The sequence below is a fragment of the Duganella sp. Root336D2 genome, assembly GCF_001425005.1.
GTDB lineage: Bacteria > Pseudomonadota > Gammaproteobacteria > Burkholderiales > Burkholderiaceae_D > Rugamonas.
In genome coordinates, this window is the sequence record NZ_LMDB01000001.1 from 287,577 (window position 1) to 345,247 (window position 57,671).

Annotated in this window: 49 protein-coding genes and 1 riboswitch (2 of these 50 cut by a window edge); of the genes, 14 read left to right on the forward strand and 35 right to left on the reverse strand. The window is 62.2% G+C overall.

Annotated elements, in window-relative coordinates:
• The 9 genes from ASD07_RS01090 to ASD07_RS01130 all read right to left on the reverse strand — a co-directional run.
• A protein-coding gene (locus ASD07_RS01090; RefSeq protein WP_082507037.1) for a glycoside hydrolase family 97 protein crosses the window boundary here: on the reverse strand, positions 1-1,341 show its 5' portion. The gene continues 603 nt to the left of window position 1, outside the view; 1,341 of the gene's 1,944 nt are visible here — the first part of the coding sequence; the start codon lies at positions 1,339-1,341; its stop codon lies beyond the left edge, outside the window.
• Positions 1,338-2,102, reverse strand: coding sequence for an SDR family NAD(P)-dependent oxidoreductase (locus ASD07_RS01095; protein ID WP_055923909.1), 765 nt, complete (start codon positions 2,100-2,102; stop codon positions 1,338-1,340). The genes ASD07_RS01090 and ASD07_RS01095 overlap by 4 nt, the downstream gene beginning before the upstream one ends.
• Entirely contained in the window at positions 2,095-3,387 is a 1,293-nt protein-coding gene (gene fucP / locus ASD07_RS01100; RefSeq protein WP_055923912.1) for an L-fucose:H+ symporter permease, read from the reverse strand. Before fucP ends, ASD07_RS01095 begins: the two co-directional genes overlap by 8 nt.
• 77 nt (positions 3,388-3,464) lie before the next feature.
• Positions 3,465-4,331, reverse strand: a complete 867-nt coding sequence (locus ASD07_RS01105) for a fumarylacetoacetate hydrolase family protein (protein ID WP_055923915.1) — start codon at positions 4,329-4,331, stop codon at positions 3,465-3,467.
• A gap of 39 nt (positions 4,332-4,370) precedes the next feature.
• Positions 4,371-5,384, reverse strand: a complete 1,014-nt coding sequence (locus ASD07_RS01110; RefSeq protein WP_055925191.1) for an aldo/keto reductase — start codon at positions 5,382-5,384, stop codon at positions 4,371-4,373.
• Positions 5,385-5,397: 13 nt separating this feature from the next.
• Complete coding sequence (locus ASD07_RS01115; RefSeq protein ID WP_229207016.1) at positions 5,398-6,603, reverse strand: UxaA family hydrolase; 1,206 nt, start codon at positions 6,601-6,603, stop codon at positions 5,398-5,400.
• A gap of 14 nt (positions 6,604-6,617) precedes the next feature.
• Complete coding sequence (locus tag ASD07_RS01120; RefSeq protein WP_055923921.1) at positions 6,618-6,950, reverse strand: UxaA family hydrolase; 333 nt, start codon at positions 6,948-6,950, stop codon at positions 6,618-6,620.
• A 12-nt stretch (positions 6,951-6,962) separates the two neighbouring features.
• Complete coding sequence (locus ASD07_RS01125; RefSeq protein ID WP_055925194.1) at positions 6,963-7,292, reverse strand: L-rhamnose mutarotase; 330 nt, start codon at positions 7,290-7,292, stop codon at positions 6,963-6,965.
• Between the two features lie 130 nt (positions 7,293-7,422).
• Positions 7,423-8,802: an alpha-L-fucosidase gene (locus ASD07_RS01130; RefSeq protein WP_082507038.1), complete on the reverse strand. Its 1,380-nt coding sequence runs from the start codon at positions 8,800-8,802 to the stop codon at positions 7,423-7,425.
• A gap of 138 nt (positions 8,803-8,940) precedes the next feature.
• Between ASD07_RS01130 and ASD07_RS01135 the strand changes: the two genes are divergently transcribed.
• Positions 8,941-10,080: an SLC13 family permease gene (locus ASD07_RS01135; protein WP_055925198.1), complete on the forward strand. Its 1,140-nt coding sequence runs from the start codon at positions 8,941-8,943 to the stop codon at positions 10,078-10,080.
• Here the strand turns inward: ASD07_RS01135 and ASD07_RS01140 are convergent.
• The 5 genes from ASD07_RS01140 to ASD07_RS01160 are packed head-to-tail and all read right to left on the reverse strand — an operon-like array spanning position 10,077 to position 19,092.
• Positions 10,077-11,450, reverse strand: a complete 1,374-nt coding sequence (locus ASD07_RS01140) for a glycoside hydrolase family 27 protein (protein ID WP_055923928.1) — start codon at positions 11,448-11,450, stop codon at positions 10,077-10,079. The genes ASD07_RS01135 and ASD07_RS01140 overlap by 4 nt on opposite strands.
• A gap of 43 nt (positions 11,451-11,493) precedes the next feature.
• Positions 11,494-14,457: a TIM-barrel domain-containing protein gene (locus tag ASD07_RS01145; protein WP_055923931.1), complete on the reverse strand. Its 2,964-nt coding sequence runs from the start codon at positions 14,455-14,457 to the stop codon at positions 11,494-11,496.
• Between the two features lie 12 nt (positions 14,458-14,469).
• A complete protein-coding gene (locus ASD07_RS01150) occupies positions 14,470-16,383 on the reverse strand; it encodes a glycoside hydrolase family 97 protein (protein ID WP_156397803.1) in 1,914 nt (637 codons plus the stop codon).
• Positions 16,384-16,414: 31 nt separating this feature from the next.
• On the reverse strand, positions 16,415-17,149 hold the full coding sequence (locus tag ASD07_RS01155; RefSeq protein ID WP_055923934.1) for a polysaccharide deacetylase family protein: 735 nt from the start codon (positions 17,147-17,149) through the stop codon (positions 16,415-16,417).
• Positions 17,146-19,092, reverse strand: coding sequence for a sialate O-acetylesterase (locus ASD07_RS01160; protein ID WP_082507039.1), 1,947 nt, complete (start codon positions 19,090-19,092; stop codon positions 17,146-17,148). The genes ASD07_RS01155 and ASD07_RS01160 overlap by 4 nt, the downstream gene beginning before the upstream one ends.
• Positions 19,093-19,324: 232 nt before the next feature.
• Here ASD07_RS01160 and ASD07_RS01165 point away from each other — a divergent pair, with 232 nt between their 5' ends.
• The 3 genes from ASD07_RS01165 to ASD07_RS01175 all read left to right on the forward strand — a co-directional run bounded on the left by ASD07_RS01165 (position 19,325) and on the right by ASD07_RS01175 (position 23,985).
• Positions 19,325-20,863, forward strand: coding sequence for an alpha-L-fucosidase (locus ASD07_RS01165; protein ID WP_082507040.1), 1,539 nt, complete (start codon positions 19,325-19,327; stop codon positions 20,861-20,863).
• A gap of 153 nt (positions 20,864-21,016) precedes the next feature.
• Entirely contained in the window at positions 21,017-23,374 is a 2,358-nt protein-coding gene (locus ASD07_RS01170; RefSeq protein WP_055923937.1) for a sialidase family protein, read from the forward strand.
• A 29-nt stretch (positions 23,375-23,403) separates the two neighbouring features.
• Entirely contained in the window at positions 23,404-23,985 is a 582-nt protein-coding gene (locus ASD07_RS01175; protein ID WP_055923940.1) for a hypothetical protein, read from the forward strand.
• Positions 23,986-24,015: 30 nt separating this feature from the next.
• On the opposite strand, the gene ASD07_RS01180 is transcribed toward ASD07_RS01175, so the two are convergent.
• From ASD07_RS01180 to ASD07_RS01190, 3 genes are all read right to left on the reverse strand, one after another.
• Entirely contained in the window at positions 24,016-25,050 is a 1,035-nt protein-coding gene (locus ASD07_RS01180) for an NADP-dependent oxidoreductase (RefSeq protein WP_055923942.1), read from the reverse strand.
• Between the two features lie 44 nt (positions 25,051-25,094).
• Positions 25,095-25,898 carry an oxidoreductase gene (locus ASD07_RS01185; RefSeq protein ID WP_055923945.1) on the reverse strand — a complete coding sequence of 268 codons (804 nt, stop codon included), beginning with the start codon at positions 25,896-25,898 and terminating at the stop codon, positions 25,095-25,097.
• Positions 25,899-25,982: 84 nt separating this feature from the next.
• Complete coding sequence (locus ASD07_RS01190; RefSeq protein WP_055923948.1) at positions 25,983-26,591, reverse strand: TetR/AcrR family transcriptional regulator; 609 nt, start codon at positions 26,589-26,591, stop codon at positions 25,983-25,985.
• 178 nt (positions 26,592-26,769) lie between these two features.
• On the opposite strand from ASD07_RS01190, the gene ASD07_RS01195 reads away from it, so the two are divergent.
• Both ASD07_RS01195 and ASD07_RS01200 read left to right on the forward strand, forming a co-directional pair.
• Positions 26,770-27,813 carry a non-reducing end alpha-L-arabinofuranosidase family hydrolase gene (locus tag ASD07_RS01195; RefSeq protein ID WP_229207042.1) on the forward strand — a complete coding sequence of 348 codons (1,044 nt, stop codon included), beginning with the start codon at positions 26,770-26,772 and terminating at the stop codon, positions 27,811-27,813.
• A 23-nt stretch (positions 27,814-27,836) separates the two neighbouring features.
• Entirely contained in the window at positions 27,837-30,455 is a 2,619-nt protein-coding gene (locus ASD07_RS01200) for a glycoside hydrolase family 3 C-terminal domain-containing protein (RefSeq protein ID WP_055923951.1), read from the forward strand.
• Positions 30,456-30,463: 8 nt separating this feature from the next.
• On the opposite strand, the gene ASD07_RS01205 is transcribed toward ASD07_RS01200, so the two are convergent.
• From ASD07_RS01205 to ASD07_RS30585, 10 genes are all read right to left on the reverse strand, one after another.
• Entirely contained in the window at positions 30,464-30,868 is a 405-nt protein-coding gene (locus ASD07_RS01205) for a hypothetical protein (RefSeq protein WP_055923954.1), read from the reverse strand.
• Between the two features lies 1 nt (position 30,869).
• Positions 30,870-31,331, reverse strand: a complete 462-nt coding sequence (locus ASD07_RS01210) for an SRPBCC family protein (protein ID WP_055923957.1) — start codon at positions 31,329-31,331, stop codon at positions 30,870-30,872.
• A gap of 9 nt (positions 31,332-31,340) precedes the next feature.
• Positions 31,341-32,456 (reverse strand): ferritin-like protein, encoded by a 1,116-nt coding sequence (locus ASD07_RS01215; RefSeq protein ID WP_055923960.1) that lies wholly within the window; start codon positions 32,454-32,456, stop codon positions 31,341-31,343.
• On the reverse strand, positions 32,453-34,027 hold the full coding sequence (locus ASD07_RS01220; RefSeq protein ID WP_055923963.1) for a GMC oxidoreductase: 1,575 nt from the start codon (positions 34,025-34,027) through the stop codon (positions 32,453-32,455). The genes ASD07_RS01215 and ASD07_RS01220 overlap by 4 nt, the downstream gene beginning before the upstream one ends.
• Positions 34,024-34,536 carry a hypothetical protein gene (locus ASD07_RS01225; protein ID WP_055923965.1) on the reverse strand — a complete coding sequence of 171 codons (513 nt, stop codon included), beginning with the start codon at positions 34,534-34,536 and terminating at the stop codon, positions 34,024-34,026. Before ASD07_RS01225 ends, ASD07_RS01220 begins: the two co-directional genes overlap by 4 nt.
• Before the next feature lie 12 nt (positions 34,537-34,548).
• Positions 34,549-36,243 (reverse strand): phospholipase D-like domain-containing protein, encoded by a 1,695-nt coding sequence (locus ASD07_RS01230; protein WP_055923968.1) that lies wholly within the window; start codon positions 36,241-36,243, stop codon positions 34,549-34,551.
• A gap of 410 nt (positions 36,244-36,653) precedes the next feature.
• Positions 36,654-36,968 carry a hypothetical protein gene (locus tag ASD07_RS01235; protein ID WP_055923971.1) on the reverse strand — a complete coding sequence of 105 codons (315 nt, stop codon included), beginning with the start codon at positions 36,966-36,968 and terminating at the stop codon, positions 36,654-36,656.
• 12 nt (positions 36,969-36,980) lie between these two features.
• Positions 36,981-37,235, reverse strand: coding sequence for a hypothetical protein (locus tag ASD07_RS29845; RefSeq protein WP_082507042.1), 255 nt, complete (start codon positions 37,233-37,235; stop codon positions 36,981-36,983).
• Positions 37,236-37,253: 18 nt separating this feature from the next.
• Positions 37,254-39,038: a S8 family peptidase gene (locus ASD07_RS01240; protein ID WP_082507043.1), complete on the reverse strand. Its 1,785-nt coding sequence runs from the start codon at positions 39,036-39,038 to the stop codon at positions 37,254-37,256.
• 37 nt (positions 39,039-39,075) lie between these two features.
• Entirely contained in the window at positions 39,076-39,345 is a 270-nt protein-coding gene (locus ASD07_RS30585) for a hypothetical protein (RefSeq protein ID WP_156397804.1), read from the reverse strand.
• A gap of 91 nt (positions 39,346-39,436) precedes the next feature.
• On the opposite strand from ASD07_RS30585, the gene ASD07_RS30590 reads away from it, so the two are divergent.
• Entirely contained in the window at positions 39,437-39,667 is a 231-nt protein-coding gene (locus ASD07_RS30590) for a hypothetical protein (RefSeq protein ID WP_156397805.1), read from the forward strand.
• Positions 39,668-39,677: 10 nt separating this feature from the next.
• Here the strand turns inward: ASD07_RS30590 and ASD07_RS01245 are convergent, their stop codons facing one another.
• A complete protein-coding gene (locus ASD07_RS01245; protein WP_055923975.1) occupies positions 39,678-40,976 on the reverse strand; it encodes a cyanophycinase in 1,299 nt (432 codons plus the stop codon).
• A 207-nt stretch (positions 40,977-41,183) separates the two neighbouring features.
• On the opposite strand from ASD07_RS01245, the gene ASD07_RS01250 reads away from it, so the two are divergent.
• The 5 genes from ASD07_RS01250 to ASD07_RS01270 all read left to right on the forward strand — a co-directional run bounded on the left by ASD07_RS01250 (position 41,184) and on the right by ASD07_RS01270 (position 49,023).
• Positions 41,184-43,937: a TonB-dependent receptor gene (locus ASD07_RS01250; RefSeq protein WP_055923978.1), complete on the forward strand. Its 2,754-nt coding sequence runs from the start codon at positions 41,184-41,186 to the stop codon at positions 43,935-43,937.
• A 154-nt stretch (positions 43,938-44,091) separates the two neighbouring features.
• Entirely contained in the window at positions 44,092-44,409 is a 318-nt protein-coding gene (locus ASD07_RS01255; protein ID WP_055923981.1) for a cupin domain-containing protein, read from the forward strand.
• Positions 44,410-44,414: 5 nt separating this feature from the next.
• Positions 44,415-45,014: a TetR/AcrR family transcriptional regulator gene (locus ASD07_RS01260; protein WP_055923984.1), complete on the forward strand. Its 600-nt coding sequence runs from the start codon at positions 44,415-44,417 to the stop codon at positions 45,012-45,014.
• Positions 45,015-45,105: 91 nt separating this feature from the next.
• Positions 45,106-45,324: riboswitch (cobalamin riboswitch) on the forward strand.
• Positions 45,325-45,559: 235 nt separating this feature from the next.
• Positions 45,560-47,560 (forward strand): TonB-dependent siderophore receptor, encoded by a 2,001-nt coding sequence (locus tag ASD07_RS01265; RefSeq protein WP_162246522.1) that lies wholly within the window; start codon positions 45,560-45,562, stop codon positions 47,558-47,560.
• Positions 47,548-49,023 (forward strand): PepSY domain-containing protein, encoded by a 1,476-nt coding sequence (locus ASD07_RS01270; protein WP_156397806.1) that lies wholly within the window; start codon positions 47,548-47,550, stop codon positions 49,021-49,023. Before ASD07_RS01265 ends, ASD07_RS01270 begins: the two co-directional genes overlap by 13 nt.
• Positions 49,024-49,042: 19 nt before the next feature.
• Here the strand turns inward: ASD07_RS01270 and ASD07_RS30595 are convergent, their stop codons facing one another.
• Complete coding sequence (locus ASD07_RS30595; RefSeq protein WP_156397807.1) at positions 49,043-49,405, reverse strand: hypothetical protein; 363 nt, start codon at positions 49,403-49,405, stop codon at positions 49,043-49,045.
• Positions 49,406-49,629: 224 nt separating this feature from the next.
• Between ASD07_RS30595 and ASD07_RS01275 the strand changes: the two genes are divergently transcribed.
• Together ASD07_RS01275 and ASD07_RS01280 are read left to right on the forward strand one after the other, a co-directional pair.
• Entirely contained in the window at positions 49,630-49,929 is a 300-nt protein-coding gene (locus tag ASD07_RS01275; RefSeq protein ID WP_055923994.1) for a hypothetical protein, read from the forward strand.
• Between the two features lie 62 nt (positions 49,930-49,991).
• Positions 49,992-50,201, forward strand: coding sequence for a cold-shock protein (locus tag ASD07_RS01280; protein WP_055923996.1), 210 nt, complete (start codon positions 49,992-49,994; stop codon positions 50,199-50,201).
• Positions 50,202-50,272: 71 nt separating this feature from the next.
• Here ASD07_RS01280 and ASD07_RS01285 read toward each other — a convergent pair whose 3' ends face one another.
• The 6 genes from ASD07_RS01285 to ASD07_RS01310 all read right to left on the reverse strand — a co-directional run.
• Complete coding sequence (locus ASD07_RS01285; protein WP_156397808.1) at positions 50,273-50,563, reverse strand: hypothetical protein; 291 nt, start codon at positions 50,561-50,563, stop codon at positions 50,273-50,275.
• 505 nt (positions 50,564-51,068) lie between these two features.
• Complete coding sequence (locus tag ASD07_RS01290; RefSeq protein ID WP_055924002.1) at positions 51,069-51,800, reverse strand: ABC transporter substrate-binding protein; 732 nt, start codon at positions 51,798-51,800, stop codon at positions 51,069-51,071.
• Positions 51,801-51,923: 123 nt separating this feature from the next.
• Positions 51,924-52,730, reverse strand: coding sequence for an oxidoreductase (locus ASD07_RS01295; protein WP_156397836.1), 807 nt, complete (start codon positions 52,728-52,730; stop codon positions 51,924-51,926).
• Between the two features lie 13 nt (positions 52,731-52,743).
• On the reverse strand, positions 52,744-55,869 hold the full coding sequence (locus ASD07_RS01300) for an efflux RND transporter permease subunit (RefSeq protein WP_055924010.1): 3,126 nt from the start codon (positions 55,867-55,869) through the stop codon (positions 52,744-52,746).
• Complete coding sequence (locus tag ASD07_RS01305; RefSeq protein WP_055924013.1) at positions 55,866-56,978, reverse strand: efflux RND transporter periplasmic adaptor subunit; 1,113 nt, start codon at positions 56,976-56,978, stop codon at positions 55,866-55,868. Before ASD07_RS01305 ends, ASD07_RS01300 begins: the two co-directional genes overlap by 4 nt.
• A gap of 95 nt (positions 56,979-57,073) precedes the next feature.
• On the reverse strand, positions 57,074-57,671 hold the 3' portion of the coding sequence (locus ASD07_RS01310; RefSeq protein ID WP_055925217.1) for a TetR/AcrR family transcriptional regulator. Its footprint extends 20 nt past the window's final position; 598 of the gene's 618 nt are visible here — the last part of the coding sequence; its start codon lies off the right edge, out of view; the stop codon is at positions 57,074-57,076.

Genomic DNA, 57,671 nt, shown 5'->3' on the forward strand with positions numbered 1-57,671 from the left:
CACGCCTTCCTGGGTGATGAAGTTCGGATAGGTGCGCTGCAACCCGGCGGGGACATAGGCGCCGTGCAGGTCGAGCAGCAGGCGGCGCTGCGCCGTAGCCTGTGCGATCTGCTGGTAGAAGGCGACAACGTCCTGGTCGTCGCGGTTCATGAAGTCGACCTTGATGCCCTTGATGCCCCAGCGCGCGTAGGTATCGAGCACCTCGTCCATGCGCGGCGCCACGTGTTCCCAGTGCGCCCAGAGCAGCAAGCCGACACCCTTTGCCGCCGCATAGCGCACCAGCTCCGGCATGTCGATGCCATCGGCGGCGCGGGTTACGTCGGTGGCTGGATCGGCATCGCAGCAGCCGCCGGGGCCGGAGGCCCAGCCGGCGTCGATCAGGTAGTAGGGAAAACCGGCAGCGGCGGCGAAATCGATGAAGCGCTTGTAGCTGTCCATGTCCGGTTTCATGCCGGCCAGCGGGCCCGACCACCAGTCCCATGCCGCCTTGCCGGGCCTTGCCCAGCTGAAGTCGCCCACCGGCGGCGGATTCAGGTTGCCGACCAGGTGCGAGGCGATCAAGTCACCGGGACGATTGCCGATCATGACCGCGCGCCAGGCCGTCGTCAGCCCGCCCTGCGACACATACGCCGGCGCCGGCCGCTTCGGTGGCGCCGACAGCCGCACGCGCAGCGCCCCGTTCCCGGCCAGCAGCGCGGCGCCGGTATAGCCGGCCAGGCCGGCCTGCGTGATCGCATAGGTGGTCCCGGCGGAAGGAAGGGTGCACACTACCGGCACGTCGTATGCCTTGCCGGGCAGCAGCCGCGACACTTTCACGTTCTCGAAAGGAACTTCATGCGCGCCATCGGCCACCGACACCAGGCACTCGGGGTCGCCGGCCGGAACAAACGCCGTGCGTTCGCCGCGCAGGCGCACTGCTTCGGTGCCATCGACGCGGTAGCGGAAGGCGACGCCATCGTCGTAGGCCCGGACGTCGAGCAGCAGGCGCCGGCCGGCGCCCGTACGCTCCTTGAATACCAGCGTGGCGCCGCGGTAGTGGTCGCGCGCCGAAGACGCCTTGGCCGCCACCAGGGCGATACTGCGGTCCACCTTGATCTCGGCGCGCGATTCCAGCGCCAATGCGCCGAAAGCCGGGGCGCCATCAAGATCCAGGCCCAGCGGCGACGCCGCAATCAGCTCCTTGCCGGCGCGCGAAATGGAAAAATGGCCCGCGTCCTCCTCGATCCGGATGGCAATCTTCCCGTCCGGCGACAGGATAGTGGCGGGCGCCGCGCCGGCGCAAGCCGCCGGGACGAGAACTGCTGCGGCTGCAGCCGCAAGGGAGGTCAGGATTGGATTCATGAATTCAAGGTGATAAAGCCGCCATCGATCGGGTAATCGCTGCCGGTAATGAATGCCGCCGCATCGCTGCACAGGTAAAGCGCCAGCGCCGCCACTTCGTCCGGCTGCGCCATGCGGCCAATTGGCTGGGTCCTGGACAGGCGCTCGAACATCTGGGCTTCCTGGCCCGGATATTGGCGGGCCAGGAAGCCATCGACGAACGGCGTATGCACGCGGCCTGGGGAAATCGAATTGCAGCGGATATGGTCCTGCAGGTAGTCTTTTGCCACGGAGAGCGTCATGGCGGTCACCGCGCCTTTCGCAGCCGAATAGGCAAAGCGCTCTGCCACGGCGACCCACGCGGCCACCGAGGCCATGTTCACGATCGCGCCGCCGCCGCTCTCCCGCAGGCGCGGAATAGCCGCGTGCAGGCAGTTGTAGACGCCTTTTACGTTGACGTTCATCACCCGCTCAAAATCCGCCTCGCAGGTGTTGCCGGCCGTCCCGATATGCGCCACGCCGGCGTTGTTGACCAGGATGTCGATCGGCCCGATGTCCGCGAACACCTGCTGTACCGCCGCCTGCTGCGTCACGTCGCAGGGATGGGCCCGGGCTTCGCCGCCGGCAGCGTGGATCTCCGCCGCGACGCTGGCGCAAGCCCCGGCGCTGACGTCAACGATATGGACCCGCGCTCCCTGCCGCGCGAACAGCATGGCGATGGCCCGCCCGATGCCGCTGCCGCCGCCGGTGATGACGGCCTTCTTCTGCGTTAATTCAAACATGTTGCAGCGCTCCTTCGGGGGCCATGGCGGCTTGCGGGTTTTGCTGGCGCGCCGCAGTGCGCGCGAACCAGGCAATCACCAGGAAGCACAGCAAGGGCGCGGCATAGCCGTACTGGAGCTTGCCCGTCACGTCGCTGATATAGCCAAACACCAGCGGCAGTACGGCGCCGCCCACGATGCTCATGATGATCAGGCTGCTGCCCATTTCCGTGTCGCATCCCGCGCCGTGGATGCCCAGGGCAAAGATGGTCGGGAACATGATCGACATGAAGAATGCGATGCCGATCACCGCCGCCACGCCGGCCAGGCCGCCAGCAAACATGGCGACAGCCGACAGCAGCATGCAGGCCAGGGCGTAGGCGAACAACAGGCGCGCCGATGCGATGTACTTCATCAGGCAGGTGCCGGCGAAGCGCCCGCCGACAAATGCCAGCCCGCAGCCCCAGCCGAGGTAATCGGCCGCCGCGACCTGCGCCAGGCCCGCCGCCTGCGATGCATACAGGATGAAGAAGCTGAACACGCAGACTTGCGCGCCGACGTAGAAGAACTGCGCGATGGCCGCACGGCGGACGGCCGGCCTGCCAAAAGCCCGCCGCAGTGCGCCGCCGGCCTGCGTGGCCGGTTCGCTGCACAGTGCCGGCATCTCGAGGAAGTAGAAGACCACGGCGATGACGAGGATCACCAGTGCGATGGCCAGGTACGGTCCTTTCACGCTGGCCGCTTCCGCCGCCAGCGTAGCCTGGCGCACTGCCGCCGGCATTGCCTGCAACTGCGCTTCCGGCATCCCGTCCACCAGGATCAGTCGTGCGCCGGCGATCGGCGCCAGCGTGGCCGCCAGGCCATTGAACGACTGCGCCAGGTTCAGGCGCTGGACGGCACGCTCCGGCCTTCCCAGCAGCGCGATGTAAGGATTGGCCGCGGTTTCAAGTACCGCCAGGCCGCAGGCGATAATGAACAGCGCGCCGAGGAAGAACGCATAGCGGTGGGTATCGGCTGCAGGCAGGAACAGCAGCGCGCCAGCGGCAAACAGCAGCAAGCCTGCGATCATCGCCCATTTGTAGCCAACGCGGCGGATCAGCATGCCCGCCGGCAGCGCCATCACGAAATATGCGATGAAGACTGCCGAATCCACCAGCGCCGATTGCAAAACAGTCAGGTTGAAGGACCGCCGCAAGTGCGGGATCAGGATAGGGTCGAGGTTATGGACGAAGCCCCACATGAAAAACAGCGAGGTGATCATCGCAAAGGCAAAAGCGTAGCTCTGCCGGCTGCTTGGTTCGGTCATGGCTGCGTGTCTCCGAAGCGGCACGCTTGGCGGTGCCTTGTGGGTTGGCAAATGGACTGCTGCTGAAGGGGCCGGCGTCAAGCATCGATCAGCGCCGGGTCCCAGGCGTGCACGGTCTGGTTCTGCTGGCCGAGCCCTTCGATGCCCAGCACGATGCGGTCGCCCGGTCGCAGGTAGACCGGCTGCGGTTTCTGGCCCAGCCCCACGCCGGGCGGCGTTCCGGTACTGATCACGTCACCCGGGTTTAGCGTCATGAAGCGGCTGATGTAGCTCACCAGCTGCGCCACCGTGAACACCATGGTGCGGGTATTGCCGTCCTGGTAGCGCTTGCCGTTCACCTCCAGCCACAGGTCGAGGTTTTGCGGATCGGGCACCTCGTCGGCGGTGACCAGCCAGGGCCCGACCGGCCCGAAGGTATCGCAGCCTTTGCCCTTGTCCCACTGGCCGCCGCGCTCGAGCTGGTACTCGCGTTCGGAGAGGTCATTGACCACGCAATAGCCGGCCACATGGTCCAGCGCATCCTCGGGCTCGACGTAGCGGGCGCGCGTGCCGATCACCACGCCCAGCTCGACTTCCCAGTCGCTCTTGGCGGAATCGCGCGGCAGCACCACCGCATCGTTGCAGCCGACGATGGCACTGGTGGACTTGGTGAACAGGACAGGTTCGGACGGCACCGCCATGCCCGATTCGGCCGCATGGTCCGAATAGTTAAGGCCAACGCAAATCATCTTGCCGATGCCGGCCACCACCGGCGCCAGGCGCACCGCTCCTTCGATGGCCGGCAAGCGGGCCGGATCTACCGATGCCAGCTTGTCCAGCGCGGCCCGGCCCAGGTGGTCGGGGGTCAGGTCCGGCAACAGGCCGGACAGGTCGCGCAGGACGCCGTTGGCGTCGAGCAGGCCGGGTCTTTCGTGGCCCTTCGGGCCAAAGCGCAGCAGTTTCATGGTCTTCCTTGTACGTCGGACAAAATGATGATCGAAGCTTCAGGCCGCCTGCGGCGTCGGTGCCCGGCAGTCGAGCAGGCCGCGCCGCACCAGTTCCTGCCACAATTCGCCAGGCAGCGGCTGCGCAAACCAGGCGGCGTTTTCACGCAGCTGCTGCGCGCTGTGGGCTCCGGCGACGCATGACACTACCGCCGGATGGGCCATCGGGAACTGCAGGGCAGCGGCCTGGATCGGCACCTGGTAGCCGCGGCATACCGCCTCGATGGCCTCGACGCGCTTGATAATGGTGCGCGGCGCATCCGCATAATTGAACTTGCGCGATCCGGCCAGGATGCCGGAATTGAACGGCCCGCCGATGACGATATCGACACCGCGCCTGGCGCAAAGCTCCAGCAGGGGTTCGCGCGCGGCCTGTTCCAGCAGGGTGTAGCGCCCGGCAAGCAGGGCGCAATCGATATCGCAGGCATCGATCGCGTCGGCCACTACCTGCCATTCGTTGACGCCCAGGCCGATGGCACGCACGCTGCCCCCGTCGCGCAGTTCGGCGAGCGCGCGGAAACCGCCGCCAACGGTCAGCTGCTTCCAGTAGTGGTTGTGCAAAGTCCCGTGCGTGGCACGGCCGATGTCATGCACATACAGGATGTCGATACGGTCCAGGCACAGGCGCCGCAAGCTGTCCTGGTGCGAACGCATGATCCCGTCGTAGTTGTAGTCAAAGCGCGGCCGGAACGGCAAGGGCTGGGCCCAGCCGTTTTCACCGGCCTGCACGCTGGCATCGAGCAGCATCAGGCGTCCGGCCTTGGTACTGACGACGTAGCTGTCGCGCTCGCGTTCCCGCAACGCCATTCCAAGGCGGCGCTCGGACAGGGTATAGCCGTAATAAGGCGCGGTGTCGAAATAGCGGATACCCGACTCCCACGCCGCATCGACCACTGCGTGCGCTTCGGCGTCGCTCATGGCCTGGTACAGGCCCCCGAGCTGGGCGCATCCCAGGCCCATGGCGGTCAGGGCGAGCCCGCTGCGCTGCAGCGTGCGGCTGTCGCCGGCAAGCATGGCGGCGTCCATGTCAGGCCTGCTTCAAGGGAAAGCAACCCGGGCCGGACGGCTCGAACTGCTTGTAGGTGAGGATGAATTCCTGGTGGCCCAGCGCTTCCGAACAGCTTTGCTCGCCATTTGCCACGCGCGCCACCAGGTCGACGATCTCGCCACCGACCTGCTGCAGCGAAGCCTCGCCAGCGAGGATGCGGCCGGCATTCACATCCATGTCGTCCGCCAGGCGCTCGTAAGTGACAGGGTTGGCGCACACCTTGATCACCGGCGAGATGGCCGACCCCACCACGGAGCCGCGGCCGGTGGTAAACAGCGTCAGGTGAGCGCCGCAGGCAATCAGTTCGACGATCTCCGCATTGTCGGAAATGTTGGGGAAGCCAAAGCGCACCTCGCCATCGGGCACCACGTCCAGCAGGTACAGGCCGCCGGCCGCGGGCTGGTCGCCCGGCTTCAGGATGCCGCTGATCGGCGAGGCGCCGCTCTTGGCGTACGCTCCCAGCGACTTTTCTTCCAGCGTCGTCAGGCCGCCGTCGGCATTGCCGGGCGCAAAACTGCCGTGGCCGAGCACGCTGTAGTAGCGGGCCGCCTTGTCCACGCAGGCCACGATGGCAGCGCCCAGCTCCGGCGTGGCGGCGCGCCGCTGCATGTGGAATTCGCAGCCGACCAGTTCACCGGTTTCTTCAAAAATGCAGGCGGCACCGGCAGCAACCAGCTGGTCGAATGCCACCCCGACGGCGGGGTTGGCGGTAATGCCGCTGGTACTGTCCGAGCCGCCGCAGATGGTGGCCACCACCAGCTCTCCAGCGGCCATCGGTACGCGCTGCTGGGTTGCCAGCGCCTCCAGGGCCCAGCGCACCCATTCCACGCCGTCCGCTACGCTGCTGCGGGTGCCGCGGTTCTGCTGGATGGTGATGGTGTGCACCGGCCGCCCGCTGGCGGCTACCGCCTCCTGCAGGCCGCGGCGGTTGAAGCTTTCGCAGCCGAGGGAGACGATCAGCGCAGCGCCTACGTTCGGGTGGCTCGCCAGCCGCTTCATCATCGTGTCGGCGTATTCGTTCGGGTAGCAGCCAGGGAAGCCGATCAGGTGCACCTCCTGCCCGGGGAACGCATTGACCACCAGGCGCGCCACGTGATGCGCGCATTCGACCGTATAGGCAACGGCGACAATATTGCGGATGCCCTTGCGACCGTCCGCGCGCGGGTAGCCCGTCAGGGCTGGCATGGTTGTGCTCATGATCAATGGCCGCTTCCGATAAAGGCGTGGGCATCCGGCCCCAGGGTATAGGTGGGTATGTAGTCGCTCGCCAGGTTATGCGTGTGCAGCATCGCACCGCGCGCCACTTCGGTCGTGACGCTGCCGATCAAGGCGCCGTAGCGCAGCACCTTGTCGCCGCTGCGCAGCGCGCGGCGGGCCACCTTGTAGCCTAGCGGGATATCCTCCTGCAGCGCAACGGGGACGCCATCGATGTCGATGATCGCGCCGGCAGCCAGCTGCACGCGGGCGATCAGGCAATTGTCTTCGGCTGACATCAGCAGCAGGGGTGCAGCGGGCTGCGAGGCGATCGGCATGGCAGCTTCCTTTCAGTCCATGTGGAACACGGGGGCCATCATCGCCCAGTGTTCGCCATCGGCGCGGCTGGCCAGGGGCACCTGGCAAGGGCTGCAGAAAGTCCACCAGCGCCGGGTCTCGGCGTGCGCCGCAACCAGCTTCATGTCGGCTGCAAAATCATCGCCGTGGTATTCCCAATAGCCGAACAGGAGATTCTCCGGCTCACGCAGGAAGATCGTGTAATTGCGCACCTTGGCTTGCTGCAGCGTCGCCAGCACCTGTGGCCAGACGTCCGCATGCAGGACCTTGTACTCCTCTACCTTGTCTGCCGCGAGCCCGATCACCATTCCCATTCGTTGCATTGCACCGCCCCTTTTGTACGTCATATATTTCGTCCAACGCAGCTTGTTGCAAAGATTGTGCAAGCATCGGCGCTTGCCCCGCAATTGCTAAAATCACCAAGGAATGGAACGATATTTCTTATGCACGCATTCAGCGCACCGCAATGCCCGCAGCCGGTGAATCGAGCTGCAAGGCGATCACGGTATCGATCGGGTCCGGTGCGCCGGGCGGCGCCGTGATTGCCAGGCCGCTGGCGGACTGCTTGAAGTCCACTGCCGCACCTCCCAGCAGGGTCGCCCGCAGCACCTTGGCCGGTATCGCCGGCAGCACCAGCTTCGCGCCCGGCCAGCGCAAGACATGGAGATAGATCGTATTGCCGCTGCGCGTCGAGCTGCCATACTCTCCCGGCAGGAAGGGCCCGCCGCGCGTGCCATAGATGCTCTGGCCATACTTTTCCAGCCAGGCGCCGATCTCCCGCAGGCGCTGCGCCTGCTCCGGGTCGATCCTGCCATCGGGACCGGGGCCGACATTCAGCAACAGGTTGCCGTCGCGCCCCGCGACATTGGCCAGCAGCTGGATGTAATGCTTCAGCGGCTTGGGTTTCATGTTCGGCTGGTATCCCCAGGCACCGGCGATGGTGGTGCAAAGTTCCCATGGATGACGGTCGTCGTAATCGCCAAGCGCACCGTCGCCTTCGCGCGAATGGAAGTCTTCCGGCATGTCGGCACGGCCATTGACCAGGACGTTGGGCTGCAGCTGCCGAAGCCTGGCGTAGACCTGCTCGGAGCGCCAGCTGAATGCTCCGGCGTAGTGCTGCTCCGCCGCCCGTTTTTTCCAGCCCACGCCCCACTCCGCGCCGGCCCAGTCGCCGCCAAAATTGAGCCAGTCCATTTCGCCGCCGTCAAACCACAATACGTCGATCTTTCCGTAATTGCTGAGCAGGCGTTCAACCTGGCGGTGGTATTGGCTGCGCATGGCCTCCGCACTCTCGCGCTGCAGGTCCGGGAAGAAGAAGCCGGGATAGCGCCAGTCGAGCGGGGAATAGTACAAGCCCACGCCCAGCCCCGCCTTGCGTACCGCCTTGACATAGTCCGCCACGAAGTCGCGGTGCGCGGCGCTATTGACGCTCGAGAACCGGTTGTCGCCGTCGTCGAACATGGCAAATCCATCGTGGTGGCGGGCGGTCAGCACCGTGTACTTCATGCCCGCTGCCTTGGCCAGCTGCGCCCATTCGTCGGGATTGAAGCTGGCGGGGCGGAACTGGTCGGCCAGCTTGGCATATTCGCCCACCGGGATGCGCTCGTTCCATTGCACCCACTCGCCGCGCCCGGGTATCGCGTACAGTCCCCAGTGAATGAACATGCCGAAGCGGGCCTGCCGCCACCAGTCGATGCGGGACGGTTGGCCGGCCTGCCCCGCCGGCATGTCCGGCGCCGCCTGGGCCGCCGGCGCAAGTGCCGGCATGGAAATCGATGCTGCCAACAGCAGCTGCATTGCCAGAGCGGGCACACGCTGTAAAACTGGGTTCATAGCCGTCCTTCATTGGAAGATGAGCGATTGTGCAAGCGGCCTTGCATTGCTGGCAATTGCTAAAGTCACCAACTCATGGAACGAAAACTCACATCGGATCGCGGCCCTCGCCGCCTGGGGCCTGCTATGATGGCGCCCATGCCCGAGACCACCGCTCCATTCGCCGCCCCTTCCTTCCTTCGCCAGATCAGCCGGCCGTTCCTGCGCGACCGCTTGATGCACCTGCTGCTGGCGGCGGGTATCATGCTGTCGTTCCTGTCGCCGCATCCGATCGCAGAGTATGGAAGCTGGGTGGACTGGCACACCATCGCAACCCTTGCAGGGATGCTGTTGCTCACCACCGGCATCGAGGCAAGCGGATACCTGGAACACCTCGGGCGCCTCATCATCAATCGGCTGCAGCAGGAACGGGTGCTGGCGATTTTCCTGGTCTCGGCGTCGACGCTGCTGTCCACCGTGCTGACCAACGACATCGCGCTCTTTATCGTGGTTCCCCTGACCGTCAGCCTGTCGGGCATCGGCGGCCTGCCGATCGGCCGCCTGGTCATCTTTGAAGCATTGGCGGTGAATGCAGGCTCGCTGTTGACGCCGATCGGCAATCCACAGAACATCTTGCTGTGGCAGCGCTCCCACCTGTCATTCACCGACTTCACCTGGCAAATGGCGCCGCTCGCACTGGCGATTTTCGTCGTGCTGCTCCTCGCAACCTGGTTCTGCTTCCCGCACAAGACAATCCATGCCGAGTTGAAGGATGATCCCGCCTCCTACCGGGCCGGGCTGCTCAGGAGCTGCGCCCTGCTCTACCTCGCCTTCCTGGCGGCGGTCGAACTGAGGCAGCCGGGCTGGGGCCTGCTTGGCGTGGCAATCGCAGTCGTGCTGCTTTGCCGCGAGATCATTGCCAAGGTCGACTGGAGCCTGATTGTCGTCTTCATCCTGATGTTCATCGACATCCGCCTGCTGTCGCAGATGGACTTCATCCAGCGCGGTGTCGCAGCAATCCCGCATTTCTCGCAGCTTGAACTGTTCATGTCAGCCCTGCTCGGGTCGCAGCTCATCAGCAACGTGCCGGCCACCATCCTGCTGGTCCAGTATTCGACGGCCTACAAGGTCATTGCTTACGGCGTCAACGCGGGCGGCTTTGGCCTCGCGATTGGCTCGCTGGCCAATATCATCGCGCTGCGCATGGCCCCCGAGCGTCATTTATGGCTGCGTTTCCACCTGTATTCCTTCCCCTTCCTCATTGTGTCGGGCTTGATAGCCTGGGCGCTCCTGCCCTAGCGCGCATCGGCCACCAAACGCAGCAGGGCTGAGCCGTGCGGTGCCAGCGCCTGCCGGATCGCCCCATGCACCGGCGCCAGGTCCTGGCGCCGCCACAGGTCCCGCACCGACACGTTCCTGTTGCCGAGGTTGAGGCGCGACAGGTCGAAGTCGATCCGCACCGGCGCATCCTCGGTGTTGAACAGGGCCAGGTAGTGGATCCCTTTGCCGCGGGTCGCTTGCGCACTCCAGATGCGTGTGCCGGGTTCGGCGCGGTGCGGCCGGTTCTGCTGGCTCTTCTGGTTTACCGCCAGCACCTCCGGGTTCGTCAGCAGGGCGAGCGTCGCGGCGTCGAGGCGCCGCAGGTCGCCGCCCATGATCAGCGGCGAACGGGCAATGCTCCACAGCGTCATCAGGGTTTGCTGTTCATCGGGCGTGAATTTCGTGTCGCGCTCCCCCATCGCCAGCCGGCCCAGCGGCAGCATGTCGGCGTCCGGCCAGGAGTTTTCCGCCATGAAGGGATTCCAGTTTTCCAGGCGTTCGAACTGCTCCTTCAGCAGCTTCCACTCATCCCAGAAGTCATCCGAAATGCGCCACATCTGCGCATAGTGCGGCACGTGGTTGGCCCATTTGAGGTCGGTTTCCCCGGGCGAGATGCTGAGGGTGATCGCCCGCCCCGACGCCTGGATCGCTTTGTGCGCACCTTCAATCTCGGGCCAGTTCTTGTCATAAGGGCGGGCCAGGTCGTCCATCTTGACGAAATCCACGCCCCACGACGCATACAGCTTGAAGATCGAGTTGTAATACTCCTGCGCGCCGGGCTTGCTCATGTCGATACCGTACATGTCGCCGTTCCAGGCACAGGTCGAGCCGGTGTCCGCAATATCCTGTGCATGCAGGCTGGTGCCCAGGATCGGCGTATTCATCCGCACCGCCTGGCGCGGTATGCCGCGCATGACGTGGATGCCGAACTTCATGCCCAGGCGGTGGATCTGCTCCGCCAGGTCCTTGAAACCTTTGCCCTGCGCGGCCGACGGGAAGCGGTTCGGCGCCGGCAGCAAGCGGCCATACTCGTCCATCGTCAGTTCGGCATCCTTGCGATATTCGTAGCCCTTGGCATTCGGCTCATACCACTGGATGTCGACCGTGAAGATGTCATAGCCCGACGGCAGCAGCTTGTGCGCCATGATGCGGGCATTTTCCAGCGCCTGCGCCTCGCTGATGGTGGTGGCGAATGAGTTCCAGCTATTCCAGCCCATCGGCGGGGTTGGTGCCAATGCCGTGCGGCCCCCGCCTTTTGGGGCCGACGCCAGCGCGGCGCCAGGCAGGGCAAGGGTGGCGGCCGTGGCCACGGAGGAAGTGAGGAGTCGGCGGCGAGGCAGGTTTGTCATGGGATCAGGGTCCAGGAATCAATTGATGGGTTGCTAAGGGGTTTCATTGGGAGAACCGCACGGCCATGGCTTTGCCGTCGTAGCGCACGGCCCTTGCGGCTTGCGCCATGCCGACGCCCTTGCCATTGGCGGGGTCGACCAGCACCAGGTTCAGGGTGCGGGCTTTCACCATGCCGGGGAAGCTGCCTTTGCGGGCGCCAATGGTCAGCACCTTCGCCTTGTCGTTCCAGCCAAGCTGGACGCGGGCGGCTTGGCCCCTTTCATAGGCATAGGTCTGGTTGTCGTCTTCGTACAGAGTGAAGCTGCCGTCGGCGCCCGGGTAAATGCGGATTTCGTAAGGCGCATCCGGCTGTTCGGTGGCGTACTGCAGCACCGGTCCCATAGGCAGGATGGCGCCGGCACGCACATAAAGCGGCACGATATCCAGCGGCACCTCGCGCACCACGGCCTGTCCGCCTTCGTGGCGCTGGTTGCTCCAGAAGTCATACCAGGCCGTCCCTTTCGGCAGGTAGGTGCGCATGCCGGCGTCCGACACCGGCCTGCTTTCCGCCAGCGCCCGGATGGCGCTTGGCGTGCGCCAGGCCAGGCGCAAACTACGGTCCGAGGTGGCCTGGTAGTACTCGAGCGTGAGCTTGACGCGCTGCCCCTTGCGCAGCACCTGGCGCGAACTGGCCAGCCGCTTGCCGCCGTTCTCCCAGCGCTGGAGCACCAGCGCACCGTCGAGGAACAGGCGGTAGCCGTCGTCGCCTTCGATGCCGATCTCGTACTCGCCATCCTCCGGCGCTTCCAGCGTGCCGTTCCAGCGCGCCGAGAAGTCGTCCAGCCGGCTCAGTCCGGCCGGAATCGTGGCCAGCGGCGGCGCCGGCCATGAATGGTCGATAACCTTGTCGATCACCTGGCCTTTCGGCGTGTCGAAGTTGCGCCCTTCGAAGTACTGTCCCGCCAGCCCCGGCTGGCCGTCCGGCGTGCGCAGGTAATCGGCCGGGATGGTAGCCGGCGGTGGCGGCTGGATGCGGTACATCGGCCGCGTGACCGGGTGCACCAGCAGCGACGGACCGAACATGAAGGCATCATTGATGCCGTAGGTCGCCTTATCGTCCGCAAAATCCATCGGCAAAGCGCGCATCAGCGTGTAATGGTCGCTGGTCACCTTGGCGCTCAGGCCGTAGATATAGGGCAGCAGGCGGTAACGCAGGTGCACGGTATCGAGCAGGGACTTGTAGACTTCCGGATCGAGCGTCTTGAAAATGTAAGGCTCGCGCTCGATGTCCGTGCCGTGTACGCGCATGATCGGGTTGAATGCGCCATACTGGAACCAGCGTGCGAACAATTCGCGATAGGCCGGGTCTTTCTCGCCGCCCGGGAAATCGCGGGCAACGAAGAAGCCGCCGGTGTCCTGGGTCCAGTAAGGGTTGCCGGTGATGGTCACGTTGACGCCGCCGCTCACCTGCTTGCGCAAAGTGTCCCAGCTCGAGAAGATATCGCCGGACCACGATGCGGCGGCGGTGCGCTGCGCCCCGGCCCAGGCCGAACGGGTCAGCGTGAACACGCGCTTGTCGCTGGTGGCGCGCTGGCCATCGTAGGTGCCCTGGGTGGTCAGCAGCGTATAAGGATTCAGGTAGCGCGCGAAGTCGCCCAGCGCGTTTTTCCCCAGCGCCTTGATGTCGGCTTCATTCTTGCCCGCATCCCAGGCGGCGGAACCAACCTCCACTTCGGTGCCATCCATCCACAGCGCGTCCACGCCCTTGTCGAACAGGCCCGACTTCGCGTGCTTGAAGTAGATCTGGCGTGCTTTCGGGCTGTAGGCATCGTAGACACGCGCCTTTTGCGAGATCCAGTGCAGCGGTTCGAAGCGCAGGCCGTATTGGTCCAGTTCCCGGGCCAGCGCCGTGTCATTGCCCACCGACGGCCAGATCGAGACCATCAGCTTCAGGTTCAGCCCATGCAGGCTGTCCGCCATGCCGGCCGGATCGGGAAAACGCACCGGGTCCCAGGTCATGCCGCTCCAGCTGCCGTCCTTGTCGCTGCCCCAGTACTGCCAGTCCTGCACAATGTAGTCGAGCGGGAAGCGCTCCTTGCGGAAGGTTTCGGCCACTTCGACGATGCGCTGCTGGGTGGGGTAGCGCTCCTTGCTCATGAACAGGCCAAAGGCCTGCTTCGGATACATCGGCGCGGCGCCGGTCAGGCGGCGGTACTCGCCCACCACGCCGTCCATCGAGCGGCCGCCCATGAAGTAATAGTCGACACCGCCAGGTGCGCTTTCGGCCCACAGCCTTGCACCTTCCGCGCCGTCCTGGAAGCGCATCCTGGAATAGGTATCCCACAGGATGCCGTAGCGTTCGGACGACATCATGACGGGAATGATGATGCCCAGGTTGGTCTGCACCAGCAGCAGGTCCTGCTTGCGCCGGTTGACGGCGTCGCTGTCGGTATAGCCGAAGCCAAAGATCGCCTCGTCCGGCTTGAGGATGAAACGGTTCTCCACCTCGTAGGACGGTGCGCCCGAAATCTCGACCGCCCTGACCGATTGCGGCTGCTCCGCCTCATGCGTGTACTCACGGCCGGCGCCATCCATGAATCTCAGGGCGCCGGTCTTGCGGTCGATGGATATGCGCAACTGGGCGCTGCTGATGACCAGTGTATCCGCGCTTTCCTGCAGTTCGAAGGCGACCCTGGCCGGCTTGCCGACTACCACGATGCTCGGGCTGGTCCAGTGGTTTTCGCCCAGGTTGGCATTGACGCGAACCGTGCCGGGACCATAGAAGATGACGTTCTTGGTGATCCCGCCGACGCGGAACTGCACGCCGTGCTGCAGGCGCACGTAGCCGAAGCCATCGCGGGCGGCGATAGGCAGCGCCAGCAAGTGGCCGTTCTTATCCAGTCCACTGCCAGCCGCTGCCGCGGCCTTGGTACACGGGGCCTGCTTGCAGGCGGCGTGGGCCGGTGCGCCCCAGACAGCCGCCAGTGCCAGCGACGCGGCCAGCACAGTTTCAGGGAGATGTTTCATGAATCCTCACGCTCAGCGGAACACCGCGACAAAGCCGCCGCGGGGCTTGAGCGTCACACGCGTCTTGCCGGAGGCCAGTTCCTTCTGGCTGAACTCGCGCGGTCCCGCGCCATCGGTGATCATGACACCCTTGCGGCCGCCGATGAAGGACAGGTCCAGCTCGACAGTGCGCTCGCCCTGGTCGGCATTGATGCCGGCCACATACCAGCTTCCACCCGCCTTGCGCGCCACGACAACGTGCGAAGCCGGATAGCCCGCGAGGAAGCGGCTGTCATCCCAGCGCCGCGGCAGGTCGCGCAGGAAGCCGCGCACATAGTCCGGCACCGTCGCCATCCCTTCCGGGATCTCCGCGAAATGCTGGATGCCCGACAGGAACAGCACCGACTGGGCCAGCTCGAAGCCGTTGCGGGTGATGCGCTTGATCTGCCCCATATCGCCGAACACCATCGGCGTGAAGTCCATCGGGTCGAACAGGTTGCGGATCATGGCGGCGTTTACCGCATGGCCCGGTACGGCATCGTGCTCCTTCTGGTCGAAGGTAGTGAACTCGAAACCACGGATGGCTTCGGCCGTCATCAGGTTCGGGAAGGTTCGCTCCAGGCCGCGCGGCAAGGTGGCGCCATGGAAGTTGACCAGCAGGCCGGCATCGGCGGCATCGTTCAGGATATCCACGTAATACTTGATCATCGAGACGCCATCGCCACCAAAAAAGTCGACCTTGACGCCCTTGATGCCCATGCTGCGCAGGCGCGCGAATTCCTTTATCCGGGATTCATGCGTCAAAAGCTTGTCGCGCGGCGTCTGCGGCGCCGCATTCCAGGCGCCGGCGGAGTTGTACCAGGCGAGCAGGCTCACACCCTTGGCGGCGGCATAGCCGGCCAGCTCGGCCATCTTGTCATAGCCGATCTGCTTATCCCATTCGGCGTCGACCAGCGTATAGTCCCACTTCATGTCGGCCGCATAGTCGATAAACTTCTTCTGTACCTCGAATACCGTGGCGCCATCCTTGAGCAGGGGCCAGCTCCAGGATGCATGGCCGGGCTGGACCAGCCTGGAGTCGAACTTGATCGCCGGCGCAGCAAGGTCGGTGCCAAGGGTGGAGTTCATGACGGTGTCGAGCGCTCCCACTGCGATCACGCGCCACGGAGTGGTCAAGCTGCCCTTGGTTTCCGCCAACAGTTTGCCATTGGTGAAGACTTCCTTTGGCGTCGGTCCATCGATACGGTACACGCCACCTGCCGAGCTGGTCGCCAGGCGCGAGGCGTGGAAACCGCCGTCCATATTTGCTTCTGTCAAGGCCACCCAGGTGTCGCCGCTGCGGAACAGGGCCGGGAACACCCAGCCTGATTTCAGCGGGGCTGGCTGTCCAACCGGAATGTCGACCTGATAATGCTCCTCGTAGGAAGGGTTGGTCCTGCCCCAGCCGCTCTTGGCCACTGCCATCGGCTGCAGGAAGGCGCGCGACTTGGGATCGAAGGCGAAACCGGTCGCCTCGCTGACGAAACGCTTGGCAGGGAGCGCCGGATCGGCAACGATATAGCGAAATGCCACGCCGTCGTCCGAGACACGGAACACCACATCCATCTTGTTGCCGGCCGCGTTAACCAGGGAGTACACCTGCTCATTGGCGCGATACTGGATCTCGCGACGCTTGCCAACCGCCATTTCATACTGGTCGGAGACCAGCTTGACCGGCGAAGTGTTCACCAGTTTCAGGTCATGCGATAAATCGGCACCGGCCAGCTTCAAACCCAGCGGTGAAGGCAGCAGCACTGCATGCCCATTGCGCTTGACGGTATATGACAACGTCTTGTCCGGGTTGACGGCAACCGATACGTCCAGTTGCCGGTTCGGGCTCTCCAGCGCAAGCACCGCACCGCTGGCCAAGGCCAGGCCCAGTAACACACTCAGTTTCTTCATCTTCATATTCGTCTTCGTTGAGCAGTAAATCATTCAATCATTCCCATCGCAATTGCACGACCTTGTAGCCGTTATCCCGGATGGCATTCAGGAGAGCCGGAAGCGCCTCTGCCGTTGCCGCGTTCGCATCGTGCATCAGGACGATGCCGCCGCCGGCGGCGTGCAGCCGCTGCACCAGGCGCTCCACCAGCGCAGCACTGCGCATGTCGTTAGGCTTGTAGTCGTCGATGCCTACGTCGACCGAGGCCACTGTGATCTTGCGCTCCTTGAGTACCGCCAGGGTGGCAGGTGTCTCTTCCAGGAAAGGAAACCTGTACGCCGCCGGGGCATGACCAAAGACGGCGCCAAAAGACTGCATTCCCTGCTCCAGGTCAGCCAGTTGCGCGGCCGTTGTCATCGACTTCAGCGACGGATGCGCAAAGCTGTGCAAAGCCGGGGTATGGCCGGCCCGCACCACGCGCTGCCCCAGCTCCGGGTATTTGGCGAGATTGGCTCCGGTCATGAAGAAGGTCGCCTTCGCGCATTGCGCTTCGAGAGCTTGCAACACGCGGTCAAGAGTCTCCGGGAGCGGGCCGTCGTCAAACGTAAGGACTACCTCGCCGATCTGCAAAGGCAGGGGTCCGTACTGCACCGTCCCGTAAGCCGCGTACTCATGCTTCAGCGTCAGCACGCGCGACGTGCCCAATGCGTCCGGGCCGCACGCGCCGGCAGCGCTGCCGCTGCCGGCGGCAAACAGCAGGAACAGTGTCCAGGGCAACGCTAACGACTTCATTTCACCTCCAGTTCGAATCCATTGGCAGGCAGGTCGTCCGCGCTGAACAGGTTGATGAATGGCGCGTCGGCCCAGGCGTAGCGTACTTTGCTTATGCCCGGTGTCGCGGCGCCGTGCAAGGTGACCGTGTCGCCGCTGGCAGTCGCGTGGGCGTATTTGCACGCGTCTTTCCCGCAGACCTCGAATCCGATCGCCGTGTCCGACGAATAGGTGCGCAGCCCGCCGTTGGTATCGGCAAATCGGATCACGATGTCCTTTCCGCTGCGGCGTGCGGATACTGCTTGCGGTCCGCCTGGCGTGATCGCTTCACCGTATGCGACCACCCGGGCGGCCCTGGCCAGGCGTGCGCCGACGATCGATTTCTGCGCCGGATGGATATCGGAACGGTCGCCGAAATCGAACGTCACGGCCAGGCCTGCGTGCGGATCGTTGCGCACCGCCGCCGACTGTGCCTCGCGTAGTTCGGCCCACGCAGAATAGCCAGGCCTGGTCGCCACCGACCCGAATGAGGTCAGCTGCGCGACCACGAACGGCAGGCCAGGCTGTGCAAATGTCTTGCGCCAGTCGTCGAACAGCAGCGGCAGCAGGCGACGGTACTCCCGCGCGGCGCCAGCGTTTGCCTCGCCTTGGTACCACGCCGCCAGTTTGAACTTGTACCCCCGCAGCGGTGCGAGCATGCCGTTGTACAGCGTGGTCAGGCTGGTCGGCGGTTCCCATGGCGTAGGGGGCTGGGTAGCCTTGAAGCGGGACCCGATCTGGTACTTCCAGCGCGCCGGCAAGACTATCCTTGAACCGTCCGCCGTCAGCAGGACCCGCTGGTCCGCCGGGCTCAGCAGCCCACCGCCGTTATCGTCGTCCAGGACGCGGACCGCGATGACGTTCCGTCCCGCCCTCAGCACACCCTTCGGCACCGCGTACTCGCGCCCAGACCACCAATTGGTGCTGGCGCCAACCCGCACCCCATTGACCCAGGTGGTGTCGGCGCTCGCAATCTGCCCAAGCAGTAGCTGCGTCACGCCAGCGGCCTGCTGCGCGGTCAGATCGAGCGTGCTACGGAACCATGCGACACCGCGATGTTTTCTGACCGCTTCGATGCCGGATTCGCTCCAGCGCCCGCCCGGTTCCATCCCTGGCCAGGCGCTGTCGTCAAAATCCGGCCCGGCCCAGGCCTGCTGCGCGCGGGCGGCTGGATCGACGCTGGCCCACCAGGCTTCCTGCCGCTCTTCCTCGGCACGCATGCCCGCTGCCACATCAGCTCCATACGCATCCACCACGTCCAGCGCCTGGCCATAGCTGCCAGACTTGCGCATGGACTCACCGCTGATCCAGCTCTGGATCGAACTGCCGCCCCAGCTGGCATTGACGAAACCGACCGGAACCCCGTACTGGCGGTGCAAGGTGCGGGCCATGTAATAGCAAACGGCGGACGCCTGGCCGGTGGACTGCGCTCCAGCCACCTGCCATTGCGGCGCCGTCTTGAATTCATCACGCAGCACTGGCGAGCTGTCGCGCACGATATTGGCGAAGCGGATGTGCGGATTGGCAGAGAAGGCGACATCCATCGGCGCATTGGTTGCATTGGCCATTGGCAGCTCCATGTTCGACTGCCCGCCGCACAGGAAGACGTCTCCCACCATGATGTCATTCAGGGTGGCAGCACTGCCGTTTGAGCTGACGCCCAACACATAGGGCCCTCCCGCCGCCATGGCCGGCAGTTCGGCGCGCCACTTGCCGCGGCTATCGGCCGTGACTTGCACCGTCCCGGTGCCAAGCGTCACGCTCACGATGGCGGCAGGCGCCGCCCGGCCCCAGGTCACGATGGGCTGGCCGCGCTGCAGCACAGCATGATCGCCGAAGATCGCGGCGAAGGACGGGGCCTGTGCCGCGGCAACCGGCGGGGCGCCAGCGGCAAATGCAAACGTTCCCACGGCTGCGAGCAGCATTTGCTTGATGTGATGCCTGTTTATTGACGATTTCATTCGTTGCGGTCTACCGGCTGGCTGGATCAACCTCATTGTGCGAGCGGCGCCAAAGCGGTGGCAATTGCGAAAGTTAACAAGCAGGCCAACGATATTTCGCACTTTCCCCCAAAACGCACGGCATCGCTTGCCCGGGCGGTCGAATGTAATTAACCTGTCTCCGCCATCTGAAGTTCACAATATCCGGAGACCACCCATGCCCAATCGCCGCGCCACGCTGCTCGCGTTTGCCGCCCCACTGCTTACCTTGTGCGTGCCGATCCCGGCAGTCCACGCCGAGGATTTGCCCGTCCAGTTGAGCACCGTTGCCGGTCCGTTCCGCGCGGACGCCGCATCGTTCAAAACCTACCAGGCGCCCGACTGGTTCCGCGACGCCAAGTTCGGCATCTGGTCGCACTGGGGGCCGCAATCCGTGCCGCGCGCCGGCGACTGGTATGCGCGCAATATGTATATTTACGGTACCGCGCAATACAAACACCACCTTGAGCACTACGGCCACCCATCGAAGTCCGGCTACAAGGACATCATCCCCCTGTGGAAAGCCGAGAAATTCGACCCCGAAGCGTTGATGGCCTTGTACAAGAACGCTGGCGCGCGCTACTTCGTCAGCATGGGCGTGCACCATGACAATTTCGACCTGTGGGACTCGCGCCATCACGAGTGGAACGCCGTGAAAACAGGTCCAAAGCGCGATATCGTCGGCGACTGGAAGAAAGCCGCCCTCAAAGCCGGCTTGCGCTTCGGGGTTTCGGAGCACCTCGGCGCCAGCTACGGCTGGTTCGCACCCAGCCATGGCTACGATCAGGCCTGGCCCATGCTGGGCGTGGACTATGATGGCGCCGATCCGAAGTACGCCTCGCTCTACCATCGCGCCCACAACCAGCCGTACCGCAGTTCAAGCACCTGGTACACCACCGATGCACGCTTCCACCAGGAATGGTTCAACCGCATCACCGACCTTGTGACGCGCTATCAGCCAGACCTGCTCTACTCCGACGGTGGCATTCCTTTTGGTACGGTAGGGCGTACCCTGCTGGCAAACTTCTACAACGCCAGCATCGCCAACCACGGCGGCAAGCTGGAAGCGGTCTACAACCACAAGGAGATCGGTTCCGGCGAGTTCATACGCGAAGCCGGCGTACAGGACGTGGAGCGCGGGGTCATGGATCACATCAATCCCCTGCCCTGGCAAACCGACACCTCCATTGGCGACTGGTTCTACAGCGAGGGCTACAAGTACAAGAGCACGAGCGAAGTGGTCCATATGCTGGCCGATATCGTCAGCAAGAACGGCAACCTGCTGCTGAACGTGGTGCAATACCCTGACGGCAGCTTGCCGCCGGAGCCAATGCGCTTCCTGCAGGAGATGGCGGCCTGGATGGCCATCAATGGCGAGGCCATCTACGGCACCCGTCCCTGGAAGACCTTCGGCGAGGGTCCGACAAAGGCATCGTCCGGCCACTTCAAGGAAGATACCGCCTACACGCCGCAGGATATCCGCTTCACCACAAAAGCGGGAGCGATTTACGCCATCACGCTCGGCACGCCAGCCAAGCCGGTGCGCATCGAGTCGCTGGGCCGCAAATCCGGACTCGAGCCGCGTGCGGTGAAGGCAGTCACCCTGCTTGGCAGCAGCACGACGCTGCGCTGGCAGCAAACCGATGAGGCATTGACCATCGAGCTACCGGCCAGCCTGCCGTCGCAAATGGCCTCCAGCTTCAAGGTCAGCTTCTAATACCGTGTAAATCTTTACAACTTCCTGCACATTCAAGGTTTTCTAGCCGCGAATGCGAAAAATGGTTTTGGCCTCGACGTAGTCTGGTTCTGTCGGACCATCCGGTCCGATATTCCAACAATCACGGCATCACATTTTTCTTGGAGCTTAAGGATGAAGAAGCAAACCCTTGCCCTCGCCTGCCTCGTGGCAGGCCTGGCGGCAGGCTGCGGTGGCGAAAGCAGTCCCGCCACCCAGTCGCCATCTTTCGCCGCTACCGTCACCACCAGCAGCGCCGCCGGCACGGCAACCGGCAGCCGCTGGATGAACGTCAAATTCGGCGGCAGCGGCTACGTGCCCGGCCTGGTATTCCACCCTACCAGCCCGAATGTCCTGTACGCGCGCACCGACATGGGAGGAAGCTATCGCTGGGAGGCAGCGACCTCGACGTGGATTCCGATTACCGATGGTTTCGGGATTCGCGAAGAGTTCTTCAACGGTGCCGAAAGCATTGCCCTGGACGCCAGCGACGACAAGCGCGTCTACCTGGTCACAGGCCTGTACGACTGGGCCGGCAGCAATGGCCGCCTCTACATCTCCAGCGATCGCGGCGACAACTGGACACATGTCGACCTGCCCTTCCGCGTCGGTTCCAACGATCCGGGCCGAGCCATTGGCGAACGCCTGATGGTCGATCCCAACCAGTCCTCGGTCCTGTTTTACGGCTCGCGCACAGCGGGTTTGTGGAAGAGCTCGGACCATGGCCAGAACTGGGCGCAGGTAACTTCGCTGTCGTCGTTCCAGTATCCCGCCGACCAGATCCCCAGCCTGCCCGGGCGTACCTCGGGCGGCATCGAAGGCGTATTGTTCGATACCTCCAGCACCGGCGCGGGTGCGGCCACGCAGGGTATTTACGCCACCGTGGCGCCGGACTATGCCAATGCGGCCGGCTTGAGTTTCAGCCTGTACAAGTCGACCGACGGCGGTGCCAGCTGGACGGGCATCGCGACGCCGGTAAGCGGCTACCACATCCCGCATATGGTCCGCGCCAGGGACGGCATGATCTACATGGTGTTCACCCGTGACATCGGCCCGGGCGCCGGCGGTCCCGCCAGGCTCTACAAATTTGACGGCAGCAACTGGACGCTGTTGAAGGGCTACGACACCGAACAGTGGGTCAACTTCGGTCTCGGCGGCCTGTCGGTCCATGGCTCCGGCCCGACCACCCGCATTGCACTGGGCGTCACGAATTCCTGGGGCAACTGGCAAGGCCAGCCAATCGTGCAGTTGTCGGATGACGCCGGCCAGAGCTGGCGCGAAATTGCCTCGATGACGCCGCACACCCCGTCCGGCCCGGACTTCGCCGGCTGGATCGACGACGTCGAAATCGACCCGAACAACCCCGACCGCATCCTGCATGTCTTCGGCGGCGGCGTGTGGGGAACCAGCAACGCATCGGCGGCGGCGCCGGCCTGGAACCTGGACGTGAACGGTCTCGAGGAAACTGCCACGCTCGGCCTGGCGACGCCGCCCAAGGGCGCCAGCTACACGCTGCTCAGAAGTTCGGGCGATATCGGCATGCACGTGCAGACCGAGCTCCTGAAGACGCCGACGCGCGGCCCGCGCGGCTGGTTCGGCAACGGCAATAGCGCCGACATGGCCTGGTCCACGCCTTCCTATATCGCAGCGATCGGTACTCCCGTGTGGAACACGCCCAACGTCGCCGGCGCCTATTCCAGCGACTCCGGCCTGAGCTGGACGGCGTTTGCTGCCAACCACCCTGACGGCGTGGCCAACACGGGAGGTGAATCCAACATCGCGGTCACGAAGCCGGGCCATATCGTCTGGGCGCCGTCCAATTCCCGGCCCGCCTATACCACCGATAACGGTGCAAGCTGGAGCTATACCAACCTGCCGGCCCTGGGCGCCGTAGGCATCAACCGCGGCTACCGCGTGGTTGCCGACCGCAAGAATCCCAACAAGGTGTACGCCTACAACTCGGGCGGCGCATGGTGGAACCAGTGGTCGGACAGCGCGCATTTCTGGACCTCGACCGATGGTGGGCACACTTTCACCGAAAGCACCACATTGACTGCGGCGGGCGCACTGGTGGCCGACTTCGGCCACACCTCGCTTGCAGTGAATCCGAATGCGGAAGGCGATATCTGGCTGGCCGACGGCTTCAGCATCTTCCATTCCACCGATTCAGGGGCGAACTGGACCAGGCTGGCAGCTACGGCGCCGATCTGGGGCAGACAGCCGTCCTGGATGTATCCGGAGGTGTATGGCGCAACTTCCATCGCACTGGGCAGGGCACCTGCCGGTGCCGCGTACTCGTCGTCCATTTACATCGTGGGCACGATCAACGGCGTCTGGGGCGTGCACCGCTCCGACGACGGCGGCGTGAACTGGCGCCGGATCAATGACGACAAGCACCAGTACGCCGGCCTGGGCAACCTTGCTGCGGACCAGTCGGTGCCAGGACGCGTATTCGCCAGCGCCGCCGGCCGCGGCGTCGTATTCAGCTACTGATGACGCCAGCCACAACTTTCGGAGACCCTATGAAATTCAAATCCATCCTCGCCGCCATCGCCCTTGGCGCGGCAGCCAGCAGCGCCAACGCAACCATCCTGAGCTTCGACAGCCTCACCGGCTTCATGTACGGCAACGGCTTTCCACTGGCAGCAGGCATGAACTATGACGGTTCGAACCTGAGCTATGTGGAAGCCGGTTTCCAGCTGACCTTGCACGCGCCCAACGCAGCACCCGGTTCGGCAAACCTCGGCACCGGCACGTTCGAGCCCCAGACCTTCAACTGGCACGACGGCCTCGACAACGGACTGGACACCTTCGTGACGCTGACCCGCGTTGGCGGCGGACTGTTCAACCTGAAGAGCTTCGATTACCTGGTCGATGTAAGCAAGGTGTCGGCCGACGGCAAGCTGCTCGGCGCCATCCAGGATGCAGGCAGCTGGACTGCGGCGCTGACCGGCATCGCAGAACTGCGCTTAAGCTCGGGCGCCTTCAACCAGATCGACAATATCGAGGTGGCAGAAGCGGCGAATGCCGTGCCGCTGCCAGGCACGCTGGCGCTGATGCTGGGAGGGCTGACCGCCGCCTCCCTGGTGCGCCGCCGTAGCTGATCCCTGGCTTTGCCATACCGGGGTAGCCTGCTACCCCGGTATGGCATCACTTGCCGCCTCGGAAGCCACCATTTGCACAACCACTTTGCCTTTCGCCCGGCCTTGCCCGAGATAGGCCAGCCCCTCCTTTGCCTGGGCAAAGGGAAACACTTTATCGACCACGGGACGCAGGCGCGACGCGGCAAGGTGTTCGCCGATCTTTGCCAATTGCCGGCCATCCGGACGAACAAACAGGAAGGAATAGCTGGACGCACGCTGTCGCGCGAGACGGATGATTTTCCAGCTCAGCAGGCCGAACACGAACTTCATCAGGAAGTTCATGCCGCGCTGCCGTGCGAACGCGGCATCCGGCGGCCCGATCAGCGAGACGATCTTGCTGCCTGGCGCAACGACCTGCAGGGACTTTTCCAGCTCGCCGCCGCGCAGTGTCGCAAGTATCACGTCGCAGTCGCGCAGCAGCTCTTCGAACTCCTGCTTCTTATAATCGATCACTTCGTCCGCGCCCAGCTGGCGCACCAATTCCACATTGGCGGTGCTGGTCGTCGTTGCGACCCTGGCGCCGAACAGTTTCGCCAACTGGATGGCAAAACTGCCGATACCTCCGGCGCCCGCCGGAATAAAGACCTTCTGGCCAGGCTGCAGCCTGGCACGTTCGGCGAACGCTTGCCATGAAGTCAGGCCTACCATTGGAATTGACGCGGCCTGCACAAAGTCCAGGTTCTCCGGCTTAAGCGCTGCCGCGTGCTCCGGCACCGCAGCATATTCGGCAAGCGTGCCGGCGCCCAGGTCGAAGGTGCTGGCAAAGACCGCGTCCCCGACTTTGAATCGGGTCACCCGGCTCCCCGTCTCCACCACAATACCCGCAAGGTCGCTGCCCATGGTTGCCGGCAGCCGGAGTTTGATGAGGGGTTTGAAACTCCCCGTCGGAATCATGTTATCGATGGGATTAAGGCCGGCTGCGTACACCTGCACCAGGATCTCATCCGGTTTAATCGCGGGTCGCGGAAGGTCCGCGAACTCGACATGCTTTGCGCCGCCGTAGCGCTTTAAAACGAGTGCTTTCATTGGAATTTTCCCGAATGGTTTCAACAGATACCCCGGACCTTGCGCTATGCCAGGCCCAGATCCTTGCGCAGCCCTGCGTCCACCAGGCCGGCCGGCGCGTATGAGCGTAAAAGGCGCAGGCGCCTTGCCAGGGCTCCGGCGGTGTAACGCGGTTTTGGTTTGCCCGCCAGGGCCGCTTTCAATACCGTTTCCGCTACGACCCCCGGGCCTTCGGCGCTTGCCATCGCCTGCTGCACCCTGCGCGCGACGGTGTTGCGCACTTCGCCGTATGCTTCCAGCGTGGCGTCGGGCTGCAGCAGGTTGGCGTCGAACGGTGTCCTCGTGTATGCCGGTTCGATCACGATGGAACGAATGCCCCAGTGACGCAATTCGTGGTCCAGCGATTCCGAATAGCCTTCAATGGCATGCTTGCTGGCCGCATACAATGCGCCGTAAGGCATCGGCAGGATGCCCAGCACGGAACCGATGTGTACGATGCGCCCCTTTCCCCTCGCCCGCATATGCGGCAGCACGGCGCGCGTCATGCGAACGACACCAAAGAAGTTGGTGTCGAACATCGCCTGCGCCTGTGCGATGGAGCTTTCCTCCGCCCCCGCTGGCGCCACACCAAAGCCAGCGTTGTTGACCAGCAAATCAATGCCCCCTTCCGCCGCGATCACGGCCGCGACCGCGGCCTGCACCGAATCGTCGCTCGTCACATCGAGGGAAAGCATCGTGTATGCCCCTGTCCCCGCCTGGGCGCCGCGGCGGCTGGTGCCGTACACCTTGAAGCCCGCCTCCGACAGGCGCGTTGCCGTCGCCTCGCCAATGCCGGACGAAGCGCCGGTAACCAAAGCGATCTTTTTCATGCCAGATTCCTCTCAAATCGATTACGCAATATGATGCGTATCATATTTCATGCCAAAAAAAAGGCGCCGCCGCAGCGCCCCGCTTCAACCGGAGGCCGGTAAAAATCGATTGAGCGCGGCCGCACAGAGTGCCTGCGACAGCTTGGGGTCGTCAACCGCACGCGCCACCATCGTTGTGCCAATCAAGCCGCAAACCAGGGCCATTGCCTGTTCATGCGCCTGGGGCTGGCCCCAGTCCGGCATTTGCCGCGCGAACAAGTCAATCATTTCCTTGATGTGGATGGTTGCCGCACGCCGCACCTCCGGCGCTTGCCTTGGCATTTCCGATCCCAGTGCCGAAACCGGGCATCCGGTTTCAATGGCTGCTATGTGTTCTGGCGACAGGTAGGCCTGCATCATTGCCTGCAACGCCTGCCCCGGCGCAGCTGCCGCCGCCACGCGCGCCGCCAGCGCCACCGACTCGGCGCCGGCACGATCCCCGGCTTCAGCCAGCAGCGCGTCGCGCGAATCGAAGTGCGCATAAAAACCGCCGTGTGTCAGGCCGGCCTCTTTCATGATGTCAGCGACACCGGTGCCGCTGTAGCCGGTACGGCGAATGGCGCGCGCCGCGACCTCGACGATACGCTCGTGCGTTTCCTCTTTACGAGTTGGCAACTGTTGCTTTGTGGTTTTCTTTGACATGACGATCATCATATACCATAACCGCGCAATATAAAACTACCGAGGCTGTTTATTATTTCTAGCAACCGGTCTGGAACTTATTGACGTATAGAAACCGTCTACCCTAGAGTGAGTTTTCGCAAATTATCAATAGAGAGGCAGTACGGCAATGCCGACTGCTCCCTTGCTGCCCAGAGGAAGAATCTTGAACGTGAAAAAATGCATTCTCGGCGTGACCATCATGACTGCCCTGACAGCGTGCAGCGGTCCCAACAGCATTTCGGGCGGCACTGAAAGCCATGCGACGTTTGGCTGGGAATCGAGCGCGCCACTGATATCGCCGCAACCGGATACGAAGCAGGCAATCTATGCCGTGAAAGACCCGTCGATTGTCCGTGTGAACGGCAGGTACCACGTATTCATGACGACCGCCGGATCGGCAGGCTGGGGGCTCGCCTACACCAGCTTTGAAAAGTGGTCGGAGGCGCCGAGCGCAAAGATAGTCCCGCTTGACAGGTCCCCGATGGGGCCGGGGTATCGCGCTGCACCGCAGGTATTCTATTTTGCTCCGCAAAAAACCTGGTACCTCATCTATCAGGGCCCGGATCCACTCTACTCGACGTCGAACGACATCGGCGATCCGGCGTCCTGGAGCGCACCTAAACCGTTTTTTTCCGTCGCTCCCGATATCATCAAGCAGCCGCAGGGCAATGGCTGGCTGGATTTCTGGGTGATTTGCGACGAAAAGAAGTGCTACCTGTTCAATACCGATGACCACGGCCGCATGCTGCGCTCCGAAACCGATATAGCCCGCTTCCCGAATGGCTTCCACAACACGGTCGCCGTCATGAACGAAAAAAGGGAGGACCTGTTCGAGGCGAGCAACACCTACAGGATCGCCAATACACAAACCTACATCACCCTGGTGGAAGCAATTTCTCCGCAGGGGCGCTACTTCCGGATCTGGAAAAGCGACGGCCTGGAAGGAAAATGGGAGCCATTCTCTTCCGCCCCCATGAATGCCTTCGCCAACCGCACTAACGTCGAAAAGATCTGGTCGGAAGGTATCTCTCACGGCGAAATGGTCCGGACCAACGCGGACCAGACAATGACCATCGATCCTTGCCGGCCGCTCGAATACCTCTTCCAGGGCAATGACCCGGCAGTGCCTGTGGATGACTACATCAAGATCCCGTATCGCCTGGGGGTGATCACCGCCAAGGGTGAAAATCCAGTCAGTGCGCTCTGCCGCTAACCGAACCGGCAGGAAAATCTGTCATGAACATCGATCGCAGGTCCGTATGCGCCAAGGCAGCGGCCATTGTCATCGGCATGTATGCCTTGTCGGCACAGGCATACAGCGGCGGCAGCGCGGCCGACCTGGTGGCGCAAATGACGCTGGAAGAGAAAGCCAGCCTGTTGCAGCACGACTCCCCGGCCATCGCACGCCTGGGCATTCCCGCCTATAACTGGTGGAACGAAGGCTTGCACGGCGTTGCCCGCGCCGGCAACGCCACGGTCTTCCCGCAGGCCATCGGCCTCGCGGCGACCTGGAACCGTGCCCTCATGAAGCGGGTCGGCGATACGGTCGCCACCGAATTCCGCGCCAAATATCTTGAAACGGTCGGCGCCGACGGCGCCACTGGCATTTACCGGGGCTTGACTGTATGGTCGCCCAACGTGAATATCTTCCGCGATCCGCGCTGGGGCCGCGGCCAGGAAACCTATGGCGAAGATCCCTATCTGACCTCGCTCATGGGAGTCGCGTATATCCAAGGCTTGCAAGGCGACGACCCGCTGGCGCCAAAGGTGTCGGCTACCGTCAAGCACCTGGCGGTTCACAGCGGCCCCGAATCGGATCGCCACCGCGAAGACGTGCATCCTGCGCCGCGCGACCTGGTCGAGACCTACCTGCCCGCATTCCATGCCACCGTCACGCAAGGCAAGGCCTTGTCGGTCATGTGCGCCTACAACGCCGTGGATGGCGTGCCGGCCTGCGCCAACGTGCCGCTGCTGAAGGACTTCCTGCGCGGCGCCTGGAAGTTCCGGGGCCATATCGTATCGGATTGCGGCGCCGTGGCAGACATCCATTTGGACGGCGCACACCGCTATGCCAAGACGCCGGAAGAAGCGGTTGCGGCGGCAGTAAACGCCGGCACCGACTTGGTCTGCGAATTTGGCGGCTCGCCGACCGCGGCGCCTGCGACCACGGTGCGCGCCGTCAAACAGGGCTTGTTGGCGGAAGCCGCCCTCGACCGCGCCATACAGCGCCTGCTGGAAGCGCGCATCCGGCTGGGACTGCTCGAAACGCCAGGCAACCGGCCCTACCGGCAAATCAGCGCCAAAGACTACGACACCCCGGCGCACCGCAGCCTGAACCTGGAAACGGCACGCCAATCGCTCGTGCTGTTGAAAAACGACGGCCTGCTGCCGCTAAAGAAAGCGCCACGACACATTGCTGTGATCGGGCCGAACGCCCACAGCATCGATGCGCTGGTGGGCAATTACAGCGGCACGCCGAGCAGGCCAGTCACAGTACTGGACGGCATCCGTGCCCGTTTCCCGAATGCCCAGGTGAGCTATGTCGAAGGTACGGGCTGGGTCGCCCCGCCCCTGCAAGACCTGCCGCCTGGCAACCTGTACTCCGACGCCGCATGCACCCAGGCCGGGTTGAAGCTGGAGCGCTTTGACAACACCAGGCTGCAAGGTACGCCGAGTGCATCGGAAACCATGGCGCAGGCCCAGTTCAAATGGGGCTGGCCTGACGCATATGAACGCCAGACTTCAGCGCGCTGGTCCGGCTACGTCCGCGCCGCAGAAAGCGGCATGCACAATTTCCGCCTGAAAGGCGGCCAGCCCTACCGCATTCGCGTCGATGGCCAATTGGTGGCAGATTTGTGGGACATCGCCTGGCCGACTGCAAAAACCGAGATCAGGCTGCAGGCCGGTAAAGTGTACCGGATCGAAATCGAGGCACAACAGACCGGCTGGAGCGGCGAGCAGCGCCTGCAGTGGAGCAAGCCAAGTTTCGACGATACGGCTGCGCTGGAAGCGGCAAGCAAGGCTGACCTGATCGTCTATGTCAGCGGCCTGAACTGGGAACTCGAAGGCGAGGAGATGTCCGTGCAAGCGCCCGGCTTTGCCGGCGGCGACCGCACCAGCATTGACCTTCCCGCCCCCCAGGAAGCGCTGCTGGAGCGCCTGGCAGCACTCGGCCGGCCGATGGTGCTGGTAAATATGAGCGGCAGCGCCATGGCTCTCAACTGGGCCGAAGGCAATGTGCCGGCCATCATCCAGGCCTGGTATCCGGGCGGCGAAGGTGGACAGGCTGTGGCCGAACTCATCGCCGGCGACTTCAGCCCGTCCGGCCGCCTGCCGGTGACGTTCTACAAAGCGGCCGCGGACTTGCCTCCATTTAAGGACTACAGCATGCAAGGGCGCACTTATAAGTACCTCAAGGGCGCGCCACTCTATCCGTTCGGGCACGGCCTCAGCTACACGCACTTTAGCTATTCCGCCAGTGCGGCAACGCCAAAGACCGTCTGCGCCGGATGCGGCATCAAACTCTCGGTTGACGTAAAAAACGATGGCAAATACGCGGGTGATGAGGTGGTTCAGGTGTACGTCAGCCGTCCCGGCGGCAGCGCGCCGACCAGCACGCTGACCGCCTTCACCCGCGTCCACCTGGAGCCGGGCGAGCGGCGCAGGATCGCATTTGCGCTGGATGGCAAAGCAATGAGCACGGTCGACGCGAAGGGCAACCGTATCGTGGAAGCCGGCAGTGCCATCATTTGGGTCGGAGGCGGACAGCCCGCCGGGGCAACGGTGCCACATCCGTCCAGCGGCGTGAGGCAGCAACTGACAGTTAAAGGGCGACGCCAGCTGCCACAGTTCTGAGTGACGTATCAGGGCTTGAAGTAATTGCGATCCGCCGGCGCCTCATGCAGCGTAAACGTGTGCTGGTAGTCCGGCGGATACACGTCGATGATGCGGTAGCTGCCGGATGTTAGCCAGTTCCCCTCCGTCCAGCTGCCATCGGCGTTCAGTTTCTTGTAGATGGTCTGGCTCTCGACGAAGACCCTGCCCCAGAACAGCCATTTGCCATCGATATTGTGGACGTAATAGACGCGCACAGGGTCCAGCTGGAAGATGCGGGCACTCGGCTTGTCCTTGAATTCGAACACCCTGCCCTCCACGTCCTGCAGCGTAATCGGCTTCTCCCGGTGCCGCGACAGGTTCAGCAGGTCGGCGGGGAATCCCTGCTCCGTAGTCAGTTGAAGTGTGTCGTTGATTTCCACATAGCTTCCCATGTCAGCTCCTTGATTTTGAACGGCCAAAGCGCTCGATAAGGTTATCCAACCCGCGCTGGTAAAACGAGCTCAGTGCATCTTCCGTGTAGCGGAATGTCGAGGACCAATGCACCATGCACGTCTGGCCGGGAACGATCTCCAGCACGCGGATCTGCGCCTGGTACTCCTTCACTTGTTCGCCCCAGGCCCCGGCCTGCCACTTGTAGCTGTACCAGCGATTGGGGTTATCCATCGTCACCAGCTCTTCGGTCGTCGTGGGCTGTCCTGGAAAGGTCAGCACCCGCCGCAGCATCGGGATCTCGGTTTGCTCAGGATCGACCTCCGACTCCGTGATATCGGGATGCCAGTGGTGGATGGTGTAGAAACCACCAACCACCGACCATACCGTGTCGGCCGATGCATTCAGTTCGACGGTGCTGACTACATGTCGCAGCTCGCCGGCCTGCTGGGGTGTCGATAACATGGCGGCTCCTCAAAGATTGATCAGGCGGAAGCAAGGGCCGTACGTGCCCCGGCCATCAGGAATCGGAATCTGCATCAGGGGCCGCGCCGTTTTTTCCAGCTCGAACATCAACTCGATGGCGCGCCACATCGCGCCCTGCCCGCCCTCGCCCCAGGCGCTTTCCAGCAGCTGGATCGCCTTCGAATAAGTGCGGTCAAAGCCAAGCAGCAGGTCGCCAACCTCCTGGCTCACTTCATCGGCGCGGTAGCCGCCTTCCGGCACCTCTGCCATGGGCCAGGCCTCTGGGAATTCGAGCGGCGCCCCGAATACGTACTTCTTGTTGACCGGGTCGTACTCGATCTTGCGCCGCTCGCGCACTTCCCAGAAACGGTAGTAGTGCGATAAGGACGCCAGGCCCTTCTCCGAAGGGTCGAGCTGCACCGCGCCCTCGCCCTGCGTCTTGATCCAATCGATAGCGCTGACCACTTTTTCAGGGGCATCCACCACAAACCAGGACAATGGCCCCGCGACCTGGTGGTCCGGCGTCATTTCCGGCTTCAGGCTATCGAATTCATGGGCAATGGCGTCGTACAGCGCCCCGATGGTACTGGCGTGCGTCCCTTCGTGATCATGGGCGTGCTTGTACTTGCTGTCGTAAGTGCCGATCTCCATCGGTGCTTCCGGCAGTTCAATTTCCATGAAGTCGTCCAGCGTTGCATCACTCAGGCCGGCCAGCCCGATGTGAAGTTCGGGATGGACGCCGCCTGGCAATGCGCATGGATAATGCAGCCCGCCGCTGGTGGTGTCGTAGATATGCGGCTTGCCACCCAGCGACGCGAGCATATTGCAGGCCAGCGCCATGTGCAGCATTTCCTCCTGCACCACGTGCCGGATCGACTTGGCCACCGGATCAAGATTGTCCTTGATCGACCACAAGGCGCACAGGTATGGGGGCAGCGTGGCAAACTCCAGCAGCACTGCCTGCTGCAAAGTCTTCTTCAGCAAGGCAAGCCGCTCTTCCGGGCTGACTTTCACCTCCAGTTCGGCATGCATCAGGCACGCAACATTCTCCTTGATGCTCGGATTGCGGGCACTCAGGACCTGACACACACGGTCGTGCAGGCTGCTGGCGGGGGCGGTAGTCATGGTTGGGCCTTGTTGATTGGGTGGGCAAGGAAGTGATCGGACAGGCGCATCGACAGCGCCGTCAGCGTCAGTGTCGGATTAACTGCGCTGCCACTCGGGAAGACGCCGTTCGAGCAGAGGTACAGGTTGTCGGTAGCGAAAACTTTCAGGTCGCTGTCGGTGACCCCCATCTCCGGCGTCGCACCCATGCGGCAGGTGCCGGTGGTATGGTGCGCACCCGGGTCTTCCGTCTTGGCGTACACCACTTCGTAACCCATCTTGACGATAACTTCCTGCATCAGGTCGAGATTGGCTTGCGTATTGATGTTTTCCTGCTCGGTACGACTGAAGCTGACCGTCGTCAGCGGCAGGCCGAACCTGTCATAGCCCTCGGCGATCTGCAGGCGGTTGTCGAACTTGCCCTTCTCCTCCATGAAAGCCTGCAGCTCCATCTCCATCGGGCCGCTGACGATCGTGTCCACCTCTTCCGGCGTCTTCCCGGCGATCATCAAGGCGGCGATGTCGGTATTGGGGCGTACACGGTCCTTGAACAAGAAGATCTTGCCGATCTTCTGCCGTTCCGGCGTATCGTAGCTGCGCGACATCAACGTCGGGAAGTCGTACTCCTGGAACCACCGGTTCGGATTGGCGGGGGTACGGCCCCGCACCTTGAGCATGGAGTGCGAGATGATGAAACGCCCCAGCAGGTCGTGGTCATTGCCGACGCCTTGCGGCCAGTATTGGTTCTTCGATTTCATGAGCAGCTTCGGCGTTTCATAGGAGCCGGAACAGATGACGTAACGGCTTGCCTGCACGATGTAGTGCGTACCGGTTGTGTTGTCGATGCAATCGAGGCCGTCCACTTCCTCTTTGCTGCGCATGCGCACTTCCGTCACTGGCGTGTTGGCGCGCAGTTCGAAGTTCACAAAGCGTTTGTTGTCCGTCATTTCCGTCAGCACGTTCTGCGCGGAGAAGCGGGCCCCGAAAGGACAGTATTTGCAGGTGCCGGTGGTCAGGCATTTCCGGTAGCGGGCAATCGGCATCTTGCCGGGTTTGATGCCCAAAGCCTGGAAGGCTTCGATCATCTCGCCATCGGCCGCCGTCCAGGCGAAAGGCGGTGCCGGATAGGGCTTGCTGCGCGGCGACCAGTCCTCGGCGTCGTCGCCGCAGACGGACAGGAATTCCTCCGCCTGGTTGTAATAGTCCTCCAGGTCGTTGTAGCCGATTGGCCAGTCGGCGCCTTCACCGGTATTCGTGTAGAGCTGGAAGTCTTCCGGCTTGAAGCGCAGGCTCCAGGCTCCCCAGTGCATGGTCGAACCGCCAACCGCCTTCACTCGCGTACCTGCCGATAGCCAGTTCACGTTGCCGGTGGACGGCACTTCCCAATCCTGGTCATACGTGAAGTCGTACGGCGCACGATTCAAGGTGATGTAGTCCCACCAGGAGCGCCGGTCGCGCGACGGTATGAACGGACCGGCTTCCAGCATCAGGATAGCGGTTTCGGGGTCGTCCTCCAACAGGCGCTTGGCCAGGCTCACCCCCGCCACACCGGATCCCACGATGACATAGTCATAGACTCGGCTGGCAGTCATGAGTTGTTCTCCTTTGGTTCGTACTGCCGCACCAGCGCATGCTCGTTGTAGCGCGAACCCTTCACATAGCCGTGGTAGTTCTTGCCGCCGAAGTGCTTGAAGCCGCTCATCATCACTTGCAGCTTGATGAATTCATCGACCACGTAGCGCTTGGCGTGGGCCAGGCGCGTGCCTGGCGGCCCGGGCGGGATGCCGTTCGCCAGGAACAGCCTGCGGTATGCCTCCCCCTCGCCGTACATCGCCACCAGCTCCCTGACCACATAGATGGCGTTGACGTATTCGCCGGTGTAGCTGGGCGCAAGTTCCGATTTTTGCTGCAGCATCTCCAGCCACGAGCTTTTCAGGTTCGACGACTCGTAGCGCACGTTCTTCCAGGTCACAGCAATCTGTTTGAAGATGTCCCACAGCGCTTCCTTGTTCGCATGCGTCAACGCCTGGCCGTCACCGGGCAGCAGGCTGGGGTCCACTTTGGCCTGGCATACCGGCCCGCCGATCAGATCCATCACCATGTCCCTCCTGTTTTATTGTTTCGGGATGTACATGCCCTGCAGCAGTTCACGCTCGGTTACCTTGGCCAGGTTGTCGCCGTAGTAGGTGCGTATCCAGCTATCGTCCGGGGCCAGGTACGGCGCGTTGTCGCCACTCCCGGCGCTGGCCGCTTTGCCGACAGCCTTTTTCGCGTTGACCATCGAGTAGCGCTTGGCGACATCGCGAAAACGGAAGTGGCTCCACAGGCGCATGAACTCACCGAGGTAGATGTCAGCCACGCTGCAATTGCCGCGGACGATCAGCATGTTCTCGTCATTGTTGGTGGTCGAGGCATCGCTGAAATTGGCGGAGCCGCTGATGACGGTCGGATTGGCCCCCATTGGATCGACAAACAGGTACTTGGTATGCACGTAGTTGACGAAGCTGTTCAGGCCACTGAGCTTTTCACCCAGCCAGCGATGCAACTCCGAGTCGCCGACAACTTCCGTGTCGAGCACCTCGCCAATCGCGATCAGGTTGTTTCGAACGGCCTTGAACTCGTCATATGTCGGGCCAGGCTTTTCCAGCAGCACGTAACGCATATTCGCTGAATTGCGTGCCAGGACATCGGCGAACAGCTTGTTGACGCCGAACGCCGCCGTGAACCCTGCCAGCTTCTGCGCCTGGTCGATGCTGCCCGAATACCATTGCAGGGCATTCAGCGAAGGACGAGGGCTGAACACGACGTGCACCCCGGTGGCCAGGTCGCCTTCGGGATCGGGGGTCTGTTTCAGGTTCTCAGGGCGCAGTTTTACGGCAGGCGTGTCGACAGCAAGTTGATGCCAGTACTGCAGGTACTTCGATGCCACCTCCGGCAGGCGCGTGATATGCACCACGTTCGACTGCCCATAGATGCCGCCGTCGGTGAAATTCGTCGACCCGCTCAGCACTTCGACCGGCTCGCCATCCTTTAGCAGCACGATGAACTTGTTGTGCGAGATATAGCTTGGATTTGCCTTGCGCGGAATCATCAGCGCTGCAATGCCAGCTGCCGCAATAGCCTTGTTGCTGGTTTCCTGCGGCTCTTTCTTACGGCAGTCGTACACGATTTTCACATCAGCGCCGCTGGCGGCAGCCGCACCAAAGGCTGCCAGTACTGCCTTGTGGCTGAATTCATAGGCCGAGGCCCGGATCGCGTAGCGCTCGCCCTTTGCCTGCCCGATGAAAGCGATGATCGCCTCTTCCACGCCGCGCGACAGCCACTTGTATGCCTCCGGCCCCGCCTTTGCCGGGCTGACGTTGCCGAACTTGCGGGCATATGCCTGGCTGCCGGCCACGCCGCGATTGAAGTAGATGGCGTGTGCGCCATTGTCCTCGTTCTCGGTGGTCACAGGCACTTCGACCGCAACACCGTATTGCAGGTTGCGCGGATCGCCATATACCGGCACCACCTTGTAGACGTAGTTGTTGTTGGCCTTGGCCGTGTAGTCGCCCCACAGGAAGCCTTGCACCGGATGCTCCAGGGTCGATACCAGACTGCCTGGCGCAGGATTGGGTTCAGTCGCTTCAAAGGTCTTGAACCCCTTTAACCAATACTGTTCATCGGCCGTCTTATCCGTCCGATGGATTGCAAAGCCTAGCAAGCCTTTGCGCGCGTCATCGCTCACCTCCATACCGAGCAGTACAACATAAGTGCCCGCCACCGCATTGACGGTCAATGCCTTCGGCCCGTCCTGGGATACACGCATTCTCACCATACACCTCGCTATCGCAATTGGAACGTATGCAATGCGCGGCGGCAGGCCAATCAAAGCCCGGACCTCGCACTGCCCGCTTCACAGCCTGATTACGTGAGTACAGCCAGTTCCGCATGAGCATGCAGGTCTACTCTACATGGCGAAATGACGAAGAATTGCGCACATTTCCACAGTCGCATTTTTACGTCGGCTTCCTAATCGGAAGCTCGAACAAGCGATCGCGATGCGAAATGTGGATGGCACTGCGCTGCACGACTTTGATGGTAGGAGCGTGGCGATGCGTAACACAAGTAACAGCGACGTATCAATGTAAGGTGGGATGCGCTACCGACTGATGGCACGCCATCCAGGAGATGGATGGCGTGCATTGCGACGCGCTTTATTTCGCGCTATTCAATACGTCACAGCGGCGCGCCACCGCCGTTTTCCGGGCTCTCCGAAGAGCGGCTGGAAGGCTCCGCGGCAGATTGCCTTAGATCTTGCACCAACTCGAGGGCTGGTCCGCCGCCGTCAATGGCTTCACGGCCGACGTTCCTTGCCAGGCTCGGTGCGCTGGCTTCGGAAATCGCCTGCAGCAGCTGCTGCGACGGCGGGCCCGCATCGGTAGCGTCAAGCGCCGCGGGCGCAAACGAAGCGGAGTCGCCCCCGCCGGCTCGTACCATGCTGCCGCTTGAACCGGCACCTGACTGCTCATCTGTCTCGATGACAATACGCATGAATCGCTCCTTTCAGTTCAACACCGCATAACGAGCTTCGATGTTCACGGGCTCCGCGGTGACATTGCGAATGCTGATCCAGTAAGTAATATTGTTGGCATCCGCTCGCTCAACTTCAACATCCCAGTCGATCTGTGGTGAACCAGGGCGTGGCGATGTCGGCACCACATTCCACTTAACATGCCAGGCCTGTGGCCAATTGAAAGTAAACCAGCGGCGGGTTGCACCCGCTGGCACCGACCCGGTGAACTGAACTCCAACTCTCATGATATGCCTCCGAAAGATTTACCAACCCAGCACGGCGTAGCGGGCTTCGATGTCGCATGGCGCGGCGCTGACGTTCGTGATCGTGATCCAGTAAGTGATGTATGCATCGGACGCTCGCTCCACCTGGACCTGCCATTTGATTTGCGGCCCGCCCGGCCTCGGCGTTGTCGGGACAACAGTCCACAGCATGTGCCAATGTGCCGGCCAGTTGTAAGTGAACCAGCGGCGGCTGGCGCCAGCAGGCAGGCTGCCGCGGAACTGAACCCCGACCCAGGGCGTCACATTGGCCGTGACCGCCGCCAGGATCTGCCGCAGGTTGGGGCGATTGCCGATGCGCTGGCTGGCCGGGCGGCCCGGTGCATCTTGTTGGGGTGAGCCCGTGGTACGCAAAACCTCCCTCGCCCTTGCCGGCGACATGGGAATTCGCCCGCGTGCGCGCAGCACGCCTTGCACGCATGCCAGGGCGCCCACCACAATGGGGGAAGCACTGGATGTTCCGCTGAAGCGGTCGGTGTACCAGAGGTCCTCGTTGCCGCCGCCTTGCAGGTCACCATAGCCGGTGGTCGTGACTTCGCGGCCCCACCCCTGCGCGTCGATGCACGCGCCAAAATTGGAAAATCCCAGGCGCGATCTATCCGGACCATGGTCATTGCCGTGCGTTCCAGGCGGCGGCGCGCCGGCGCCGACCACGATGGCGCCGCACTGGGGATTGCTGCGATTGAATGGATTGGTCCATGTTGCCGGGAAACCTGCCGGCCGGGTGCTATACAGCGCATCGTCTAGGTTCTCGGCGCCGTTGCCTGCTGCCTCTACCACCAGGATCCCCTTGCTGCTGGCATAACGGATGGCTGCGAAATCATCCGGCCACCACTCGACGGCGACATAGCCCAATTGGTCCAGGCGTCCCGCGAAGGCGTAACGCGGACCAGGCCGGTGGATTTCCAGCAGCATGATATCGCCGGGGCGCAAACGGTCCGCTGCGTTGCGGATTGCCGTAGCAGTGGGCATGGAGAAGGCCACCGCGCTGATGGACGCTTCCGGCGCAATGCCGGTGATGCCGATCGTGTTACGGTCGCCGCTGATCTCGCCCAGCACGGCTGTCCCGTGGTCAGTACTGGTGGCGCCGGTGCCACCTACCACGCCGCCCTGGTTTTGAAGCAGGTCTTCGTGGCTGAAGCGCCATCCCCATTCCAGGTCGATCACATTCACCCCTGTGCCGCCGCCGCCGCCCAAGGTCCACGCATAGCGCGCATCGATACCGCCGGGTGCGGCATCAAGGTACCCTTGGCGACTGCTGAAGTCCGCAGTCACCGGGGGCGCATCTTGCGCATCCGGCGTCATCGTGTTCAGCTCCTCCCATGTGACATCCAAAGCCGCATGGGCCAGTTCAGCCGGAGGTTTGATGTAGGCGGCATTGACTGATGGCTGCTTGCGCAGCTGTTCGGCAAGGTGCGCCATGCGGTCCTGTGCCACGTCGACACGGTAATACACGGACAGGTCCGGCATTTCAGGGCTGCCATCCGATGCCGCCGGCGCCATCTGCCGCTCGCGCAGTACTTTGTCTTCGCTGCCAAACAAGGGTTCCAGCACAATCTGCTCGGCCTCGAGCAAACGTGCCAGCGGCGCGACGTCCGCACTGGCCGCCGACTCAACACCATCCTGCCGGGAGCGCAGCGCAAATCCAGGTTCCGCGACAACAATCAACTCCCATTCGCTTTTGAGCCGTTCCGGTACATTTCCGTCGCCAGACGGGGCACCGCCACCCTGCTTGTTTCCTGCGATGAATCCACGATTCTTCTGCATTGCAGATCCTCCCCTTACGTTCCTGTTGCGGTCACTTTCAGGGCATCTCGTCACGCGGCTTAAGATATGCTGACTGAACACCAGGTGCTTGTTGCAGCAAGCCGAGTGCGTGCACGGCGGCGCCTTGATCCGCTACTTCCGTATAAAAAAAACCCGTCAGATCAGGATCACTGCTGCCCGGATGCATTGGGTGCAAGTCTAGAGCGAGCGCCGTCAAGGTACGTCTCAACTCCGGTGTGAACGGCGGCACATCAGCACGGGATTTGACTTGCGAAATTTCCGGAGCGAGCTTGATAACTAATTGCATGGACCTCCTCTTGAATGAAGTGTGGCGCGTACGGCGGACGCCGACAGCACCAGTTCAATATAGGCGTCCATCCAAGGGGGATTCTCTTGAATTGTCACTGCGCCATCGCATTCCCTGGGCTGCACCAAAATGCTCGGCCGAGGATGGCAACACCGTCCATGTGATGCTGAATTCCGGCAAAGTGCATAGCACTGAATTCACCACGACCTCCATCGAGATCGCCGAACCTCAGGAGATGCAGGGCGGCCAGGTGACCGTCAATGCGGATGCGCTGAAGAATGCCTTGCAGTCCAGCGGCAGAATCCAGGACGCAGTCAGGTGAAGGCAAAAATTCATGGCTCCTGCCACGCCTGGTAGAACGGCGTTTTCAAACGCACCGGCCGCACATCGAGCCTGGCGTCGAAGATCGAGTAATCCTTATCATCCAGTCCGGCACTGTCCCAGCCATGCGTATGCTCATCGCGCCGCAGCATGAACTCGAAGCCCAGCTCAGGGGCTGGATCGGCAACTGGTGCATCGGGTAGCTGCTCGAGGTCGAAGGCGATGCCGCGCACATGGTCGCGCGGACCATCCACCAGTTGCGACAGTGCACGCAGGATGGCGTTTTCGCCGAGGATGTCGGTATAGGCGGGGCGCATGAATTCCAGCTCCGGAGCAAAGCCTGGCTGGCGGAACTTGAGCTCACCCCTGGCCTGTTTTGCCGCCAACACCTGCCCCTGCAGTCTAGCGAGGTCATACCGATCGCCATTATCGAGATAGGAAATCCGTACATTGCGTACATTCACAGGCCCTTGTTCCTGCGTTGCCCGGCGCAAGTCCAGCAGGAGCGCGCCACTGCCGCCGACAATTTCGATTTCGCTACCGTGAATAATCGCTGCGGTGTTCTCGTCCACGCCAAGCCCCACCTTGTAGCCTTTGGCGAGCATCAGCGCCAGCATGCGCCCCACCCTGCCGCGCTTGAGGAAATGCTGGTCAATGAACAGCTGTTCGCCAACAAACCCCAGCCCCCGGTCGATCTCCTTACCGTCGCGCATCACGCCCTTCATCACCTGCACGGAATTCATCGCATCGCGGAACATCGTGCTGCTCATGATGGCGGCACCGGCACTGCTGCCGGCAATCACGCCACCGCGCGCCTGCAGTTCGCGCACAGCCTGCAGTACCGGAGATGGCTTCCCGTCCGGATTCAATACGTCGGCCGTGCGCCCCTGCTCGCCACCGGTAAAGAACACGCCTGTGGCGGCACCGATCCTGGCCACGATGGCAGGGTCGGCTGCCGCCCGGCGTGCGGACTCCAGCGTCTCGCCAGCCCAGCACGGAGCGATCTTCAGTAGTTCCGCCTGGGCACCGCGGCGCCTTAGCTGCTCCACCGCCTCCGCGCCCGACGTTTCAGGCTGCGACGATGCGCTGGGAATCACCACAAACCGCGCCGCAGGGCCGCCGGCCAGCTGCACCAGGCGCTGGCGTACCGCCTCGTTATCGTTGCGCACGGAGCCACCCATCGGCACCACCGTACCGGCGACAGGCTGGAACGCCTGCGACGGCAAAGCGTCCGCAGCATGGGCGCAGGAACCCGGAAATTGGCCGCTGGATAGCGCCGCGCATAACAGCAGTGTCGATACGGATTTCACGAACAGGCTCCTTCACTGGAATGGAATTGCCGACCATGTTGCCATTGATCCGGCATTGACTTTGTTGCAACAATCCAACACCCCCTTTGCACCGAGGTACTCATGCAAGTTCCTGCGCGCGCAAGGCGTGCAAAGTTGCATACACTGAAACAGTTCCACCGAAGCTAGTTAATAGCGTTTGAATACCTACTCACGAGGACTGATCGCATGAAAATACCTGGCAAGCACAAGGCATCGGCCTTCCGCCGCACCCATTGCACCCATGCTGTATTACTCGCCCTTGGCAGCATGAGCTTGAGCGCTTACGCGCAGACCATGCCGCGCGTGGAAATCACCGGCTCCAGCATCAAGCGCATCGAGGGTGAAACAGCTTTGCCAGTAGAAGTCATCAAGCGCGAAGACATTGAAAAGACCGGCGTGACAACTGCAGCTGAACTGCTGCAAAAAATTTCCTCGAATGTGGGCGGCCTGACCGACGGTGCCAGCGTCAGCGACGTCATGGGTGGCCAGCGCGGATTCAATGGCGCCAACCTGCGCGGCCTGGGTGTATCGAGCACCCTGGTGCTGCTGAACGGCCGCCGCATGGCCAACTTCGCCAGCCCTGGCGACAATTCCGGCGTCGACCTGAACAACATCCCAGCCGGCGCCATCCAGCGCGTGGAAGTGCTCAAGGATGGCGCTTCGGCGATTTACGGTACCGATGCCATGGGCGGCGTGATCAACTTCATCACCCGCAAGGATTACCAGGGTGGCGATGCCAGCGTGTATGCGCTGCGTACGCACGAAGGTGGCGGCGGCAAAAGATCGGCCTCGCTGTCCGGAGGCTTTGGTAATTTGAGCACTGACCGCTACAACGTGTTCGGCGCACTGGACGTGCAGAAAACCGACCGCCTGGCCAGCTCGCAACGCGAGTTCATGCAGGAATACAGCCTGCCGGACCGCCTCTCTCCGCAGCTCTCCAGCTACACATTCCCTGCCAACGTCGACCTGACTCCTGCCCAGCTGGCGACCCTGAACAATTCGAGCTACCTGAAAGGTTCCGGCCCTGGCGGCACCTGGGCGCCGTCGCCGGGCCGGCGCGTCAACTTCGGCAAGGACTCCTGCGTGAATGGCAGCCCGAACGTGGTGCGGCCACTCGGTCCTGGCGGCACCGAAGGCTGTTCCTTCAACTACATGGGCGACTCCGAAGTCTATCCGGAATCCAAAAAGCGAAGCTTTATCGGCCGTGCCACCTTCCAGATAGCTGACACCCATGAAGTGTTTGCCGAAGTCCTGCTGAGCAAAGCCGAGACCAGCTATGCCGCATCGCCCGCCACTTCGGGCAGCATCAACGGCACCGACAACGGCATCTTCCTGCCGGCCGACCTGCAAACGAAGACCGGCATCGTCACCCCGGTCAACTTCCGCTTCCGCCTGACGGACGCCGGCCGCCGCACCTCGGAAGTGACCAGCAAAGCGTCGCGCTTCGTACTGGGTGCGACCGGCAAGGTGGGCGACTGGGATTACGATACGGCGCTTAACCATAGCGTCAACAAGGCTACCGACCTCGATATGGATGGCTGGGTCTCACGCAGCAAAATGCTGGCGGGCATGGCCAGCGGCCAGTACAACCCCTTTGTTCCGGCGACGGACGGCTCGGGGCGCAAGTTCATGGACTCGATCAAGATCCACGACGCAGCGCGTATCTCCAAAGGCACCAGCGACAGCGTCGATGGCAAGGTGACCCGCCCGCTGATGGCGCTGGGCGGTGGCGATGCCATGCTGGCGGTGGGCGCCGAGCTGCGACGCGAGAAGACCGCGTTCAGCTCTACCGAAGCATTGCGCACCAACGACGTGCAGGGTGACCGCGCCAGCTCCGACGAACTGCTGGCCGATTCGTCCAACTCGCGCGACATAGCCGGCATCTATGCGGAGATCAATGCGCCGTTCAGCAAGGAATGGGAAGGCCAGTTCGCGATCCGCCATGACCGCTACAAAGGCGTACACGATCCGCTGACCAATATCACCACCCCGAAACTGACAAGCACCAATCCGAAAATCGCCGTCAGCTACCGTCCCAGCAAAGAAGTACTGGGCCGCGCTTCCTACGGCACCGGCTTCCGTGCACCGTCGATTGCCGAACTGTTCCTGCCGGTGCGTTCCGGCACCACGGCCAGCTTTGTTAAAGACCCGGTCTCGGGAGAAATTGCCCAGTTCGACCTGGACCGTTACGGCAACCCGCAGCTGAAGCCGGAAAAATCCAAACAGTTCTCTGCCGGCGTGGTACTGCAACCCAATAACAACTGGAGCGGTAGCCTCGATTACTGGATCATTCGTAAGACCGACATTATTTCGGAGATCGGTGAGCAAACCGTGTTCGACAACCCGGTCTACTACAACGATCCGAATATCGTGGTGCGCGACGAAGATGGTGTGGTGTCCTTCCTGCAGTTCAAGAAAGAAAACCGCGGCAAGCTCAACACGTCAGGCTTCGATCTTGCGCTCAACTGGCGTGGCGATGCCACGTCGCTGGGCCGCTTCAGCGCCAGCCTGGATGGCACGCTGATCACCAAGTACAAGTTCCAGTCCGATCCACTCTCGCCGATGACGAATGGCCTGGGCGTGTTCCGCGACGACAAGGCCGTGCAGCGCTGGCGCCACAAACTCAGTGTCGACTGGACCCAGGGTCCCCTCAGCCTGAGCCTGGGCAACACCTTCTTCTCCAGCTATCGCGACCAGAACATTCCGGGCCTGGCTGATCCGGGCTGGAACGACCGTGATGTGAAGGCCTATTCGCTGTGGGACCTGACCGGCAGCTATTCGTTCAACAAGAACCTCAAGCTGCGCGCCGGCGTGATTAATGTCGCCGATACCGCGCCGCCATTCACCAACCAGTCGCGCTACTTCGAAGTGACCTGGGACCCGACCTACGGTGACCCACGCGGCCGGTCGTTCTTTGCCAACCTGCAGTACAAGTTCTGATCCCCCTCAAGCGTCCGATACCGGCCTCGAGACCAAGCAACAGGCACCGAGCAAGCCAGGGTCATGCCCTGGCTTGCTCCAGATGAACCTGCCATTGACCACCTAACGAACGTTAGTTAGAGTTCCGTATTCCTTATGAGATGGAAATCAGCAAATGAATTTGGTTCGGCAAATTAACCGTGAATGGTGCGATTCAGGCATTCCCGGGATTCAGACATGTTCGACCTGGACAGGTAATGACGGCGACGGCGGCTACTTGGCCAGGTTCCAGGCGGGCGCACGCTTTCCAAAACATTCCCATCATGGGTGGGAGCAAATCTGTATTCTGGAAGGCGCTATCCGCTTCAATGACGTCGAGATGCGGGCAGGAGACGTACTTCATGTCCAGGGAAGCGACGAGCATGAGGCCTACGCATTGGAAGAAGCGCTTCTGTTCGTTGCCCACCGCGGTGGCATCGAGATTCTGGAGTGACACCCATGGCGCCTGTCAAAGCAAATCAAGCGTCACTCACCCGGGAGGCCATTCTGGGCGCGGCGATACGCCTGTTTCAGCAGTTCGGTTTCAGCACACTGGGAATGCGGCAAATCGCTGATAACCTACAGATTAAGGCACCGAGCCTTTACCATCATTTCGCATCGAAAGAAGATCTGGCCCGACAGGCAATGCAACTATATCGAGAAGAGCAGGCATCAAGGCTGAATGCGATTTCCGGATCAGGTAGCTTGACGCTTGCTGAGCACCTTCGGCAATACACCGAACTCTTCGCGCAAATGCTGGAGGACGGCAAGCGGCCTTGCATGTACCTGATGATGGTGCGCGAACCGTCGTTCCAGGAGCGTACATGCATTGAAGAGTTACAGCGGTTTGCAACGCAGAATATAGACTGGCTAGAGAAGATTCTGCACAGCGAACCGGCCAATTTGAGATTGCGGCAGGACGGCGCAGAGCGCGAACTCGCCGAGTTAATCTTTGCGTCGTTGGAGGGAATAATGGCCGTTTCGATGGTAGAAAAATCCCCTCACCTGGCTTTTCGAAGAAGAGCACACAACCTTCTGAACGTTGTGTTGGCTTCGTGACTGCTCAGCATTGATCCATTTCACACGGCCGTGGACGAAGTACCCCTGTCGTGGCCCAAATTTACCTCTGATCGCATTTTGCATGTAGAATGCGCGCCAATACGTGAAAGGTGCCCTTCTGCTTGTCGGCCGAAGGGTGAAACGGGAAGCCGGTGACGCGCGGGATTTTCATCTCGCACCATTCCGGCGCAGTCCCCGCTGCTGTAAGCCTGACGACTCTGATCAACCGCCACTGTCCAACGCACGGGAAGGCACGATCAGGGAAGAATGAAGGCAAGCCAGAAGACCGGCCAGTCACGATGATTAAGCAAAGCCCGGGGTGTGGCTCTTGCAAGATATGTTTCGCCGTTTTCCATTTATCGCTAAAGCTACCGCACTCGGTCGTTGTGCGCACTCGCGCTCGCAATGCGCGCGTGCCATGCCGTCCCAGCAGAAATCCATCCATGTCCTCATCCCGACCAGCCCGCTCCCCTTCCCTGCGCCCTATCGTTGCCGCGATCTCTGTGCTTTTCACTTCCGCTGCCTGGGCTCAGCAAACCGAGATCATGCCAACCGTAACCGTACAGGGAGCGACGGCGTATGAGGGCCTCGGACTGACGCGCCCTGGCGCTACGGCAAGCAGATTGGACCTGACCGCACAGGAACTGCCGGCCAGCGTCGACTCCCTCAGCGCCGACACGATGCAGGCGCGTGGCGACCTGCTGGTCAAGGATGCCATCACGCGTACTACCGGCCTGACAGATACGAGCTCGCCGGGTAACGGAGTCGCCTACTCTGCACGCGGCTTCAGCGGCAACAGCGCCATTGCGCTACTGGAGAATGGCCAGCGCCCGCAAGTCGGTTCCGGTACGGCCACCTATCCGTCCGACCCGTGGGGCTATGAATACATCGACGTGCTGCGCGGCCCGGGGTCCGTGGTCTATGGCAGCGGCACCACCGGCGCAACCATCAACGCCGTACGCAAAGCTCCACAGCGCGCCACCAGCTTCGAGGCCATGGCTGGTGTCGGCGGCGGCAAGACCTTGCGCGGCGGTGTCGGCGCAACTGGCGCACTCGGCGAGAAAGCGGCGTTCCGCATCGACGCCTATGCCGATCATAGCGAAGGTTTCATCGACCGCGGCCAATCCCGCCGCGGCAAGATCCTGTCCAGCCTGACCTGTTCATTGGCGCCCGGCCTCGACCTCGACTTCTCGCTCGACCACCTGGAACAAAAACCGCAGCGCTACTTTGGCACGCCCCTTGTCAATGGCCGTATCGCGCGCGAACTTCGCGACCAGAACTACAACGTCGGCGATGCCGACATCTCGTACAAGGATGACAAAGCCGTTGCCCGCTTCACCTGGCGTGTCAGCCCGGTATTGGCCATCAGTAACGAGCTCGCTTACATGAAGGTGCACCGGAACTGGCGCAATGCGGAATATTATTCCTATGATGCGCAAGCCAAGGTGGTGGAGCGAAGCGACTATATCGCCATCCGGCATGAGCAGGAACAGACCGGCAATCGACTGGAAGCACGCTGGAACGGCGGAGACAACCGCGTCGTAGCTGGCTGGGAAGCTGCTGTCATCAACTTCACCCACGCCAACAACTCGCCCTACGGCGGATCATCCACAGTAGCCCCGACTGGCTTCAATCCGGGCCTGTTTGCCAGCCCTGATCCGCTGCGGCCTGACTTCAGCACCGATACCACCACCAATGCCGTGTATGTGGAAGATGCCTACGCCATCAACCCAAGCCTTTTGATGCTTGCCGGTTTCCGCCACGACCAGTACAAGGTCGAGCGCGCCAGCCTGCGCGGTGCCGCCGGCTTTACCACCAGGCTGCATTCGAACGCAGTGCGCCTGGGCCTGACCTGGAAGCTGGCCGCCGACGCTTCCCTGTACGGGCAGGTCAGCAGCGGCAGCGACCCGGTTGGCAGTTTGCTGTCGCTGAACCTGGCCAGCAGCCGCTACAAGCTGACCAGCTCGCGCCAAGTCGAAACCGGCATCAAGCAATCCCTGGCGAACGGCAAGGCTGAATGGACTGCGGCACTGTACCGCATCAGCAAGAACGACATCATCACGCGCGATCCATCCAGTCCGGCGCTGTCGATCCAGGGCGGATCGCAATCGTCGCGTGGCGCGGAGTTTACCTCCAGCGTGACCCTATTGCCGGAATGGCGCCTGGAGGCCAATGCGGCCTACACCGATGCCCGGTTCGACCAGTTGATCGAAAGCGGCAATCGCTCGCGCGCTGGGATGCGTCCGGCCGACGTACCAAAGATCTCGTCCAACGTGTGGCTGAACTACCATGCAGACTCATGGCGCGTGGCGATCGGCGCGCGCTACGTTGGCGAACGCTATATCGACAATGGCAACACGCAGGCGCTCGCCGCGTATACCACGATGGACGCGTCGCTTGGCTGGAACGTCAACCGCAATGTGCTGCTGCAGCTGAACCTGCGCAACCTGAGCGACAAGCTTTATGCCAGCACCTCATACAGCGATAGCCAGTACCTGCTGGGCGAGCGCCGCCACGCCGAGCTGACCGTGCAGTGGCGTTACTGATCTCCCGCACCGTGGGATCGTGGAAACGCCAGCTGCACCTGCTGCACCGCTGGCTCGGCATCGCCATCGGCTTGCTCGTGCTGATGTGGTTCATCTCCGGCATCGTCATGATGTACGTGCCAAATCCTGCCCTTAACAAGCAGGAACGCATGGCGTGGCTGGCGCCATTGGATATCCAGCAGGTCAAGGCCAGCGCCTGGGATGCATGGCAATCTTCCGGCCAAGCCGGCGTTCCCTCTGCGGTAAAGATCAATACCATTGCAGGACGTCCTGCCTATCACTTCATGCGCGATGGCCGCCGGTGGTCAGCCTGGGCGGACACCGGCACCGCTCTGGAAGTCACGGAGGCTATCGCCCAGGCCTCAGCCAGAAATGCGGCGCCTGGAGCAAGCAGCCTGGCGGTGGACCGGATTGACCTGGACCAGTGGTCTTTTGGTTCCGTCAGCGGACATCGGCCGCTGTACCGGGTTCGGGCGAACGACGATGTGGGCAGTGTCCTGTATGTGTCCAGCCGCACTGGCGAGTTAGTGCGGGACGCCACGCGCAACGAGCGTGGCTGGAACTGGGTTGGCTCGGTCATGCACTGGATCTATTTCACGCCCTTGCGTACATATGCCCAGCCTTGGCGGCAAGCGGTGATGTGGACTTCCGCCGCAGCCCTCGTGCTGGTGATGGCAGGCATGGTTCTGGGCCTTCAGCGTTTGCGGCTGCGCCAGCGCTATGCCAGCGGCCGGCGTTCGCCGTATCGTGGCTGGCAGGCATGGCATCATTGGCTTGGGCTGGGTATTGGGACGCTGACACTGACCTGGCTGTTCAGCGGCTGGCTATCGGTCACCCCATTCAACTGGCTTTCTTCACCGGGCGTAACGGCCAACGACCAGTTGGCCTTCGCAGGCGGCCCGCTCAGTCGCCAGGATTTGTCGCTGGACCTGGCGCAGGCGGTCCATGCCAGCCAGGGCTTACTCGAGCTCGAGTGGCGCAGAGTCGACGGCAAACTTTTCTTCGGTGCACTCGACCGTACCGGGCAACGCTTGCTGGACCCAGACAGCGGCAGGCCAGCGGCGCCCATTGCGCAAGAGGTACTGCTGCATGCCGTGCGCGCCGCGCGGCCTGGCGTCCAGGTTCTTGCGGCTGAGCTGATCGATAGCGGTGACAGCTTTTACTACAGACATCATGGAGATCGCGACTTCCCGGTACTGCGCGTGCAGTTCCAGTTGAACGACGAGACCACATTCTATGCCGATCCCCGCAAGGGACAGCTGGTCGGACATGCCGATCGCAACAGCAAGTGGAACCGCTGGCTGTTCAATGGCCTGCACCAGCTTGATTTTGCGGCCGCCGTGCGCAAGCGACCCTTATGGGACGTCCTGGTGGCGGTGCTTTGCGTATTCGGCGCAATGTTGTGCGCCACAGGACTGTTCCTTGGGGGCCGGCGCATTAGCAAACTGCGCAACAACCGTTAAGGACTATCGCCCTGCCGTGTCATTCGTCGTCGGAGACGGGGCCGCGGCTGCGCGATGCCATCGGCGGCAGGTCGCATGGTTGGAATTTGATCGGACTGCGCAATCGCAAGGTCGCAAAAAGGCGTTGCGTCTCTTCTGTATTTCGTCCTTGCCAGCAGTAGCTCTTGTCTGGAAAACTCATGTTGTTATTGATTGCGGCCTTTCTGGCTCGCGCGCGTCCTGACAACAGTCGCTGGATCACTTGCGAAGGAACACGCTCGCTGATCAGATATGCCAACGCATATCTCCATCCACATTCGTCAGCCAACTCAAGGGCGCCGTCGACCATTTCCGTTAATCCTTCGAGTGATCGCCGATCTCCAATCATTAAATCATCTGGCATGCTGTTCTCCCTGTATTCCCGGCATTCGCCGAGGACGAGACTTGCCCGCCTGTTGGAAGAAGAAATTTAGCATGCCGCGCCGGCCGCCGGCATTGGGCTTTACTATTAACATTCGCAACCCGATGCGTTCGCCGTATACGTTGCGGAGACCCAGCTCCGGACTATTTGGAAAGCGGAGCGGCAAATCTGGCCTAAACTGAAAGAGCCCCTCAAAAGGTGAAGCCATGCAACTGATCGAACAGAGAGATATTGCGGAATTTGAATCGATCCTCCGCCAGCACCATCTGGCGCAGCAGGACTTTTCGTTGAGCGCCGTCGACACAACCGATCCAAAGACCGACGAGGTATCAGGTTTACAGGGCGAACTTACCGTGATGCGAAAGTCGACCGGCAAGTCAAAGCAATACCTCATCAGTGACAACACTTCCTGGCTTGAGCTGTTCCGTCATGACATTACAGACCGGGTCTTTGTTGGCAGGGGGAATAGTTCCAGGCTTTCCCGGTTAAACCCGCAGGCAGGCTGATCGAGCGGGCGCTGGTCGCAAAGGGGCGCCAGGTATTTTCATATCAACTTGGAGGTTCTAACATGACTACCGAAACCGGCACCGTAAAGTGGTTCAATGAAGCGAAGGGGTTTGGCTTCATCACACCAGACACTGGCGGTGCAGACCTGTTCGTGCATTTCCAGGATATCCAGGCAAAAGGATTCAAGGCTCTCAAGGAAAATCAACGCGTCTCCTTTGAGCGCGCGCCAAGTCCGAAGGGTGAGAAAGCTGCGAATGTCCGTCCTGAGTGAATACCGCTTGCAATCGAATCGCAGCGACCGCGCGATCTGATCGTGAGGGCCAGCGTGGTACGCCGGCCTCACTAAAATGCATTGGCGATGGCTGCCGACTCGTAAGCGGCGCGGAAGGTGTCATCCAATCGACCGGGCTCAATCAGCTTTGTTCCCGCTTTTGCTGAAGCCACCACATGCGTTGCATTACCCTGGTGGCGCAACACAAAGGGCCGATCATTGGCCGGCGCGCGCAGGAAGGCCAACGCTGCCAGCCGCGCATCGCTGAACTCGATACCTCGCTGTCCACTCTTGCAAATCACGGTGTACATCTCGTGCCGAACACTGTGAGACCCGATCACTTCCGTCGTAGAGCGCATCATCACCTCCAACTGGCCATGGCGATACATTAACCATCTTGCGACTGAAAACCGCTGAGACCTATTATTCCATTTCAAATTGAAATCTCAAAGTCCACTGTCGTTTTCCAGGCAAAGCGCAGGCATGCCGCCAGACAGCCATACCCCGGCCCTCAATGCAAGCCTTCGTTTCCCCGGTGATCGGGTCGCTGATCAGCCAAGTGTGCACCGTGCGTCCTGCGAGCTATCGGACTGGTGAGTACGCGTCCAATGACGTCGGCCGGGACTCCGCAGTTCCTCAAGTAGCGCACCGCCTCTTCCCTTCCAGTAAGGGCCATCAGCGCTATGCCACGCTCCACCTTTTCGGCAACTCGATTGTCGACCCGCCTTGCTTGTTCTGTACCGGCCATTGCTTTGTCCCCATGCATATATAGCCCAGTATTGCACAGCGCCGGACAATGTGCAGTCACCATAGCCGTCGGTAAGTTTATGGATTACGATTTTTCCCAACAGCAACTGTACCAACGTCTTAGAGGCTCACACCATACTTGGCGTAGATCCTGGCGATGGCCCCCGAGCGTTTCATTGTGATGATGGCTTCGTCCAATTTCGGCAGCAAGGCTTTCTTGCCGGGGTGGACGCGCATCGAGACATCAAACGAACCGAGAACGTCACCCAGGACAAACTCACGATACTTGGGCACCATGAGAACATTGTATTGGGCAACCGCTTTGTTTATCAGGATCTGGTCCATGCGCCCCGCCGAAAGCATGGCCATGAGCTGCGCCTCGCTCACGGCATCGGAGCGATGCACGGCGCCGCTGTCAAACAGCTCATGCAAGTCCGGATAGGTGTAACCCCTTACCAATCCGATGGTTCTGCCACTCAAGTCCCTCGGCGTATGCATTGGAAAATATTTGCCCGGGGCGAACACGAGTACGTCGACGACCTTACCAAACGGGACTGAAAATTCGCCCGGAACCCTTTGATTTTTTACCCAGCCGGGAAACACGCCGGGTTCAAGGTCGATACGTCCTACGTCGAACTCTTTGGCAAGGCGCGCGTAGGGGAAGTACTGGATCTGAAAGCGGTGGCCCGTGATGTTGCTTAGCTCATCCAGGATTTCCTGATAAATCCCGCTCCGCCCGTTCTCGATCATCATAGGCGGGTAATCGTAGAAGCCGACCTTGAACGTATCGCTCCGCGCGTCCGTGCCGAACGCGGCGAAAACCAGGCATGTCGCGAAAGCAAAGCGTCTCATGAATCTTCTGAGCAATGCGGAGTTGATGATGGCATTTCCGCATCAACTATTGCGCCATAGCCCTCCACAGTCAAGCTCCGCGTTACCTGTCGACGGACGAACCGCATAAATCTTGCTGCGGCATCAGGCAAGTCCAAAAGTCTTGCGCAATCCTGCGTCCACCGGCCCGGCCGGCATAAATCGCCGTAACTTGCTGAGCAAGGACGCCTGGCCGGATGGAACGCGCCGCATGCGCCATGGTCCCAGTGCCGCCTGCACAATGGTGTCCGCCACAGCATCCGGTTCCGGCGCGCCGCTGACGCTTGCTGCCACAGCTTGTGTAGCAAGGCTACGCTCACGGTCATAGTCTGCAATGCTGGACGCAGTGTGCGGCGAGTTCAGGTCCAGGTTCGTTTTCGTGAAACCCGGCTCGACCAGGGCGACTCGAATGCCGAACTGGCGCACTTCATGGTCCAGCGATTCCGACAGCCCCTCGACCGCATGTTTGGACGCCGCATAAAAGCCCATGTAAGGCGCCGGCAGGAAACCAAGCACCGAGCTGACGTTGACGATCCTGCCGCTGCGCTGCAGCCGCATCTGCGGCAGGACCGCCTGTGCCGTGCGCAGGATACCGAACAGGTTGGTATCGAACAGCGCACCCGCCTCCGTGATCGAAGTCTCTTCCACCGCGCCGACGATGGTCACCCCGGCGTTATTGACCAGGACGTCGATGCGTCCGGCGCGTGCGACGATCTGCTGAAATGCTTGCTTAACGGACGTGTCGCTGCGTACATCCATCTCCACCAACTCGACACCGGCCAATGGGCTCGCACCGGCGATATCCCGTACGGTTCCGAACACGCGGCAACCGCGCCTGGCCAATTTCTCTGCTGTGGCGCGGCCAATACCCGACGACACCCCCGTGACAACAACAACTGTAGATTCCTGTATTTCCATTTCCTTTTCAATGATGGCTAAGCCGCCCCGCAATCGGCGCGACGTTGCTGTCCGCCTCTGGCTGTTCCACGCTATCGCCGCCAGCCTGGATCTTGAACCAGATCGCATACATCGCAGGCAGGAAGACCAGCGTAAGAATGGTTCCCGCAAAGGTGCCGCCGATCAGGGTGTAAGCGAGCGTGCCCCAGAACACTGAATGGGTCAGCGGGATGAAGGCCAGCACCGCCGCCAGCGCTGTCAGGATCACCGGCCTGGCGCGCTGTACCGTTGCCTCCACCACCGCGTTGAAGGGATCGAGTCCAGCCCTCGTATTGTCATGAATCTGCCCGATCAAAATCAGCGTGTTGCGCATCAGGATGCCTGACAGCGCGATCAGGCCCACCAGCGCATTGATGCCAAATGGCTGCCCGAACACGATCAGCATCGGCACCACCCCGATCAAACCCAGGGGGCTGGTCAGGAACACCATCACCATCGCGGAAATGGAGCGCACCTGGAAGATGATGATGAGCAGGGTAATCGCCAGCATGATCGGGAACAGCGGCAGCATCGCCACGGTCGCCTTGCCCGATTCCTCGATGGAGCCGGCCTGTTCGATGCGGTAGCCACTCGGCAGCTTGTCGATCAGCGGCTGCAACTGGCGGCTGATGGCGGCAGATACGTCCGGTGGCTGCAGGCCCTCGGCGATATCGCCGCGCACCGTGATCGTCGGCAGGCGGTCGCGCCGGCGCATCACCGGCTCCTCCGCCAGCACTTCGACCTTCCCGACCTGGGATAAAGGTATGCGCTGGCCATTGGCGCCGGTCAGCGTGAAATCGGCGATCCTGGCCGGGTCGAGGCGTACCTCGCCGGCCGAGCGGGCCACCACCTGCACCGTGCGGATATCCTCGCGCACCGCGGTGATCGGCACACCGGACAGGAAGAACTGCAATTGCTGCGCCACCGCGCTTGACGTCAGGCCCATGGCCTGCAGGCGGTCTTGCTGCAAGGTGAAGTGCAAGGATGGCGTGCGGGTGCCCCAGTCGGTATTCACCGTCCGCATCATCGCACTGGCGCCCATCACCTGCTGTACATCGGCAGCGATATGGCGCAGCTTTTCCGGGTCGGCGCCGGAGACGCGATAGGCCACCGGGAACGGCGAATATGGCCCGAACACAAGCTGGGTGACGCGCACCCGTGCCTCGGGCGCCAGCCCGTCGGCTACCGCCTTGCGCAGCCGCTGTTTCAACTCCTCCCGCTGCACCTGGTTATCGGTGCGCACCACGATCTTGGCAAACGATGGATCTGGCAGTTCCGGGCCCATCGCCAGGTAGAAACGCGGCGCGCCCTGGCCGATGTAGGCCGTAACGATTTTCGCCTCGTCCTGCTTGGCAAGCCAGGCTTCCACCTTTGCGGCGGCGGCGCTGGTCGCGCCGATCGACGTGCCGTAGGGCATCTGCACTTCAACCAGCACTTCGGGACGATCCGAGATCGGGAAGAACTGCTTCTTCACCACCGCCATGCTGAATACGGCCACGACAAACAAGCCGACCACCGCGCCCGCCACCAGCCACTTGCGTGCGATCACGCGCTTCAGGAGCTGGCGGAAGCGGTTATAGCGCGGCGTGTCGTAAAGCGCCCCGTGGCCGCCGGCGACCTTCTCGACGTCGGGCAGCAGCTTGACGCCGAGGTAAGGCGTAAACACCACAGCCACTACCCATGAGGCGATCAGCGCGATGCCGACAATCCAGAACATATTGCTGGTGTACTCGCCGGCGGTAGAGCGGGCAAAGCCATTGGGCATGAAGCCTACCGCCGTCACCAGCGTGCCGGCCAGCATCGGCGCCGCCGTATGGCTCCAGGCGTAGGCCGAGGCAGCGACGCGGCTGAAGCCCTCCTCCATCTTCACCACCATCATCTCAATGGCAATGATGGCGTCGTCCACCAGCAGGCCCAGGCCGAGAATCAGCGAGCCAAGCGTGATCCGGTCGAAATTCTTGCCGGTCGCTGCCATCACGATGAACACCGTCGCCAGGGTCAGCGGCACGGCGGCTGCAACCACGATCCCGACCCGCCAACCCATGCTGGCGAAGCACACCACCATCACCACCAGCAGCGCGGCAAAGAACTTGAGCATGAATTCATCGACGGCCGAACCGATATTCACGGCCTGGTCGGTGATCTTGCTCAAGCCCATGCCCAGCGGCAGTTCGGCATTGATCGCACCTACTTCCTTGTCGAGCGCCTTGCCGAGGTCAAGGCCATTCCAGCCCTCACGCATCACAATGCCCAGCAGGAGCGCCGGCTCGCCGCCGTTGCGGATCATGAACGTTGCCGGGTCTTCGTAGCCGCGCTTGACGGTGGCGATATCGGACAGCTTCAACGTGCGGCCCTGTGCCACCACCGGCGTGTCGCGAATCTTCTGCAACTGGTCGAAGGCACCATCCAGGCGCACCAGCACCTGCGGGCCCCTGGTTTCCACCGAACCGGCCGGGGTCAGGGCATTCTGGCTTTGCAGCGCCGCGAATACATCCTGCTGGCTGACGCCAAGCGTTGCCAGCCGCTCATGCGAAAATTCAAGGTAAATGCGCTCCGCCTGCTCGCCGATGATGTTGACTTTTTTCACGCCGGGAACGCGCAGCAGGCGCTGACGCAGCGCCTCCGCGTCGCGCACCAGCGTGCGCTGCGGCTCTCCCTTCGCCTTGAGGGCGAACAGGGCAAAGGTAACGTCCGCGTATTCGTCGTTGACCAGAGGGCCGATCACGCCGGGCGGCAGGTTGCTTATCTCATCGCCGACCTTTTTGCGCGCCTGGTAAAAATCTCCCTGCACTTCAGACGGCGGCGTGCTGTCGAGCAGGGTCAAGGTCGTGAAGGCCAGGCCCGGTCGGGTATAGGTTTCACTGCGGTCGTACCAGCGCAATTCCTGCAGGCGCTTCTCGATCTTCTCGGCGACCTGGTCCTGCATTTCCTGCGCCGTGGCGCCTGGCCAGGCGGTAACGATGGTCATCACCTTGACCGTGAAGGCAGGATCTTCCGCGCGTCCCAACTTGAAGAACGCAATGACACCAGCCAGGGAGATCAGGCAAATCAGGAACAATGTGACGGAGCGCTCGCGTACGGCCAGCGCAGACATGTTGAAACGCCCCTCGCTCATGGCAGCCCCGCCACGGTTGCTGCGGCGGCCTGGCCGGCCACGCGTACCTGGTCGCCTTCATGCAGCAGGTGCGCACCAAGGGCAACGATGCGATCGCCCGGTTTAAGACCGCCGGCGACACGTGCGCTATCGTCGTCCAGGCGCTGCACGACGACCGGCCGCCAGGAGACCTTGGCTGGTTCTCCAGCCAGCAGCCAAACACCCGGCCCCTTACCTGCATCGAACAACGCGCCAATGGGCACCCGCAGGCCGCCCCGCCCCTGCGCGTTCGCTAGCGGGACCTGGAGGGTGACTGTGGAGCCGAGCGGCGCATTCGATAGCTCGCCCTCGAGCACATAGCGGGCCTCGTACGTGCGCGTCAGCCGGTCGGCGGCATCGGAAAGCTGCCGCAGCCGGGCCGGCACTGCCAGTTCCTCCTTGCCGAACAGCCTCGCCTGGGCGGTGGCGCCCACGGCCGGGCGCAGGGTTTCCGGCAACTGGATGACGGCTTCGCGCCGGCCGGCGTGCGCTACCCGCACAACGGCCTGCCCTGCATTGACGACCTGGCCGGGCTCGGCCAGCGTGTCGACAACCACGCCGTCGGCATCGGCCACCAGCTCCGCATAACGGCTCGCGTTGCGCGCTAATTCCGCCTGCGATTCCGCCGCGCTGAGCTGCGCTTTGGCCGCATCTGCCGCAGCCTTGGCCTGGTCGTAGGCTGATGCCGATATGGCGCCCGTGCCGCGCAAGCCACGGTAGCGGGTTTCATCGTCGGCCGTTTGCTGGGCCCGGGCACGTGCTGCGGCAACGACTTCCAGCTGGGCGTTGACTGCCAGCTTCAGGTCGGAGGGATCGATACGCATCAGCGCCTGGCCGCGCTTGACGGCTTGGCCGGTATCCACCAGCCGCTCCGTCACCTTGCCGGCGACACGAAAACCCAGGTCGCTTTGCACGCGGGCAGCGACAGTCCCGGTGAATGCGCGGGCATCGGCGACATCGCTCTCGACCCCGACCGCCCTCACCAGCGGAGCAGCAGTACGTGGATCGGCGGGCGGTTTTTCGCCGCAAGCGGCTAGCGCAAGGGGCAGGACGGTAACGACAGACGAGAAAATGAGGTTGCGGCGGCGCATAGGAATCCCGAAAAGGAAGCAAACAGGATTCCATTTTGAGACTAGTGACCACTTAAGTCAATAGTCACTTGCACATTTCTGCCGTATCGGCTCGTTCAGGGCGACAAACTCCGGAGCACCAGGCTCGACAATTGGAGCGGCGCCTCCTGCGCGGAGTCCAGGCCGTATTGCAACAGGACCGGGTTCAGGTACGGCCGCATCACCAGGTAAATCGCCGTCACCGCCTCGTCGAGAGGCGTCTTTCGTTCGAAATCTTCCGTCTCGCGGCCTTGCCGCAGGATGTCCTGCAAGATGGACTGGATGCGCTGCTCATACATGCTGGTGGATTCCCAATTTCCCGTGGCTGCCGCTGCTGCTATATCGTAAAGTTTGCGATTTTCAAAAAACAGGCGCAGGCTCGATTCGACAACCGCCTTGAACATACGGCGCAGCTTCTCAGGCGGCTTCTCGACCGCGTCGATGGCCGCCCTGACATCCGACTCGATTTCAGCCAGGCAGTTCGCACAAATCTGTTCGCCAATCGCCTGCTTGGACTCAAAGAATTTGTAGATATAGGCCTTGGAGAAACCGATCGACTTGGCCAGGTCGGAGACCGTGGTCTTTTCATAGCCATACAAACGGAAATGCTCGCTCGCCGCGGCGACGATCTGGTCACGCACCTCATGGTCGACAGGACCACGAGATGGGCTGGGG

Excerpts from the sequence above, each read along its gene's own strand:
- ASD07_RS01095 (WP_055923909.1), bottom strand. The coding sequence starts at position 2,102 with ATGTTTGAATTAACGCAGAAGAAGGCCGTCATCACCGGCGGCGGCAGC.
- fucP (WP_055923912.1), bottom strand. The coding sequence starts at position 3,387 with ATGACCGAACCAAGCAGCCGGCAGAGCTACGCTTTTGCCTTTGCGATG.
- ASD07_RS01105 (WP_055923915.1), bottom strand. The coding sequence starts at position 4,331 with ATGAAACTGCTGCGCTTTGGCCCGAAGGGCCACGAAAGACCCGGCCTG.
- ASD07_RS01110 (WP_055925191.1), bottom strand. The coding sequence starts at position 5,384 with ATGCTTGCCGGCGACAGCCGCACGCTGCAGCGCAGCGGGCTCGCCCTG.
- ASD07_RS01115 (WP_229207016.1), bottom strand. The coding sequence starts at position 6,603 with ATGCCAGCCCTGACGGGCTACCCGCGCGCGGACGGTCGCAAGGGCATC.
- ASD07_RS01120 (WP_055923921.1), bottom strand. The coding sequence starts at position 6,950 with ATGCCGATCGCCTCGCAGCCCGCTGCACCCCTGCTGCTGATGTCAGCC.
- ASD07_RS01125 (WP_055925194.1), bottom strand. The coding sequence starts at position 7,292 with ATGCAACGAATGGGAATGGTGATCGGGCTCGCGGCAGACAAGGTAGAG.
- ASD07_RS01130 (WP_082507038.1), bottom strand. The coding sequence starts at position 8,802 with ATGAACCCAGTTTTACAGCGTGTGCCCGCTCTGGCAATGCAGCTGCTG.
- ASD07_RS01135 (WP_055925198.1), top strand. The coding sequence starts at position 8,941 with ATGCCCGAGACCACCGCTCCATTCGCCGCCCCTTCCTTCCTTCGCCAG.
- ASD07_RS01140 (WP_055923928.1), bottom strand. The coding sequence starts at position 11,450 with ATGACAAACCTGCCTCGCCGCCGACTCCTCACTTCCTCCGTGGCCACG.
- ASD07_RS01145 (WP_055923931.1), bottom strand. The coding sequence starts at position 14,457 with ATGAAACATCTCCCTGAAACTGTGCTGGCCGCGTCGCTGGCACTGGCG.
- ASD07_RS01150 (WP_156397803.1), bottom strand. The coding sequence starts at position 16,383 with ATGAAGATGAAGAAACTGAGTGTGTTACTGGGCCTGGCCTTGGCCAGC.
- ASD07_RS01155 (WP_055923934.1), bottom strand. The coding sequence starts at position 17,149 with ATGAAGTCGTTAGCGTTGCCCTGGACACTGTTCCTGCTGTTTGCCGCC.
- ASD07_RS01160 (WP_082507039.1), bottom strand. The coding sequence starts at position 19,092 with ATGCTGCTCGCAGCCGTGGGAACGTTTGCATTTGCCGCTGGCGCCCCG.
- ASD07_RS01165 (WP_082507040.1), top strand. The coding sequence starts at position 19,325 with ATGCCCAATCGCCGCGCCACGCTGCTCGCGTTTGCCGCCCCACTGCTT.
- ASD07_RS01170 (WP_055923937.1), top strand. The coding sequence starts at position 21,017 with ATGAAGAAGCAAACCCTTGCCCTCGCCTGCCTCGTGGCAGGCCTGGCG.
- ASD07_RS01175 (WP_055923940.1), top strand. The coding sequence starts at position 23,404 with ATGAAATTCAAATCCATCCTCGCCGCCATCGCCCTTGGCGCGGCAGCC.
- ASD07_RS01180 (WP_055923942.1), bottom strand. The coding sequence starts at position 25,050 with ATGAAAGCACTCGTTTTAAAGCGCTACGGCGGCGCAAAGCATGTCGAG.
- ASD07_RS01185 (WP_055923945.1), bottom strand. The coding sequence starts at position 25,898 with ATGAAAAAGATCGCTTTGGTTACCGGCGCTTCGTCCGGCATTGGCGAG.
- ASD07_RS01190 (WP_055923948.1), bottom strand. The coding sequence starts at position 26,591 with ATGATGATCGTCATGTCAAAGAAAACCACAAAGCAACAGTTGCCAACT.
- ASD07_RS01200 (WP_055923951.1), top strand. The coding sequence starts at position 27,837 with ATGAACATCGATCGCAGGTCCGTATGCGCCAAGGCAGCGGCCATTGTC.
- ASD07_RS01205 (WP_055923954.1), bottom strand. The coding sequence starts at position 30,868 with ATGGGAAGCTATGTGGAAATCAACGACACACTTCAACTGACTACGGAG.
- ASD07_RS01210 (WP_055923957.1), bottom strand. The coding sequence starts at position 31,331 with ATGTTATCGACACCCCAGCAGGCCGGCGAGCTGCGACATGTAGTCAGC.
- ASD07_RS01215 (WP_055923960.1), bottom strand. The coding sequence starts at position 32,456 with ATGACTACCGCCCCCGCCAGCAGCCTGCACGACCGTGTGTGTCAGGTC.
- ASD07_RS01220 (WP_055923963.1), bottom strand. The coding sequence starts at position 34,027 with ATGACTGCCAGCCGAGTCTATGACTATGTCATCGTGGGATCCGGTGTG.
- ASD07_RS01225 (WP_055923965.1), bottom strand. The coding sequence starts at position 34,536 with ATGGTGATGGATCTGATCGGCGGGCCGGTATGCCAGGCCAAAGTGGAC.
- ASD07_RS01230 (WP_055923968.1), bottom strand. The coding sequence starts at position 36,243 with ATGCGTGTATCCCAGGACGGGCCGAAGGCATTGACCGTCAATGCGGTG.
- ASD07_RS01235 (WP_055923971.1), bottom strand. The coding sequence starts at position 36,968 with ATGCGTATTGTCATCGAGACAGATGAGCAGTCAGGTGCCGGTTCAAGC.
- ASD07_RS29845 (WP_082507042.1), bottom strand. The coding sequence starts at position 37,235 with ATGAGAGTTGGAGTTCAGTTCACCGGGTCGGTGCCAGCGGGTGCAACC.
- ASD07_RS01240 (WP_082507043.1), bottom strand. The coding sequence starts at position 39,038 with ATGCAGAAGAATCGTGGATTCATCGCAGGAAACAAGCAGGGTGGCGGT.
- ASD07_RS30585 (WP_156397804.1), bottom strand. The coding sequence starts at position 39,345 with ATGCAATTAGTTATCAAGCTCGCTCCGGAAATTTCGCAAGTCAAATCC.
- ASD07_RS01250 (WP_055923978.1), top strand. The coding sequence starts at position 41,184 with ATGAAAATACCTGGCAAGCACAAGGCATCGGCCTTCCGCCGCACCCAT.
- ASD07_RS01255 (WP_055923981.1), top strand. The coding sequence starts at position 44,092 with ATGAATTTGGTTCGGCAAATTAACCGTGAATGGTGCGATTCAGGCATT.
- ASD07_RS01260 (WP_055923984.1), top strand. The coding sequence starts at position 44,415 with ATGGCGCCTGTCAAAGCAAATCAAGCGTCACTCACCCGGGAGGCCATT.
- ASD07_RS01265 (WP_162246522.1), top strand. The coding sequence starts at position 45,560 with ATGCCAACCGTAACCGTACAGGGAGCGACGGCGTATGAGGGCCTCGGA.
- ASD07_RS30595 (WP_156397807.1), bottom strand. The coding sequence starts at position 49,405 with ATGCCAGATGATTTAATGATTGGAGATCGGCGATCACTCGAAGGATTA.
- ASD07_RS01275 (WP_055923994.1), top strand. The coding sequence starts at position 49,630 with ATGCAACTGATCGAACAGAGAGATATTGCGGAATTTGAATCGATCCTC.
- ASD07_RS01280 (WP_055923996.1), top strand. The coding sequence starts at position 49,992 with ATGACTACCGAAACCGGCACCGTAAAGTGGTTCAATGAAGCGAAGGGG.
- ASD07_RS01285 (WP_156397808.1), bottom strand. The coding sequence starts at position 50,563 with ATGATGCGCTCTACGACGGAAGTGATCGGGTCTCACAGTGTTCGGCAC.
- ASD07_RS01290 (WP_055924002.1), bottom strand. The coding sequence starts at position 51,800 with ATGAGACGCTTTGCTTTCGCGACATGCCTGGTTTTCGCCGCGTTCGGC.
- ASD07_RS01300 (WP_055924010.1), bottom strand. The coding sequence starts at position 55,869 with ATGAGCGAGGGGCGTTTCAACATGTCTGCGCTGGCCGTACGCGAGCGC.
- ASD07_RS01305 (WP_055924013.1), bottom strand. The coding sequence starts at position 56,978 with ATGCGCCGCCGCAACCTCATTTTCTCGTCTGTCGTTACCGTCCTGCCC.